At 37.9% G+C, this 57,671-nt stretch carries 54 protein-coding genes and 1 pseudogene (2 of these 55 only partly in view); 27 read left to right on the forward strand and 28 right to left on the reverse strand.

Annotated features, from left to right (window positions below; translation table 11 throughout):
• The 3 genes from RT723_RS15170 to rimI form a co-directional block, all read left to right on the forward strand.
• Nucleotides 1–249, forward strand: partial view of a GNAT family N-acetyltransferase gene (locus tag RT723_RS15170; protein ID WP_315947927.1) — the 3' portion only. 183 nt of this gene lie to the left of the window's left edge; 249 of the gene's 432 nt are visible here — the last part of the coding sequence; the start codon falls outside the window, past its left edge; its stop codon occupies nt 247–249.
• A gap of 197 nt (nt 250–446) precedes the next feature.
• The gene (locus RT723_RS15175) at nt 447–977 is read left to right on the forward strand and encodes a hypothetical protein (RefSeq protein WP_315947929.1); all 531 of its coding nucleotides are present in this window, start codon (nt 447–449) and stop codon (nt 975–977) included.
• Nucleotides 978–982: 5 nt separating this feature from the next.
• On the forward strand, nt 983–1,444 hold the full coding sequence (gene rimI, locus RT723_RS15180) for a ribosomal protein S18-alanine N-acetyltransferase (RefSeq protein WP_315947930.1): 462 nt from the start codon (nt 983–985) through the stop codon (nt 1,442–1,444).
• 99 nt (nt 1,445–1,543) lie between these two features.
• On the opposite strand, the gene RT723_RS15185 is transcribed toward rimI, so the two are convergent.
• From RT723_RS15185 to RT723_RS15195, 3 genes are all read right to left on the reverse strand, one after another.
• Complete coding sequence (locus RT723_RS15185) at nt 1,544–1,744, reverse strand: DUF2061 domain-containing protein (RefSeq protein WP_216055027.1); 201 nt, start codon at nt 1,742–1,744, stop codon at nt 1,544–1,546.
• 17 nt (nt 1,745–1,761) lie between these two features.
• Nucleotides 1,762–1,899 carry a hypothetical protein gene (locus RT723_RS15190; RefSeq protein ID WP_315947931.1) on the reverse strand — a complete coding sequence of 46 codons (138 nt, stop codon included), beginning with the start codon at nt 1,897–1,899 and terminating at the stop codon, nt 1,762–1,764.
• Between the two features lie 241 nt (nt 1,900–2,140).
• Nucleotides 2,141–3,067: a hydrogen peroxide-inducible genes activator gene (locus RT723_RS15195; RefSeq protein ID WP_216055026.1), complete on the reverse strand. Its 927-nt coding sequence runs from the start codon at nt 3,065–3,067 to the stop codon at nt 2,141–2,143.
• Between the two features lie 241 nt (nt 3,068–3,308).
• On the opposite strand from RT723_RS15195, the gene ahpC reads away from it, so the two are divergent.
• Nucleotides 3,309–3,872 (forward strand): alkyl hydroperoxide reductase subunit C, encoded by a 564-nt coding sequence (ahpC, locus tag RT723_RS15200; RefSeq protein ID WP_216055025.1) that lies wholly within the window; start codon nt 3,309–3,311, stop codon nt 3,870–3,872.
• A 145-nt stretch (nt 3,873–4,017) separates the two neighbouring features.
• Nucleotides 4,018–5,586: an alkyl hydroperoxide reductase subunit F gene (ahpF, locus tag RT723_RS15205; protein ID WP_315947932.1), complete on the forward strand. Its 1,569-nt coding sequence runs from the start codon at nt 4,018–4,020 to the stop codon at nt 5,584–5,586.
• Between the two features lie 92 nt (nt 5,587–5,678).
• On the opposite strand, the gene RT723_RS15210 is transcribed toward ahpF, so the two are convergent.
• The 4 genes from RT723_RS15210 to RT723_RS15225 form a co-directional block, all read right to left on the reverse strand.
• A complete protein-coding gene (locus RT723_RS15210; RefSeq protein WP_428983680.1) occupies nt 5,679–7,151 on the reverse strand; it encodes a tryptophan halogenase family protein in 1,473 nt (490 codons plus the stop codon).
• A gap of 1 nt (nt 7,152) precedes the next feature.
• Complete coding sequence (locus tag RT723_RS15215; RefSeq protein WP_315948547.1) at nt 7,153–8,646, reverse strand: tryptophan halogenase family protein; 1,494 nt, start codon at nt 8,644–8,646, stop codon at nt 7,153–7,155.
• Between the two features lie 200 nt (nt 8,647–8,846).
• Nucleotides 8,847–10,256 (reverse strand): glycoside hydrolase family 32 protein, encoded by a 1,410-nt coding sequence (locus RT723_RS15220; RefSeq protein ID WP_315947933.1) that lies wholly within the window; start codon nt 10,254–10,256, stop codon nt 8,847–8,849.
• A 132-nt stretch (nt 10,257–10,388) separates the two neighbouring features.
• Nucleotides 10,389–13,289: a TonB-dependent receptor gene (locus RT723_RS15225; RefSeq protein WP_315947934.1), complete on the reverse strand. Its 2,901-nt coding sequence runs from the start codon at nt 13,287–13,289 to the stop codon at nt 10,389–10,391.
• Nucleotides 13,290–13,719: 430 nt separating this feature from the next.
• Here RT723_RS15225 and RT723_RS15230 point away from each other — a divergent pair, with 430 nt between their 5' ends.
• The 7 genes from RT723_RS15230 (at nt 13,720) to RT723_RS15260 (ending at nt 23,229) form a co-directional block, all read left to right on the forward strand.
• Nucleotides 13,720–14,952, forward strand: coding sequence for an MFS transporter (locus tag RT723_RS15230; RefSeq protein ID WP_315947935.1), 1,233 nt, complete (start codon nt 13,720–13,722; stop codon nt 14,950–14,952).
• Nucleotides 14,953–14,961: 9 nt separating this feature from the next.
• The gene (locus RT723_RS15235) at nt 14,962–16,884 is read left to right on the forward strand and encodes an amylosucrase (protein WP_315947936.1); all 1,923 of its coding nucleotides are present in this window, start codon (nt 14,962–14,964) and stop codon (nt 16,882–16,884) included.
• Nucleotides 16,885–16,895: 11 nt separating this feature from the next.
• Nucleotides 16,896–17,855, forward strand: a complete 960-nt coding sequence (locus RT723_RS15240; RefSeq protein WP_315947937.1) for a carbohydrate kinase family protein — start codon at nt 16,896–16,898, stop codon at nt 17,853–17,855.
• Nucleotides 17,855–18,148 (forward strand): hypothetical protein, encoded by a 294-nt coding sequence (locus tag RT723_RS15245; RefSeq protein ID WP_315947939.1) that lies wholly within the window; start codon nt 17,855–17,857, stop codon nt 18,146–18,148. The genes RT723_RS15240 and RT723_RS15245 overlap by 1 nt, the downstream gene beginning before the upstream one ends.
• Before the next feature lie 325 nt (nt 18,149–18,473).
• Entirely contained in the window at nt 18,474–20,063 is a 1,590-nt protein-coding gene (prfC, locus tag RT723_RS15250) for a peptide chain release factor 3 (RefSeq protein WP_315947941.1), read from the forward strand.
• Nucleotides 20,064–20,285: 222 nt separating this feature from the next.
• Nucleotides 20,286–22,022, forward strand: coding sequence for an arginine--tRNA ligase (argS, locus tag RT723_RS15255; protein WP_315947943.1), 1,737 nt, complete (start codon nt 20,286–20,288; stop codon nt 22,020–22,022).
• Between the two features lie 193 nt (nt 22,023–22,215).
• Nucleotides 22,216–23,229, forward strand: a complete 1,014-nt coding sequence (locus tag RT723_RS15260) for a transposase (protein WP_315947945.1) — start codon at nt 22,216–22,218, stop codon at nt 23,227–23,229.
• Between the two features lie 259 nt (nt 23,230–23,488).
• Here RT723_RS15260 and RT723_RS15265 read toward each other — a convergent pair whose 3' ends face one another.
• Entirely contained in the window at nt 23,489–24,868 is a 1,380-nt protein-coding gene (locus tag RT723_RS15265; RefSeq protein WP_315947946.1) for a hypothetical protein, read from the reverse strand.
• Nucleotides 24,869–25,291: 423 nt separating this feature from the next.
• Between RT723_RS15265 and RT723_RS15270 the strand changes: the two genes are divergently transcribed.
• Together RT723_RS15270 and RT723_RS15275 are read left to right on the forward strand one after the other, a co-directional pair.
• Nucleotides 25,292–25,909 carry a MarC family protein gene (locus RT723_RS15270; protein WP_315947947.1) on the forward strand — a complete coding sequence of 206 codons (618 nt, stop codon included), beginning with the start codon at nt 25,292–25,294 and terminating at the stop codon, nt 25,907–25,909.
• An 83-nt stretch (nt 25,910–25,992) separates the two neighbouring features.
• Nucleotides 25,993–26,643 carry a cold shock and DUF1294 domain-containing protein gene (locus tag RT723_RS15275; RefSeq protein ID WP_315947949.1) on the forward strand — a complete coding sequence of 217 codons (651 nt, stop codon included), beginning with the start codon at nt 25,993–25,995 and terminating at the stop codon, nt 26,641–26,643.
• A 108-nt stretch (nt 26,644–26,751) separates the two neighbouring features.
• On the opposite strand, the gene RT723_RS15280 is transcribed toward RT723_RS15275, so the two are convergent.
• Together RT723_RS15280 and RT723_RS15285 are read right to left on the reverse strand one after the other, a co-directional pair.
• Nucleotides 26,752–28,464, reverse strand: coding sequence for a glycoside hydrolase family 9 protein (locus RT723_RS15280; RefSeq protein ID WP_315947950.1), 1,713 nt, complete (start codon nt 28,462–28,464; stop codon nt 26,752–26,754).
• Nucleotides 28,465–28,554: 90 nt separating this feature from the next.
• Nucleotides 28,555–29,421 carry a lipase family protein gene (locus RT723_RS15285; protein ID WP_315947952.1) on the reverse strand — a complete coding sequence of 289 codons (867 nt, stop codon included), beginning with the start codon at nt 29,419–29,421 and terminating at the stop codon, nt 28,555–28,557.
• Between the two features lie 267 nt (nt 29,422–29,688).
• Between RT723_RS15285 and RT723_RS15290 the strand changes: the two genes are divergently transcribed.
• Both RT723_RS15290 and RT723_RS15295 read left to right on the forward strand, forming a co-directional pair.
• Nucleotides 29,689–30,156, forward strand: a complete 468-nt coding sequence (locus RT723_RS15290; RefSeq protein ID WP_428983682.1) for a nuclear transport factor 2-like protein — start codon at nt 29,689–29,691, stop codon at nt 30,154–30,156.
• A 359-nt stretch (nt 30,157–30,515) separates the two neighbouring features.
• Nucleotides 30,516–30,722, forward strand: a complete 207-nt coding sequence (locus tag RT723_RS15295; RefSeq protein WP_216054989.1) for a cold-shock protein — start codon at nt 30,516–30,518, stop codon at nt 30,720–30,722.
• A 142-nt stretch (nt 30,723–30,864) separates the two neighbouring features.
• Here the strand turns inward: RT723_RS15295 and RT723_RS15300 are convergent, their stop codons facing one another.
• Nucleotides 30,865–31,605, reverse strand: coding sequence for a hypothetical protein (locus RT723_RS15300; RefSeq protein WP_315947954.1), 741 nt, complete (start codon nt 31,603–31,605; stop codon nt 30,865–30,867).
• 350 nt (nt 31,606–31,955) lie between these two features.
• On the opposite strand from RT723_RS15300, the gene RT723_RS15305 reads away from it, so the two are divergent.
• The 4 genes from RT723_RS15305 to RT723_RS15320 all read left to right on the forward strand — a co-directional run bounded on the left by RT723_RS15305 (nt 31,956) and on the right by RT723_RS15320 (nt 34,830).
• A complete protein-coding gene (locus tag RT723_RS15305) occupies nt 31,956–32,336 on the forward strand; it encodes a DUF3703 domain-containing protein (protein WP_315947956.1) in 381 nt (126 codons plus the stop codon).
• Nucleotides 32,333–32,824 carry an AAA family ATPase gene (locus RT723_RS15310; protein WP_315947958.1) on the forward strand — a complete coding sequence of 164 codons (492 nt, stop codon included), beginning with the start codon at nt 32,333–32,335 and terminating at the stop codon, nt 32,822–32,824. Before RT723_RS15305 ends, RT723_RS15310 begins: the two co-directional genes overlap by 4 nt.
• Before the next feature lie 37 nt (nt 32,825–32,861).
• Entirely contained in the window at nt 32,862–33,092 is a 231-nt protein-coding gene (locus tag RT723_RS15315) for a hypothetical protein (RefSeq protein ID WP_315947959.1), read from the forward strand.
• 466 nt (nt 33,093–33,558) lie between these two features.
• A complete protein-coding gene (locus RT723_RS15320) occupies nt 33,559–34,830 on the forward strand; it encodes an O-acetylhomoserine aminocarboxypropyltransferase/cysteine synthase family protein (RefSeq protein WP_315947960.1) in 1,272 nt (423 codons plus the stop codon).
• A gap of 73 nt (nt 34,831–34,903) precedes the next feature.
• Here the strand turns inward: RT723_RS15320 and dxs are convergent, their stop codons facing one another.
• From dxs to xseB, 3 genes are read right to left on the reverse strand one after another with little or no spacing between them, the layout of a single operon-like run.
• Nucleotides 34,904–36,793, reverse strand: coding sequence for a 1-deoxy-D-xylulose-5-phosphate synthase (gene dxs, locus RT723_RS15325; RefSeq protein WP_315947961.1), 1,890 nt, complete (start codon nt 36,791–36,793; stop codon nt 34,904–34,906).
• 8 nt (nt 36,794–36,801) lie between these two features.
• The gene (gene ispA, locus RT723_RS15330; RefSeq protein WP_315947962.1) at nt 36,802–37,737 is read right to left on the reverse strand and encodes a (2E,6E)-farnesyl diphosphate synthase; all 936 of its coding nucleotides are present in this window, start codon (nt 37,735–37,737) and stop codon (nt 36,802–36,804) included.
• 2 nt (nt 37,738–37,739) lie between these two features.
• The gene (xseB, locus tag RT723_RS15335) at nt 37,740–37,991 is read right to left on the reverse strand and encodes an exodeoxyribonuclease VII small subunit (protein ID WP_216054975.1); all 252 of its coding nucleotides are present in this window, start codon (nt 37,989–37,991) and stop codon (nt 37,740–37,742) included.
• Nucleotides 37,992–38,257: 266 nt separating this feature from the next.
• Here xseB and pomA point away from each other — a divergent pair, with 266 nt between their 5' ends.
• The 6 genes from pomA (at nt 38,258) to RT723_RS15365 (ending at nt 43,755) form a co-directional block, all read left to right on the forward strand.
• Nucleotides 38,258–39,019, forward strand: a complete 762-nt coding sequence (pomA, locus tag RT723_RS15340) for a flagellar motor protein PomA (RefSeq protein ID WP_216054974.1) — start codon at nt 38,258–38,260, stop codon at nt 39,017–39,019.
• A 56-nt stretch (nt 39,020–39,075) separates the two neighbouring features.
• Nucleotides 39,076–40,011, forward strand: a complete 936-nt coding sequence (locus RT723_RS15345; protein ID WP_216054973.1) for a flagellar motor protein MotB — start codon at nt 39,076–39,078, stop codon at nt 40,009–40,011.
• Nucleotides 40,012–40,198: 187 nt separating this feature from the next.
• Nucleotides 40,199–41,653 (forward strand): tRNA uracil 4-sulfurtransferase ThiI, encoded by a 1,455-nt coding sequence (gene thiI / locus RT723_RS15350; RefSeq protein WP_216054972.1) that lies wholly within the window; start codon nt 40,199–40,201, stop codon nt 41,651–41,653.
• A 235-nt stretch (nt 41,654–41,888) separates the two neighbouring features.
• Nucleotides 41,889–42,200: a 4a-hydroxytetrahydrobiopterin dehydratase gene (locus tag RT723_RS15355; protein WP_315947963.1), complete on the forward strand. Its 312-nt coding sequence runs from the start codon at nt 41,889–41,891 to the stop codon at nt 42,198–42,200.
• Between the two features lie 7 nt (nt 42,201–42,207).
• Complete coding sequence (locus RT723_RS15360) at nt 42,208–42,801, forward strand: acyl carrier protein phosphodiesterase (protein ID WP_315947965.1); 594 nt, start codon at nt 42,208–42,210, stop codon at nt 42,799–42,801.
• Nucleotides 42,802–42,879: 78 nt separating this feature from the next.
• The gene (locus RT723_RS15365) at nt 42,880–43,755 is read left to right on the forward strand and encodes an HDOD domain-containing protein (protein ID WP_315947966.1); all 876 of its coding nucleotides are present in this window, start codon (nt 42,880–42,882) and stop codon (nt 43,753–43,755) included.
• A gap of 18 nt (nt 43,756–43,773) precedes the next feature.
• Here the strand turns inward: RT723_RS15365 and RT723_RS15370 are convergent, their stop codons facing one another.
• The 8 genes and pseudogenes from RT723_RS15370 to RT723_RS15405 all read right to left on the reverse strand — a co-directional run bounded on the left by RT723_RS15370 (nt 43,774) and on the right by RT723_RS15405 (nt 53,226).
• A complete protein-coding gene (locus RT723_RS15370) occupies nt 43,774–44,424 on the reverse strand; it encodes an HD-GYP domain-containing protein (protein ID WP_315947967.1) in 651 nt (216 codons plus the stop codon).
• A gap of 147 nt (nt 44,425–44,571) precedes the next feature.
• Complete coding sequence (locus RT723_RS15375; protein ID WP_315948549.1) at nt 44,572–47,013, reverse strand: EAL domain-containing protein; 2,442 nt, start codon at nt 47,011–47,013, stop codon at nt 44,572–44,574.
• Nucleotides 47,014–47,055: 42 nt separating this feature from the next.
• Complete coding sequence (locus RT723_RS15380) at nt 47,056–48,651, reverse strand: FecR family protein (RefSeq protein ID WP_315947968.1); 1,596 nt, start codon at nt 48,649–48,651, stop codon at nt 47,056–47,058.
• Nucleotides 48,652–49,001: 350 nt separating this feature from the next.
• Nucleotides 49,002–49,712 (reverse strand): DUF445 family protein, encoded by a 711-nt coding sequence (locus RT723_RS15385; protein WP_315947969.1) that lies wholly within the window; start codon nt 49,710–49,712, stop codon nt 49,002–49,004.
• 207 nt (nt 49,713–49,919) lie between these two features.
• On the reverse strand, nt 49,920–50,225 hold the full coding sequence (locus tag RT723_RS15390) for a YebG family protein (protein ID WP_315947970.1): 306 nt from the start codon (nt 50,223–50,225) through the stop codon (nt 49,920–49,922).
• 180 nt (nt 50,226–50,405) lie between these two features.
• Nucleotides 50,406–51,636 (reverse strand): annotated as a pseudogene (gene serA, locus RT723_RS15395) (phosphoglycerate dehydrogenase).
• 246 nt (nt 51,637–51,882) lie between these two features.
• A complete protein-coding gene (gene rpiA / locus RT723_RS15400; RefSeq protein WP_315947971.1) occupies nt 51,883–52,539 on the reverse strand; it encodes a ribose-5-phosphate isomerase RpiA in 657 nt (218 codons plus the stop codon).
• A gap of 75 nt (nt 52,540–52,614) precedes the next feature.
• Nucleotides 52,615–53,226, reverse strand: a complete 612-nt coding sequence (locus tag RT723_RS15405; RefSeq protein ID WP_315947972.1) for a 5-formyltetrahydrofolate cyclo-ligase — start codon at nt 53,224–53,226, stop codon at nt 52,615–52,617.
• A gap of 155 nt (nt 53,227–53,381) precedes the next feature.
• Between RT723_RS15405 and RT723_RS15410 the strand changes: the two genes are divergently transcribed.
• Entirely contained in the window at nt 53,382–54,149 is a 768-nt protein-coding gene (locus RT723_RS15410; RefSeq protein ID WP_216054960.1) for a class II glutamine amidotransferase, read from the forward strand.
• 6 nt (nt 54,150–54,155) lie between these two features.
• On the opposite strand, the gene RT723_RS15415 is transcribed toward RT723_RS15410, so the two are convergent.
• From RT723_RS15415 to cmoB, 6 genes are all read right to left on the reverse strand, one after another.
• Nucleotides 54,156–54,707, reverse strand: coding sequence for a DUF3108 domain-containing protein (locus RT723_RS15415; protein ID WP_315947973.1), 552 nt, complete (start codon nt 54,705–54,707; stop codon nt 54,156–54,158).
• 26 nt (nt 54,708–54,733) lie between these two features.
• A complete protein-coding gene (locus tag RT723_RS15420; protein ID WP_315947974.1) occupies nt 54,734–54,889 on the reverse strand; it encodes a hypothetical protein in 156 nt (51 codons plus the stop codon).
• Nucleotides 54,882–55,553, reverse strand: coding sequence for a phosphoribosylglycinamide formyltransferase (purN, locus tag RT723_RS15425; RefSeq protein ID WP_428983713.1), 672 nt, complete (start codon nt 55,551–55,553; stop codon nt 54,882–54,884). The genes RT723_RS15420 and purN overlap by 8 nt, the downstream gene beginning before the upstream one ends.
• A 48-nt stretch (nt 55,554–55,601) precedes the next feature.
• Nucleotides 55,602–56,645: a phosphoribosylformylglycinamidine cyclo-ligase gene (gene purM, locus RT723_RS15430; protein WP_315947975.1), complete on the reverse strand. Its 1,044-nt coding sequence runs from the start codon at nt 56,643–56,645 to the stop codon at nt 55,602–55,604.
• A 123-nt stretch (nt 56,646–56,768) separates the two neighbouring features.
• Nucleotides 56,769–57,656 carry a LysR family transcriptional regulator gene (locus RT723_RS15435; RefSeq protein ID WP_315947976.1) on the reverse strand — a complete coding sequence of 296 codons (888 nt, stop codon included), beginning with the start codon at nt 57,654–57,656 and terminating at the stop codon, nt 56,769–56,771.
• 1 nt (nt 57,657) lies between these two features.
• Nucleotides 57,658–57,671, reverse strand: partial view of a tRNA 5-methoxyuridine(34)/uridine 5-oxyacetic acid(34) synthase CmoB gene (gene cmoB, locus RT723_RS15440; protein ID WP_315947978.1) — the 3' portion only. It continues 955 nt past the right edge of the window; the window shows 14 of its 969 coding nt (coding positions 956–969); its start codon lies beyond the right edge, outside the window; the stop codon is at nt 57,658–57,660.

Below are 57,671 nucleotides of genomic sequence, written 5' to 3' on the forward strand. Positions count from 1 at the left end.
TTAGGTTTTGTGGGATGCCACAACAACAAGATTGAAATGTTATTTATCGATGATCATGTAAGAGGGCTGGGGGTTGGTAGTGTGTTATTGCAATATGCAATAACCAATATGGGCGCAACGAGTGTCGATGTGAATGAACAAAATCCTTTAGCGGTAGGTTTCTATCAACATAAAGGGTTTACCGTGGTTTCACGTTCGCCATTAGATGATATGGGTAAACCATTTCCAATTTTACATATGAAGTTATAAGTACCGGTTACCTCAACCGTATTAGACAGTAGTTGCGCTTAAGGCTAATAATCTTAAGTGCTCCCGTCTTACTTTATAAAATTGATATAAGCTTTACCTAACTTATAACAATGGCTTTAATCGTGTTTTCCCATTCCATTAAAAGTTGAATTCAATTACTATCTAAACGTCATTTATTTTATCTTGAGAACGTCATTTTGTATTCGTCATTACAACAGCAATGTTTAGTTGAATTAGGGGTTACTCCTTATGATCTTAATGACCAATATCAGCAATCGGATGATGCCACAGAGACACTACAGACACTTCAACCTGCAAACGTTGCAAGTACGCAACCTACAAGTCCTCAGCTTACAATAGCTAGACCTCAAGCGACTAAAACAGCCCTTGCCGATAATCCTGTGGACTTAAGTGAAACTAAAGCAGAAGCGCCGACCGTGGTTGATTATTGGAAAGACTGTTCGCCTAAACTGATAAGTGATTTAGCGGTGTTGTTTCCGCAGATGCAATTGTCGGTTATGGCATTTAACCATTGCTTGGCACAATTAAAAGACCAGTTATATTGGAATATTGCTCCAAAAGCGCAAGTACAATATGTGCAAATGGAATCGATAGATCAAAATATAATGATCACATCACCTTTACCAAACGAATTAAGTTTGTCACAGAAAAAAGAATTGTGGTTATTACTGCAACCACACACTGCTCAACAAAACACAGAAAGTTAATTACCGTGGCAAAAATACAGATTTTAGAATTAACCTATGCCCATATCCCTTGGTTAGTTGAAATTGATCAGCAAAGTCATATTTCCCCTTGGACTAAAAAAATATTCGAATCTAGCTTTAATGCCCGAAGCCATAATTTCTACTTGCAACAAGATAATGAAATCTTAGGCTATTATTTTGCCAGTTTTATTGTTGGTGAAATGACCTTAGAAAATATCTGTATCGCTCCACAACACCAAGGTAAAGGGTTAGCCAAAAAGTTGATGGCACACTTTATTGAGTACTCAAGGTTGTTAAATACAGAAGATATATTTTTAGAAGTAAGAGAGTCTAATACCAAAGCCATCAGCTTGTATGAGTCTTATAAATTTGAAGTGACGGGAAAAAGGAAAGAGTATTACTCAATTCCAAATTCGTCAGACAGAGAATCCGCCTTGTTGATGAAAAAATCCTTACTTTCTGATTAACAGGAGTGATTAATAGACGGCGATTAATAGACGGTAAGTAATAGAGAGTGACTAATCAGCTGTTTTAATAATGCAACTGGTATAAAAATACCAGTTACATTAACAATTCTGCGCTAATAATAGACGGTTCTTATTACTCAACTTATTCCAAAATTGTTCATGAAAATAATAAGCGACGGTATTTACTGCAGGTTCGATAACCGCAATTAATCCGCCAATCATGAGATCACCCGTTAAAGCATAAGTCACTGTAAAAGCAACAGAAAAGTGAGTGATTGCAAAGGTCGTTGTTTTAGCCATCGTCCATCTCCCCCAAGCTATCTATTGATTAACTGGCACACTTGATCACCATAATAGTTGTCTTGGTAATTACACTCTGTAATCTGAGCTTTTGTGTCTGTATTAGAAAAATGGTTGTTAATGTATTGTTCAATATAGTCGATTAAAAATATCATAATTTTATTCCTTCTCTTGGTTGATGGAATAAGTATCTATAAGTTTTGTCAATCTGTAAATTTTGAAAAATATATATTCACGTTCACTTTTTTAGAATATGCTCGAAACAGCCTTCAGCAACGAGAGTCGAGTCTCGAGCTTCGAGAAAAAGCTCAAACTTGTTTTGTACTCGAAACATCCCTATCTTTTTCTCGAAACTCGAAACTCGAAACTCGAAACTCGAAACTCGGCACTCAAAACTTAAGAGCAATGATGCTCTAACTGATGAGTAAAGATCTGTTTCAACAATTCAATGTCTCTGGTTTTGACATAGTTAGGACGAACAACAAATGCCAAACGTCTATGTGGCCCTGGTTCGTTTAAATGCACCGCGGTAAGTTCTGACTCAGTATGAATTAACTGATCCAATGCCATCTGCGGCACTAAGGTTGTGCCTAATTTGCCCGCCACCATTTGAATTAAGGTATGTAAGCTGGTGGAGTTAAAACTAGCATTACCTTTGTTGCCTTTTTTAGTTTCAGTTTTATTAATTGGTAAACTACAGGCGGCCAACGCATGGTCTTTTAAACAATGTCCTTCTTTTAATAACATTAATTTTTCTAGCTCTAACTCGTCACTGGTGATCTCTTGAATTTGCAATGGGCATTCATCTTTATGGGCAACCCAATAAAAATCTTCTTGCCAAAATTCAAAAGCCATTAAACCATCAATAGGAAAAGGCAGTGCCAAAACGGCAACATCAATATCACCATTTCTGACCATTTCAATTAAGTTATGCGACTGTTCTTCCACAATAGACAATTTAAATAGCGGGTATTGTTGCCTAACTTCGGGTAATACTTTTGGCAATAAATAAGGACCTATCGTGGGTATTAAGCCCATGGTCATCGGCGAGGTTAATGCCGACTTATTCATTTGTGATAATTGGTATAACTCATCTACTTCCATTTTGATCTGTTTCGCTTTATTTAACACCAACAAACCTTCGGCAGTGATGATCACCTTTTTATTGTTGCGCTCAAAAATTTGTAAATCTAATTGTTTTTCCAATTCAGTAATGGCGGTACTTAGTGCCGACTGTGAGACATTACAAAGCTCAGACGCTTTTTTAAAATGTAAGGTTTGTTCAACAGCCAGTGCGTAAGTAAGTTGTTTTAACGAGATCATATAATTCTAATTAATTGAACGAAAAACCAATTTTAAGCAGGTTCATTGGAATAAAGCAATCTTAGTATGGTTAATCTTTATATATTTCACATTAACTAGGTTCTAAAATACTGAACGTAAACTTCAATTTTATTAAATTTTCTAAACCATAAATACCTCGTAATATCACTCCATCGAAAGCAAACGTGCTTTTGTTCTTAACTAACTATTAATTACATAACGAGTAACTAAGGAAATAATCATGGCTCAAATAGGCAAAACAATCCCAGATTTTAAAGCTCAAGCGTTCCATAACGGCGAGTTCACAGAAGTAACATCTGACAGCGTTAAAACAGGCTGGTCAATCTTCTTGTTCTACCCTGCGGATTTTACTTTTGTATGTCCTACTGAATTAGAAGACATGGCAAACCAATATGAAGAGTTACAAGGTTTAGGCGTAGAAGTGTATTCAGTATCAACCGACACGCATTTCTCGCATAAAGCATGGCATGACTCGTCAGACGCAATTGGCAAAATTAAATTCCCAATGCTTGGCGACCAAACTGGCCACATTACCCGCGGTTTTGACGTAATGATTGAAGAAGACCACATGGCGCACCGCGGTACATTCTTGGTGGACCCAGATGGGGTTATTCAAGTAGCGGAAATTCATGCAGGTGGTATTGGCCGTAGCGCTAAAGACATGGTTCGTAAAGTAAAAGCGGCTCAATACGTTCGTGAAAACGACGGTGAAGTATGTCCAGCTGCATGGGAGCAAGGTGAAGCGACATTAACACCAAGCCTTGATCTTGTTGGCAAGATCTAATCTGAAATGAGCCTTTTTAAGGCTCATATTGAGATAAATATCTGAGGTGGTTTAACAATCGAATTGTTTTAAGGGCGTGTATTGCGCCTGCCACCTATTTTTCGTTTCCAGTCTAAGCGGCCTTTAAATAGGCAAAGGTATATCAATGTTAAATAACGAATTAATCAATGCACTTAAAACTTACACCGCTAACATGCAACATGCTGTCACCTTAGTCTTAAATACTGGTGAGCATCCAAAACGTGATGAGCTAAAACAATTTTTAACACAAGTGGTGTCCGTAACCGATAACTTAACTTTAGTTGAACAAACATCACCAGAGTTACGCAGTCCGATCAGTTTTGGTTTGCAGGTTGATGGTAAGTTTAATGGCGTATTTTTCTCAGGTATCCCAGGAGGACATGAATTTAGTTCTTTGGTATTAGCTATTTTACATTCATCCGGTACCAACCTAAAACTAGATCAAACCATTCAGTCTTTGATCAAAGGGGTAAGTAAACCATTAAAGTTTGAAGTGTTTGTTAGCCTAAGTTGTCATAACTGCCCAGATGTTGTGCAGTCATTAAATCAGTTTGCATTGCTTAATGACAATATAACCACTGAGATGATCGACGGTGGGTTATATCCAGAGCTTATTGAGCAACGCAATATACAAGGTGTGCCAAGTGTTTACTTAAATGGTGAAATCTTTGCAAATGGTCAAATAGACACAGGCAAGCTAGTTGAAAAGTTATTATCAATAGCGCCTGAAATTGCCAATAACATCAAACAAGAAACATTGCCTCAACAAGACGTAACCGTTATAGGTGGTGGTCCTGCAGGGGTTGCCGCTGCCATTTATAGTGCTAGAAAAGGCTTAAAAGTGACTATGATCGCTGACCGGATTGGTGGTCAGGTAAAAGATACTGTGGGTATTGAAAACCTTATTTCAGTACCTAAAACAACCGGAACGGAATTAACAGGCAATATGCAAAGTCATTTAGATGACTATGACATTACGATTAAAGAGCATTTGCGCGTTGACCGTATTGAAAGGGGCAGCTCTGATAAACCATCAGTTAAGACACTACACCTATCAACAGGCGAAGTGATTGAAAGTAAAACCATCATTTTAGCGACAGGGGCAAACTGGCGTGAGCTTGGTGTCCCGGGTGAAAAAGAAAATATCGGTAATGGTGTCGCTTATTGTCCACACTGTGATGGCCCATTTTTTAAAGGTAAAGACGTGGCTGTTGTTGGTGGCGGTAACTCAGGTATTGAAGCGGCTCTTGATTTAGCCGGAATGGTTAACCATGTGACTGTGTTTGAATTTATGCCGGAATTAAAAGCTGATCAAGTGTTAATCGACAAAGCAGACAGTAACCCAAAGATCTCCATTTTAAAAAATGTTGCCACCACAGAAGTAATTGCTGAAAACGGTAAAGTTACCGCATTGGCTTATACTGACAGAGTGACGGGGGAGCAACATCAACAGGCGTTATCTGGAATATTTGTGCAAATTGGTTTAGTGCCAAACAGTGGTTTTGTTGATGGTGTCGTGGATAGAACCAAACATGGTGAGATCATAATAGATGAAAAAGGACAAACATCAGAACCGGGTATATTTGCATGTGGCGACGTAACCACAGTGCCATATAAACAAATTGTCATCGCCATGGGCGAGGGCGCAAAAGCATCGCTTTCAGCCTTTGATTATATCATTAGGGAAAGTTAATTGCTTAAGCAAACCACCTAATTTAGATGCCAAAAACATAAGTGCCGTTCTAACTTGAACGGCACTTTTTTATTAAACTAGCGGTAAAGTCACTACTTTGCGGCGTTAAAATTTAATAAACAACCATGTAAAAAACGATGCAATTGATGTTCATGAAATTGATCACCTGTACCAGGTTGGTTTGCGGCCAGTTGAGGGAAAGTCCCGTAACCGGCTAACAAACAATGCCAAGAGGCGTTACCAAAATGCGAGTGTGCATTTTGCGTTTTTATCTCTTGTGCCACATCACCATTGGTAAACCAAGTGTCTAATAACTGTAATAACGAGTCAGATAAAATATTATTGTCTCGGTTTGCCTGCCAATAGTCACTGTCGTTGCGTGTGTTTAATTTATAATGAGCAACTATATAATCACGAACACTATCAAACCGGGCCTTCGTTAGTTTATTAAATTCGTCTCTATCTGTTTCTTGGTAATTGCCATTTTGAAAACGGTCCATAAACGACTCAATCGATATTTGAACTAAATGCAATGCAGTCGCTTCTAGTGGTTCAATAAAGCCTTGGGATAAACCTAAAGCGAGACAGTTTTTATGCCAATGTTTGTTTACTTGCCCCACTTTCATATTTAAATGCATCGCTTCCACATCACTGTCTAATAAGCCGAGACTTTGCCTAAGCTCTTGCTCGGCTTTGTCAGGCGATTGGAAATCTTTGCTGTAAACATACCCATTACCTTGGCGATGAGTCAGTGGGATCTGCCAACGCCAACCATTAGACATAGCAATAGATTGTGTTTCAAACTTGGCGTTATGTACCTGCGTTGGCAAGACTATTGCGGCATCATTGAATAGGTTGTCGTTAAATGAATTAAAAGTGACCCCTAAGGTTTGTTGTAATAACTGCGATCGAAAGCCGGTACAGTCTACAAAGAACTCGCCTTTCACCACTTCACCTCTACTGCCGTGTAATTCTTTAATATCACCATTGTCAGTTAATGTGACGGTATCTACCGTTAACAATTTATGCTCCACAGCCAACTTTTTGGCATGTCCCATAAGGAATTGCCCTAGTTTTTGTGAATCAAAGTGATAACCGTAATTGATCTCAAAAGGAAAGTTATCTGGTGTATAAGGCAGTTTATGATGTTCGGTTAAATAGGAATTAAAAAAGAACGTATCTGGTTGTGTGATGACATCTAAACCTAAACGTCTGGTGTAACAATTTACCGTGAATGGTCGTTCAGTAAAGGTATCAAGCTGAGTAAAAAAGGGATGGTTGTAAGAATCAATTCCAGAGTCAGGACTCCAACCTGAAAACTTAATATTATATTTATAAGTGGCATTACAGTGGGGCATCCAGTCTTCATCAAGGATATTTAGCTGTTTAAAAAACTGCTGTAATGTCGGGGTTGAACCTTCACCTACCCCGACGGTTTTTATATCGGGGGACTCCACTACCGTAATTTGAATAGGGAGGTGAGCCCAACGTTTGGCAAATAAACTGGCAGCCATCCAGCCCGCAGTGCCACCACCCACAATGATAATACGCATAGGACTATCCACATTAAGCCCCTGTGTATTTTTTAAGAAATTGTTGATGTGACATCATTTGTGCGACGGGCGCTTGTTTAGCTTGACGTAATTGGGTCAGTATATTTGTTAATTCGGTGCCGCTCATGCCATCAATATTAGGATGGTAACTAGCAGGGGTAACACCTTGACCTAACATGACTTGTAACCAGGATGCGTCTAAGAAAATATCATATTGATCATTAAATATAGCGCCAGAGTCTCTAAATAATTCGATTTTTTGTGCCAGTCGAGGTGGTAATGTTAAGTCTCGCATGTCACGCCAAAAATCAGAGTCAGTACGTTCATTTAAGTTGTAATGTAAAATGATGAAATCTCGAATTGTTTCAATTTCAATATCCGACTCACGATTAAACGCATTAATCACAGAGCCATAATGCCCTTGGGTTGAGAACATTTTCATTAATCTAACTACAGCGGATTGGATCAAATAAATACTGGTTGATTCTAATGGTTCCAAGAAACCACTTGCTAATCCAATGGCAACCACATTTTTGTGCCATTGTTTCTCAACTTTGCCTGTTTTAAATGATAACTTTCTTGGTGTACCTAACATTTTACTTGGTAAATTATCGGTTAAGGTCTCCATAGCATTATCGTCAGAACAATAAGATGAACTGTAAACAATGCCGTTGCCGGTTCTATGAGTGAGTGGTATTTGCCATTGCCAACCAACATTATGCGCGATGCTTCGAGTATAAGGAGGAATAATATCCAACTCTTCAGTCGCTACCGCTATGGCGGAGTCTGCGGGTAACCAATGAGACCAATCTTGGTATTGAACACCTAACGTTTGTTGCAAAAGTAAACCGCGAGTGCCTGTACAATCTACAAAAAAATCAGCTTCAAATTGACGGCCATCTTCAAGTTGTAATCCCTCAATAAATCCAGAATTAGGATTTTGTTTAACATGTTGGATTATACCTTCTACACGCTTAACACCTTGTTTTTCAGAATAACGTCTAAGGAACTGACCATAAAGTCCTGAGTCAAAATGATATGCATAAGGCATTTGATGGATTGGGTTATTGCTATTAATTTTATTGAATTTGTTTTGTTCACAGCACAAATAATTAAGATCGAAATCCCATAACGATGCGTTTAGCCCTAACTCCTTTTTCGCTCGTAACCAGTAGTGTTGGAAACTACTAAATCCCATGTTGGCACCGGGAGAGCCAAAGGTATGATAGTAACTTTCACCTTGAGTTCGCCAATTTTCAAATTTAATTGCAAGCTTAATAGAACCATTAGTTTCTTTTAAAAAGGCTTTTTCATCGATACCAAGATATTGATTAAAGGTTTGGATGGGGGGAATAGTTGCTTCACCAACTCCAACGATGCCAATAGCTTCAGACTCCACTAACGTAATCTCAACCGACTTTGGTAGCACCTTGGACATCATTGCCGCGGTCATCCAACCGGCAGTGCCCCCACCCGCTATTACTATTCTATTAATCGCACCTGTCATCATTGTTTGCCTTAATCGTTAGCTAACTGAACGATAAATTATCAACAAAATTAATATGTTAAATAAGTTTTATCGTTTTAGAGTCTAATACATTAAAAGTAAAAATACCCCTTAAGAAATCAAACTTAAGGGGGAGGTTACACAAAATATACGTGTATATAGTGGTAAAATAGGTAATCCATAATCTAATCTTAGTTAAATTAAGGCAGTAATTTAAAACATTTAACAACACTATTACGGCTTGTCGTTAAGTCACGGTAAGGACGTGATGGGAAAATAGTAGACGTTAATGTTGTTAACCCATTTTCACAAAAAACTTCAGCGCTCGACTTATCAATGAAAATTGAAACGGTAATATTACTTGGTTCCATTGATTTCAGAGGTGCTTTTGCAACTTGTGCAAACCCATGATCAGTCCAACCAGATTGTCTACGGTCTAATAAAAGCATATTAGTGTTAACATCATAAGTAATGACTAACCGTTCATTTTCTGAATTGGCAAGGGTAAGACTGTTATTACCAGAAGACCTATCGAACGTCCAAACCACTTCATAGGCACAGTCTTCTGGGACAACAAATTTATCTTCTTTTTTAATATTAAACTCTGAACGTAATTTTAATATTTCGTTGCTTGGCATATTTGCCAAAGCCAGTCCGTTAGTCGTCTCGACTAAAGTAAGTTCTCTAGGAAGCGTCATCGCGCCTCGCCATGGGTGGGTTGGGACTTCGTTGGCATAAGTCCAATTTGACATCCAAGCGATGAAAATACGCTTGTTATTGACGGTCTGTAAACCGTCCCAGGTGACACCTGCGTAGTTGTCAGGGCCATAATCTAACCATAGAGTTTCGGTTTGCTCAGACGTAAACTGTTGTCCGTCAAAGTCACCAATGAAATATTGAGTGGCAGAGCCTTTGTTAGGACCGCCTGGATTAATACTGACAAGGAGTACCCATTTAGTTTGACCGCTTGGCGTGGTTAATGGGAATAAATCAGGGCATTCCCACACACCGCCATGTGCCCCAACTCCTTCACCAAATGCACTGACTAACTGCCAGTTGATTAAGTTGTTTGAAACAAAAAATTGAATTTCTTGTCCGGCAGCTAATGCCATAACCCATTGTTTGTTAATCTCATCCCAGATGACTTTAGGGTCTCGAAAATCTTTAATACCTAGGTTTGGAAGCACTGGATTGTTAGCATATTCTTGCCAAGTAAATCCACCGTCTTGGCTATAAGCCAAACTTTGAACTTGTACTTCATCTTCAGAGTGATGAGTAAAAGTAGCTACTAGGGGAGGTTGTTTGCCATTTCCTAAGCCACTTGTATTATCAATGTCAACAACAGCGCCACCAGAAAAAATATAACCAAGACCATCTGGATCGGCATATATGCCTATTTCATGATGTTGCCAATTCACTAAATTAGTTGATGTTGCATGTCCCCAATGCATGTTGGCATGTCTATCACCATCAGGATTGTATTGATAAAATAAGTGGTATACGCCTTCAAAATAGACCATACCATTTGGATCATTGATCCAGTTTTTCTCTGGAGAAAAGTGGATAGAAGGTCTCCATTGAGCAGACTCAGTAAAGTTATTATGTTTCATGATTTTTCTCAAACGGTATATATATTACTTCATGAGCTTGGATTACAGACTAAATATTGCTGCAATTTAAGCATAATAAAAAAGCCCTCAGGTATTAACTGAGGACTTATTATTAGTTAACGGTTTTATCGATTAATAAAATGAATAATTAAAGTTAAGTGCGTACGACGGGCCAAACTGGCGTCGAGTGGTAACAATACCATCGTCATTGACAGTTTCTTCATCGACATCAGTCAAGTTGGTACCTTGAAGTGAAATCCTAAGCCCTTTTAACGCACTAATATTAGACTCAGAGAAGTCATAGCTAATTTGTGCATCAACGAGTGTTACAGCATCACGGCTTGCACTTTCAATTTTGTTGGAGCCGCCACGTTGATAAGTTAAAAAGTCTGATCGTTTTGTTGCTGCTATACGAACTTCAAAGCCTGACATTTCATAATATGTCGTCATTGAAATAGTATTATCCGATTGACCAGGAATTCTACTTCCGTCACTCAACTCCGCATCAATGTAGGTAGCCGATGTCGCCACCCCAAAGCCATCTAAGTTAGAGCTGAATTTACCAAATGGAATGTTTGCTGTTAATTCAAGTCCTTTAACTGTCCCAGTTAACCCATCTTCAAAGTATGAGTAATAGCCATTATTAGGAGGCGTGATAACGTCACCAGCAGAGTATTGAATATCAGCCGGGCCGTATGCACCGTCTTGATCCACCACTCGGTCATGAAAGCCTGCGATAAAGTAGTCTGCATTATCGTTACTAACATCATTTCTAAAGTCTATTAACTCATTTCCATCTCGAGTCCAATTTACTAAGTCTTTATAAAATACAGTTGCAGCAACGTATCCTTCTTCTACAAAATACTTCTCTACAGATAAATCAAAATTATTAGATTCCAAAGGTTTTAATTCTGGGTTGCCGGTAAATTTTGACCATGGAGAACCATAGTTTTCAACGTCTGATGGCGAGTTAGGTATAGAAATTAGATCAATATTTTGGTCAAATTTAACAAAACCAGATGCTTTCATTTGGTCTATGCGAGCACGACTGATGGTTTTATTTGCAGCAAATCGAACAAAGGTTTTATCCATAACCTCAATATTCACATTTAAACTTGGTAAGAAGTGTGAATAGTCTGCACCATTAGTAACCATACAGCTCGTGTCTACTACGCCGTTGTTATCGTCGTCGCACACCGCGAAGTTTGAACCAATAACACCAATATAGCCTGATGACTCTTGAGAGGTGTCTACGTATTGGAAGCCAAAGTTACCAGTTACTGGAAGATTAGATAATTCAGTTTCAAAATCAGCTTTTGTGTAAAAAGTAATAACTTGTTCCGATATTTCGAAGCTATCACCAAGTCGATCAGGTTCAAGTAATCCTGCGTCATTTAATAGGTATGTGCCGTCGTTATATGGGGCAAAACCGTCATAAGCGACAACTTTGCCTAAGCCTGCCCACGTTAAATCGGCTAAGCCATTATATAAATACTCTGAAGGAATACCTGTGGATAATGGATACGCAGAAGATGTAGCAAAGAAGCCTTTATTGTCCTTCAATTTACTACGGTCACTATAATTAATACCTGCAACTACAGCCGTTATAAAATTAGAATCAATGGTACCACTAACTTCAAGTCGAGTTGTCACTAGCTCTTCTTCGAAGTCTGCATAGTTTAAGAAACCATCCTGAGCATTGAAGTAACTAAACTCATCACCGTTTGCTTGTAATACATTAGTTTCAAACTGATCAGCTAAATTAGCTAAGCCGCCACCCCAGACCTGAGGACCTGTTAGCTGAAGAGCATCTGGATTAGAAAACGCGTCAAGTCCCGATGAATCTGTAAACATAATACCATCAGCTGACATAGTAAAATCACGGGTTCCAAATGCACTAGAATCAAGTGCGCCTGAACGTGCTAGACCTGCATATGACTCACCTCGTAGGTCACGTTTTTCAGATTTACTGGATGCGATATCTAAATTTACTGACCAGTTATCAGTTACAAAGTAGTTGGCATTAAAACCAATAATTGTTAGTTCACCATCTTTTTGTAATGGATCTGTTCGTAACACTGGATTAGCACCCGTTTGGGTTCCTGATGCATTCACGCCAGTACCGGTGACATTATCTGATGAAAAGGGTTCTATAAAACCTCTCAATACACCAGAATCAGAGTAATCAATTGAAAGGACATCAAGGATGATATTTAAGTCATCATTTGGCTGAAATTGTAAAACTGCTGAAATAGTATCTCGTTTTAATTCTGTACTGATAGATTGAGAGTCCAAACCAGTAGGTAGAATCTGCCCATCGTCATTTGCATTATATCCCCATACTCCATATTTACGTTGGTTGTTTGGTGACTCAGTTGACGCAATTGCGACAGCTAAACCAATGGTGTCGTCGGCAAATTTTTCAACAAAAGACAATGCAAATCGTTTACCATTATTGTCAAACTCAGGGTTGTCAGAGTCTTGCCCACTTATTTCAAAGCTACCATTTAGTGTTAGAGTTTCTTGTGCTGATAAAGGTCTTACAGTTTCTAAATCAACTGTGCCACCAATACCTTGAACTAGAAGAGAAGCATCTGATGACTTGAAGATAGTAGCCCCGGTCATAATTTCTGCTGGGTATAAATCATATTCAACACCGCGATTGTCACCAATACCGATTAGCTCTCGACCATTTAATGAAGTGCCAGTAAAGTCTTCTTTAAAACCACGAACTGAAATGCCAGACGTTCTTCCGCCTGAACGCTCACCGGCTAATCCTGGTAATCTTGATAATGACTCAGCAATTGAAGAGTCTGGAAGTTTACCAATGTCTTCTGCAGAAATTGCTTCAACTATTGATGTATTTTCCATCTTTGTAGCTTGAGATCTAATTAATGAGCCGCGTATACCTTTTACGGAAATAACTTCGATGTCATCTGCAACTGCGTCTTCAGCAATAACTTGTTGTGAGAACATTGCCGCAGATACTGCAAGCGACAATACTGTTGGTGTAAATAAAGTTGAATGTTTCATGAGTACCCTGCCTGTTTATTATTATGTATAACTATTAAATGTTAAAAGTGTTAGTTTTCTAAAAAACCAAACAAACGTTTAAAATTGTTCTCAGCTCTTTCGTATTTTTTTTGAGCTAACTTTATTGAGAATAATATTAGGTAACGAATGTTTTTTAATCAAGTGTTTTTCTTAATCGATTAAGGTTATTTGTTAATTAATTTTTAAGTATATGATTTTAAAAGTAAATAAAAGTTACTTATTTCAATTATATTTAAATGTTAATAAAGTAATTCTAGTTAAGCCCTTTTTTTATGGGGTTTTTAGGTAAAATTCATTATGAATTGTATTTTTATCTGGATATTTGTTGGTATTTTGAACTATGATTGAAACTTATTCGATTAAGTTGTCGAACATATTAATTATAATAAATCAAAAACAGGGGAATATAATGGGGGGCGAACGTGTGGAAACTAATAAAATAAATAACCAACTAATTCGTATATTAACATACTTAATGTTTATGATGTTTGCGATGACAACAGATGCTGTTGGTGTGATCATTCCAGAAATCATTAAAGAGTTTAATCTCACACATACTCAAGCCAGTGCCTTTCATTACGGCCCGATGATCGCGATTGCTGCTAGTGGCATGTTTTTAGGCTTTTTGGCCGATAGGTTAGGTCGAAAAGTAACAATCATTATTGGATTATCTATATTTTCACTTGCCTGTGGTTTGTTTGTAGTAGGTAATAGTTTTAGTTTTTTCCTATTTTTGTTGGTTCTTTCGGGAACCGCTATCGGTATTTTTAAGACAGCCGCTTTAGCCCTTGTGGGGGATATTACTACTTCCAATGCGGATCACACCCGAACCATGAACCTGGTTGAAGGATTTTTTGGGGTAGGCGCTATTATTGGACCATTCATTGTTAGTTATTTATTGGCCAATGATGTGTCTTGGAAATATCTATATATTGTGGCTGGGATTTTATGTATTGGTCTTTGTATTGTCGCTGCTATTACTCAATACCCAACTTACGTTAGAAATCAACAGTCGGAACAAAACCTAAAACAAACTCTGCTTATTGCTAAACAACCTGCTGCATTAGGCTTTTCTGCATTAATTGCATTTTACGTTATAACGGAAGCGGCTATTTATGTTTGGATGCCTTCACTTTTATCTACCTATACCGGATCTTTAGAATCGTTAGTACCCTGGACCATTACCTTATTTTTTACTTTAAGGGCATTGGGGCGCTTTGGCGCAGTTTGGGTGTTGAAGCATATTAGTTGGGAATTGGCGATGATGTTATTTTCTGCTGCAATTTGCCTTTGTTATGTATTAAGCATGGTCTTGGGTTTAGGCGCTGCGATTATATTATTACCTATGTCAGGCTTATTTATGGCAATGATATATCCAACCTTGAATTCAAAAGGCATCAGTTGTTTCGCTAAAGATCAACATGGGGCTATTGCTGGCGTTATTTTATTTTTTACCGCTGTCGCCGCTTCTTTAGGCCCATTATTAATGGCTATTGTGAGTGATTTTATGGGCGGACAAGCAAAATATGGTTTTTACGTTGCAACCGTTTTTGCTGTGTTGTTATTTGTTGGTTTGACTTACAACTGGAAATTTAAACCAGCACAAACATTGTTGTTACAAAAACAATCAGAAAATAATTAGGGATTGGGCATGGATCATAATAAACAATGCCAACAATGCTTAACTAGAATTAAAGCTTCGGGTAAGTATCAGGCGTTACTCTCTAATAAAACTCAAGTTTTTGAACAACGTCTTGACCAAAACTTTCCTCGATTATTTAGTTTGTTATTAACAATATACGATAATCAATACGACTTATATTCGCATATTGAAGCTTTAGTATGTGAGCTATTGGGAAGTTTTAAAAAACGTAAGATTTCTTTAAAAAGATCGGATGAACTGCGGGTTTTAAATCCTTCTTGGTATCGAAATGAGCAAATGGTTGGCATGGCTGTTTATGTTGATTTAGTGGCCGATGATCTGCAAACCTTGATCACCAAAATACCGTATTACCAAGAACTAGGGATCACTTATTTGCATTTAATGCCTCTGTATTTATCACCAGAAGGTGATAGTGATGGGGGTTACGCCGTTTCTGATTACCGACAAGTTGACCCCAAATTAGGCGCAACTAAAGATTTAAAAGCATTGGCTGTTGCATTAAAAAAAGCGGGGATTAATTTAGTACTCGACTTTGTTTTTAATCATACCTCTGATGAACATCAATGGGCTCAGAAAGCACAACAAGGTGATGAGCAATTCCAAGATTATTATTTTTTGTTCTCAGACCGAGAGGACGCCGACCAATATGACAACGCATTAAGAGAAATATTCCCATCGGTACGCCGCGGTTGTTTTACTTATTTAGATCAAATGCAGAAATGGGTTTGGACAACATTTAATAGTTTCCAATGGGATTTGAATTATCAAAACCCGGCAGTGTTTAGAGCGATGACGCAGGAGATGTTGTATTTAGCTAATCTAGGCTGTGATCTACTGCGCCTGGATGCATTGGCTTTTGTCTGGAAAGAGAAAGGCACACAATGTGAAAACCTACCAAAAGCACATTTATTGATCCAAGCATTTAACGTTTGTCGTGAAATAGTTTGCCCTGGTGTTGTATTTAAATCAGAAGCGATAGTGCACCCAGATGAAGTGGTTAAATATATTGGTAAAGAAGAATGCCAAACCTCATACAACCCCTTGTTAATGGCATTAATGTGGGAGTCGCTAGCCACCCGTAAAACTGAGCTTTTGCAATTAAGTTTGCAACGACGTTTTACCATCAACAATGACTGCAGTTGGGTGAACTACGCGCGATGCCATGATGATATCGGTTGGACATTTGATGATGCCGATGCGGGCGAATTGGGAATTAATGGTGAATCTCATCGTGAATTTTTAAATAAATTTTATACCGGAAGTTTTGAAGGTTCGTTTTCAAAAGGGTTAGGATTTCAATATAACCCGGAAAATGGCGACTGCCGAGTGTGCGGTTCATTGGCGTCATTATGTGGATTGGAAAAAGCCTTAATCAGTCAAAACCAAGAACACATTGAACATGCTGTCGCCAGAATTAAATTACTCCATGGCATTATTTTAACTATTGGTGGTATACCACTTTTATATCAAGGTGATGAATTAGCCGCGCTAAATGATTATTCATTTGAACAAGATGACAAGAAAAAACACGACAGTCGTTGGGTAAATAGACCTAAATTAACCACAAATATGTTGGTGGCGTCCAATACCGAAGGAACAGCACAACATGCGGTATTTACTGCGATAAAGAAAATGATTGCCCTGAGAAAAGCTTCTCCCATCTTAGGTGAGAGTGACACCCAAATCTTGTTGTTAACCCAGCCTAATTTGTTGGCGTATAAACGTAGTCACGCAACAATTGGCACTGCTACTATTGTCGCGAATTTTAGTGAATTTCCCCAGACGGTTTCACTGCATGAACTTGATGTGGAGGACCACCTAGAATTGACCGATCAAATAAGTGATACCAGATACACAAATGTCAGGGAGCTGACCTTGGCACCTTATCAAATTCTTTGGCTAACTAAGTAATAGAGATCATTATGCAAAATGTAATATGTTTTGGCGAAGCATTAATCGATATGTTATCGACGGAACCCGGTACTTTTAAACAATTCCCCGGTGGAGCGCCCGCTAATGCTGCGGTTGCTATAGCCAAGATGGGAGGTAATGCAATATTTAGCGGTATGCTCGGAAACGATATGTTTGGTAAATATCTACACCAAAGTTTAAATGAATATGCGGTTAATACTGAGTTTGTTCGCTGGACGGATCAAGCTAAAACGGCCCTCGCTTTTGTTTCGTTGGACGCTGAAGGGGAACGTAGTTTTGAGTTTTATAGACCACCTGCAGCTGATTTGTTATTTCTTCCTAACGATTTTGACTTAACCATGTTTCAACAAAGTACAATTTTTCACTTTTGCTCAAACAGTTTGACTGATGAAACTATTGCTAACAGTACAAAACACGGCATAACGTTAGCCACGCAAAACGATTGCCTTGTAAGCATGGACGTTAACCTTAGAAAAAATTTATGGCCAGCCACAGCCGATTACCAATCCATTATTATTGCTTATATGGAAATGGCTCATGTGATCAAAGTCAGTTTAGAAGAGCTTGAAGCTCTAGTTGATAAGGCCAATATCGTTGATTTTTTACAAACCTTATTAACCCAAAAATGCCAACTGGTAATGTTAACCGATGGTGCCAATCCAATTGTATGTATGACAAAAAATACGTCGATTTCGGTTACAGCCCCAGAAGTAATTGCCGTTGATACCACGGCTGCAGGGGATGCTTTTATCGGTGGATTTTTATATCAACTTAACAAACAAAACATCTCATTAATTAACCTTGATACGTTTGTTTGTTCAGAAAAGCTAACCCAAGCTGTTCAATTTGCCGCTTGTTGCGGAGCATATACAGTAACTCGTCAAGGGGCATTTCCGGCTCTGCCTGACCGTGTAATGGCTGAGAAGTTTGAACGCCAAGGTCAATATTAATGACTGACAAAGACTACAGTTTAGAATTTAAACTTAAGGCAATAGGCAAAGTAATATTTGACGACTACAGTATTTCTGCGGCCGCAGCTGAATGTAAAGTTTCGAATATTAAGATGTATACTTGGCTAAAAAAACACGCGGATTTAGCCAAAGAAAAACGCAAACATGCTGATTTACGTGTTAAAGCCGAACAAGCCATTAGTGAAAATAAAGCTACAGCGATGAACAATCAAAGCTTTAATAAAGACAGTGAGCTTGAAGTTGGTAAGTCCAAACAAACATTTGTCAATTAAGTAAACGTAGTTTGGTATGGTTATCCCTTTTGTTAATGATTACCGCTTAATATAAAAGCGGTAATTTTATAATTTTTGTGATTGATATTGGCAAAAGGGGAACCTAGTTATTGGTAATTATCGGCTAATGTTTAAACCAACGAGTAAGATTAAAAATATATTCAATTATTTCTTCCATTTGCAGTGATGCTTTACTACTCAATTCCCTAACTCTTATGTATAATCGCGCCATTAAAAATTTACCAACTAACGACACGCAAAACCTTTAGTTTCAGCTCTTTGGGTTTTAGTACTTCAGTTAGTACTCCGATATAAGATTTATATAATGACAGATGCCCAGTTAAACAAAGAAATTGAGTGCCGTCGCACGTTTGCGATCATCTCACATCCGGATGCGGGTAAAACCACCATCACCGAAAAAGTTTTATTATACGGAAACCACTTACAAAAAGCGGGTACCGTTAAAGGCCGTGGTTCAAACCAGCATGCCAAATCTGACTGGATGGAAATGGAAAAAGATCGTGGTATTTCGATCACGACATCTGTTATGCAATTCCCTTACAAAGGTAGCTTAGTTAACTTACTGGATACCCCAGGACACGAAGATTTCTCTGAAGATACTTACCGTACATTAACGGCCGTTGACTCCTGTTTAATGGTTATTGATGCCGCTAAAGGGGTCGAAGACCGAACGCGTAAGTTAATGGAAGTCACACGTTTACGTGATACGCCAATCATCACGTTTATGAATAAATTAGACCGTGATATTCGTGATCCAATGGAAGTATTGGATGAAGTTGAAGATGAATTAAAAATTGCTTGTGCGCCAATCACATGGCCAATTGGCTGCGGCAAACTCTTCAAAGGGGTTTACCATATTCACCGTGATGAAGTCATTTTATATCAAACCGGTCAAGGTAGTACGGTTCAGGAAGTGAACACCATTAAGGGGTTAAACAACCCAGAAATTGATGCTGCTATCGGTGAAGACTTAGCCGCTCAAATGCGTGACGAACTTGAACTTGTCATTGGTGCATCACACGAATTTGATCAAGAGCTATTTTTAGCGGGTGAATTAACGCCTGTCTTTTTTGGTACCGCTCTAGGTAACTTTGGTGTTGACCATATGTTGGATGGATTAACTCAGTGGTCACCAACCCCGATGCCTCGTCAAACGTCAGTACGTGAAGTTTTTGCTAACGAAGAAAATTTCTCAGGGTTTATTTTTAAAATTCAAGCCAACATGGATCCAAAACATAGAGACCGTGTTGCTTTTATGCGTATCGTTTCTGGAAAATATGAAAAAGGCATGAAAATGAATCATGTTCGTCTAGGTAAAGACGTCCGAATTTCAGACGCATTAACCTTCGTAGCCGGTGACCGCTCTGCAGTTGAAGAAGCTTATCCAGGCGATATCATAGGTTTACATAACCACGGTACCATTCAAATTGGTGATACCTTTACTCAAGGCGAAGATTTTAAATTTGCCGGTATACCAAACTTTGCACCAGAATTATTCCGCCGTATTCGCTTAAAAGATCCACTAAAACAAAAACAATTGTTAAAAGGTCTTATCCAGCTTTCGGAAGAAGGTGCAGTACAAGTATTTAGACCACTCGATAACAACGACTTAATCGTAGGCGCAGTAGGTATTCTTCAGTTTGACGTCGTCGTCCAACGCTTAAAATCGGAATACAACGTAGAAGCCATTTACGAAGCTGTAAACGTAGCAACCGCCCGTTGGGTAAGTTGTGAAGACGATAAAAAATTCGAAGAATTCAGACGTAAATGTTCAACTAACTTAGCCCTAGATGGTGGCAATAATTTAACATACATAGCACCAACCAGAGTTAATTTGAACTTGTCGAAAGAGCGTTATCCAGAGGTGGTGTTCACTGAGACTCGTGAACACTAACTTTTGAACTAATATTTGCTGAATCGTCCGATTTTATCGTTCGAAGTGCTCATGTATTGGCATACATTGCGCGCTTCTTACTCAACCTCGAACGATTCATCTGCAATTAGAATCAAAAGAAGCATTAGCTACGAGTTACGAGTGAATAGCTCGACACTCGAAACTCGACACTCAAACACAGTTAGACCGAGTAAAAAATAAGACTCAGCAAGGTAAAAAAGAATGAATGTTTTTCAGCTAGTACAAGACAGATTTAAACAAGCTTTAGCAAAAATTGAAGGAGCAGAAAATGCATCTGCACCTTTGGCTCGAAGTACACGACCTGAGTTTGGTGAATATCAATTTAATGGTGCCATGGGATTAGCCAAACTGTTAAAACAAAACCCACGTCAAATTGCTACGCAAATTGTTGAACTGGTTGAAATGGATGATATTGCTGAAAGTTTAGATATTGCTGGGCCGGGCTTTATCAATGTTAAGTTAAAACCACAGTGGTTGGCTGCACAGATTGAAACTGCATTATCTGATGAACGTTTGTCGGTTGAAAAAGAGTCAGCGCAAACCGTAGTTGTCGATTTATCGGCTCCTAACTTAGCTAAAGAAATGCACGTTGGTCACTTACGCTCAACCATTATTGGTGATGCGGTAGCTAACGTTATTGATTTTCTTGGTCATAACGTTATTCGTCAAAATCACATGGGTGATTGGGGCACGCAATTTGGTATGCTGATAGCGCATTTACAAGACAAATTACAAGCGTCAGAAGTCGCTACAACGGCATTGTCGGATTTAGAAGACTTTTACCGTCAGGCTAAAATACGCTTTGATGAAGAAGACGGATTTGCCGACAGAGCAAGAGCTTACGTAGTTAAGTTACAAGGCGGTGACGCTGAATGTAAAAAGCTATGGCAACAGTTTATCGACGTATCTATATTGCACAGTGAACAAGTTTACAAAAAATTAAATGTTAATTTAAAACATGAAGATATCATGGGTGAAAGTGCTTACAACCCAATGTTAGCTGATGTGGTTGCGGACTTAAAACAGCAAGGTATTGTTGTTAAAGATCAGGGCGCACAAGTCGTGTTTTTACCTGAACTTGCTAATAAAGATGGTGAGCCAGCTGTATATATTGTTGAAAAGTCGGGCGGTGGTTTTTTGTATTCCACAACTGATTTGGCAGCAATGAAATATCGTTCATTTGAGCTAAACGCTGATAGGATCATTATATTTACTGACGCGCGTCAAGCATTTCACTTTAAACAAGCTGAAATAGTTGGTCGTAAAGGTGGGTTAATCAAAGAGTCGACAACTTACGAACATGGCCCATTTGGCATGATGTTAGGTAAAGATGGAAAGCCATTTAAAACTCGTACTGGTGGTACGGTTAAGTTAGTTGAATTATTAGATGAAGCCGTTGAACGTGCAGAGAAATTATTAGCTGAACGCGAATCTGGTTTAAGTGCTGATGAGCAAAAAGAAATTGCTCGTAAAGTTGGGATTGGTGCTATCAAATACGCCGATTTAAGCAAGAATCGTACTACGGATTACATCTTCAACTGGGACACTATGCTTAGCTTTGAAGGCGATACGGCACCGTATTTACAATACGCTTATACACGTATTAAGAGTATTTTCCGTAAAGCTGGATTGGATGCTAACAACTTTAACGCAACTGTGATCATTGAAGCGGATCAAGAAAAAGCATTAGCGGTTAAGTTACTGCAATTTGTAGAAGCCATAAACGGCGTAAGCGCAAACTTAACACCGCATTTGTTATGTTCATACCTATACGAACTATCAAGCTTGTTCATGACGTTCTACGAAGCTTGCCCAATGTTGAAAGATGGCATTCCTGAAGAAACCAAAAACAGCCGCTTGGCGTTAAGTTTGTTAGTGGCGAATACGCTACAAAAAGGGTTGGACTTGTTAGGTATTGAAACAATGGAGAAAATGTAACTTTGTTGAATTTACCTTTCCGGTTTATTTAAAAGGAACATCTAACTTTATTGAGAACGGAGCCATTGGCTCCGTTTTTTTGTTTTCAGGGAATAACAGGGAATAACAGAGACACCCACTCAAATTTGACAGTAATAGAAACTAGGCTATATTCTTTGTACCTATATCGATACATGATATTTTAGAGGTTACAGTGCCTAAACCAAGAAAAAGCCAAATAAGCTTAGAGGATACGCCTTATTATCATTGTATATCTCGTTGTGTCCGTAGGGCATTTTTATGCGGTGAAGATAAATTAACTCATCAATCTTATGAGCACAGAAGGCAATGGGTAAAAGATAAAATTGAACAACTCACACAAGTCTTTGCTATTGAAGTTTGTGCCTATGCGATTATGAGTAACCACACACATCTTGTGTTGCACATCAACAACCAAGTTACATGCCATTGGACGACCGATGAAGTACTCAGGCGTTGGCATAAACTGTTTAAAGGCACATTGTTAACACAACAATACCTATCTCAATGTCAACTAAATTCAGACGAGTTAAGTCATAACACTTTAACCCAGCTCACCAAATCTGAGCTATTAACCATAGAGCAAACGACACAAGTGTATAGGCAACGGCTAATGGATATCAGTTGGTTTATGCGAGTATTAAATGAAGGCATCGCGAGACAAGCCAATAAAGAAGATAGCTGCACAGGCCGTTTCTGGGAAGGGCGCTTTAAATGCCAAGCTTTACTGGATGAAACAGCATTACTCGCATGTATGGCTTATGTCGATTTAAACCCAATCAGAGCCAAAGCCGCCACAACGCCGGAAACATCGGATTTCACAAGCATACAAGAACGCATCAAACAGGCAATCCATAATCAACAACCAAATAAATTAATGCCCTTTAGTTGTAACCCTCAAATCGATATACCAAACATATTGCCATTTGAATTAAGTGAATACATCGAACTCATAGAAACAACGGGACGGTGCATAAGAGAAGATAAAACAGGGCATATAGACAAACAACTTCCCGCCTTAGTAACGCGTTTAAACATAAGGCCAGAGAACTGGCTTACCATCACTAAGACGTTCACCAAAGTATTCCATGGGGCGGTAGGACATGAGGATGCATTACAACACTTTTGTGAGAGCCAACAACTAAAACGACGGCCAAATGTATCAAGCTGTCAAAGGTTGTTGTCTTAAACCTTTATACTTAAAACATATCAGGAATAACACCTTATCAGAACACTCTGAGATAACTTAACACCTACCATTTAGGACGAGCGTTAAAAGTTACTCAAAATTCTAAATTCAAGTAGACGATAAAGCTTAAAATCCAGGATGTCATAGAAATACAAAAGCGATTACACCATTTGGGTAAACACATGCTTGAATTTGAAATTAAAGTGGGTGTCTCTGTAAATAAAGTGGGTGTCTCGGTAACTAGTAACTATAATAGGGGTTACTCTGCTTCTGGCATGGCTTCAATATTTACAATTTCACTGCGGTTTAATGTTATTTTAAATCGTTGTATCCGTTCACCTTCTTTATCTAGGCTACGTAATATAAGGTTTATCTGATAACGACGTTCAACACCTTGGCTTGATATTTTTTGACCATCTAGGTCATACAAACGCCCCGCGCCTTTTTTTAAAAAACGAACAAAGGGGGTTAAATTAAAAAAGATCTGTTGCTGAATTTCGTCATAACCCGGCAACAACTCTTTCGCGAGTACTTTATTATCACAACGAAAGTGCAATAACCGGGCATCTTGTTTGTTTTGCTGCCTGCGTTGCTGAAATAAGGTATTAACGCTTTCAGGTAAGTCTTTATTTTTTATATATTCAAGCCACAAGGTTTGGCTGAGTATTCGTTTTCGGTCCACACTATGGCTAAACAAGTTTTGCCACTTAGGCCGACCTTTTTGAATTTTTCGCCAAATAAGGCTGGTAAGGTCTTCTTTGAAGGTTTCCCTTAAACCATAAATAACACCTAAGAAGGCGATAAGAGCAACGGTCACTTCTGTGAAACTTGATCTTGCATTAAGGACTAAAACCATGACAAAGGCCATGATAACCGCGGTAACACTTCCCCTCACTAATCGTTTTAAATTAGCATCTAAATAGCGAGTTTTCTTTTTAAAAACGACTCCGTACTCTATCAAACGTTGTAACAGTCTCATTTTATTGGTGATACGGTTGGGGTCATCTAGGGTGATTTGTGAGTTGTAGTTTTGTTCTGCACGATAATTATTTTCTTCTCGACAAAAGGCCAATAAAAATTCACGTTCAGTGGAAAAATCACTGCTTTTAGGCCCCCTTGATATCAGTTTTAAAAAAGACTGTTCAATGTGCCAACTTAAAAAGTTATCCGCATTTTCGTAAAATGAATTTAACTGGCTATCAGGTGGAGTATAACGACGTAGCTTTTTAACTAATCCAGATATTTGTTCCGCTAATACAATTGCTGCAGGATAAAACTCTTCAGCATTTTTTAATTTCAGGGTTTGTTTTATATCGGCATCTAACGCTATTTTCAGTTGGTAAGAAAATAAATTTAGGTTTAAACGGTAATCACTTTGACCATCTTTATTTTCCCCCTCAAAGCGTTGACTAATAAAACGACTTCGTACTAATGGCAGATGTAATTGATCGGAATAATAGGCACTCTGACTTTTTATATTACTATAAAAGTAATCTTCAGCGTTTAAGGTGTCTGGGCTTATCCCCATCTCAACGGGCAGCGAAAAATATAGATCAATACGTTGCATTGCTTGTGGCAATAATTGATGACTGATCTTTATCGATAAATTTTCATCTTGAGATAATTTTACCTTCTTCACTGCTTATTGTTACCCCTTTTAATATTTAATTGAATTATATGTTTTGCAAAACCAGTGTACTACACCATGTTAAGCATAAGAAATATTTGCTGCATAATGGCACAAATATATAGCCTAATATGTATCCAAAAAGTTAAGCGAAATAGGAATTTGTTCTTCCCTTAATTAGATACATCACTAACCGTGTTTTAATGACAATTGAAGGGAAGTCAAAGCTAAGTAAGTTAATGCCAAATGGTTGAAATATATAGGTTAACCCATATATATAGAATTCTAGCGAAGACTATTTTAAAGTAAGTGTAGTAGATAAACGTTTTATATAGAGCAAATCATTCGATAACGGCTCCTCGCTATATTTAAATACAAATTTAGTGCCTTAACTGGCACTATTTTACTTTTCTCATCACGGAGCGAAACCATTCAATGATTGATTTTTTAGCTGTATTTATCACGTTTTTCGCCGTCATTGATCCAATTGGCACCTTGCCTGTTTTTATCGCTGTCACCGAACAATATGATCAAAAAACGAAACGCCGTATTGCTTTACTCGCGACCATAGCGGCAGCTTGTGTATTGTTATTCTTTTTAGTGATGGGAGAAATCGTACTTACGGCATTATCTATCCCATTACCGGCATTTCAAATATCTGGTGGCATAGTCCTGTTTTTATTCGCACTTAATATGATCTTCGGTGACAGTAAGCCGGATGAAGAAATTAAAATGTTACAAGACTCACATAAAGAGACAGCTATCTTTCCATTGGCTGTTCCTTCCATCGCCAGTCCTGGAGCAATGCTGGCGGCAGTGTTGTTAACCAAGAATTCAACTTATACCATCTGGGAGCAAATGCAGACTGCTTTGGTTATGTTATCGGTGTTGGTTTTAACTTATGTATTAATGCTCTTGGCAGGCGTTATAAATCGTGCGGTCGGTAGCAGTGGAGCCAGTGTGATCAGCCGAGTGATGGGGTTAATATTATCGTCAATAGCCACTACAAATATTTTAACCGGCCTAAGTGAATATTATAAAGTTATGCAGTAGTAATATATGAAGTAGCAATACAAGCAGGACATTAACCCTCTTGCTTTTAACGCGGCTAGGATTTAATAGGTTATGGAGGACAAATGAAACTAAAAGGAAAGATTATTAGTTGGAATGACGACAAAGGTTTTGGTTTTGTTGAACCTAAAGGGGGAGGCGAAAGAGCATTTGTACATGTGAAGGCGTTTACGTCTCGAAGTCGAAGACCCGTTAATGGTGACCAAATCATTTATGAATTAGTGTATGAAAAGAACAACCAATATAAAGCAGAAAATATTAAGTTTACGTCTCAAGCCACTAACCAATCGTTAAAGTTACAATCGAACAACACTAGACATAACAAAAATGAAAATAGTGTAGCGGGCAAGTTTACCTTTATATTCTTTCTCACTTTATGTTTATTGGTTTTGTTCGGCGTGTTACCTATAACTGTCTTAGGTATATATTTATTAATGAGTGTTTTGACCTTTTGTTTTTATGCCATTGATAAATCGGCTGCGAAGAATGGTCGGTGGAGAACCGCAGAAAGTACGCTGCATCTGTTGTCTTTAACCGGAGGTTGGCCGGGTGCATATTTAGCGCAAAAAAAATTACGACATAAGTCGATTAAAAAAACGTTTCAGCGCGTTTTTTGGTTAACGGTTTGGATAAACATCTTAATATTGATTTGGCTTCAAACCGAATTAGGCACATATTTGCTAAATGATCTGATCATTAATCGGTTAAATGCCTGAGCTCTCAATTAACATGGCAACCTGAAGGTTAATTAAAATCCGATATAATATGATTATGTCGGATTTTCTTAGCAGATCATCTGATACAGACCCAAACAGGCTAAAATATTAGTCCGCCAATATAGCTGCCAATACATAGACTAACGGGGCATTCCAGTTGATAGCGACTTCATTGGTAGCATAACTGCACCAATCATCAATATAGGTTATTGCTGGCTGATCAAATTGATAATCACAACCATCTTGTTTGCCACTATGTGGGCCACCTACTAACATACCTGGAATAGGCGCGACTATGCCATCACTGACAGAAACTCTGTGGTGTGGGAATAAAGGACTTTTACTGCCAAAGCCAGTGACGTAGGAATAATCGGTTGGGTTTCTCCCTAAAACATAATCAATAATACTTAAGGCTGCATTTTTATAGGCTTGTTTTGATGAAAGTCTATGAGCTTGCATTAATATCAGTGCTTTATTTAATGCAACGGAATTACTGCCCCATACAAAATCAGACTCAACCAAAGGCACTTGATAACCATTGTCATTATATTGCTGCACTAAGTTGTCAGCTAATGCCAATTGTTCTGACTTTATCTTTTGATAAATTACAGGTGGGATGATTGCCTGACCTTTTATTAATAAGGTACTGGTGGCTAAATACGCGACATATGACCAAGAGGGTACGTCAATTTTACTTCTGAAGTTAAGGTATTGTTCCAGGTATTTAGGCTTTTGAGTCGTTATAAATAACTCCGCGGCAGCCCATGAAAACTCGTCATTAAAACTATCATCTCCATATTCACCGCTGCTTACGTCATCTGGTTGCGAATACACCAGATTGGGGTTTGAAACAGCCCATTGCCAAGCTAATTCAGCGGAGCTTAACCATTGTTTTGTTTGCCCATTATTATATGGTTCATAAATACGTGTGGCCATCGCCAAAACTGCAGCATAATCGAGTGCGGCAGATGTGGATTTTCCGATAACAAAGCGCTCTCTTTTATCTTGCACCGGCATTTCTTTACCCGGCCAAGCTAGTGTGGTGAGTTTGTGATAAACCGAACCATCTGTATCTTGCATGGTGGCAAGCCAATCAATATTCCATTTGGCTTCGTTTAGAATATCGGGAATATTATCATTAGATTCTGGGATATTGGTGTTACGGTTTTGATAAAATGTTGGGAAATGTTCATAAGATGCTAATAAGGTATAAGTGGCAATCCCCGAGTTAACTACATATTTACCGTAATCGCCTGCATCATACCAACCTTTAGTAGACTCAATCATGCTTGACTCAGGACGTGAAGTACTTGCAGCGGATGCATGTACTTTAACTTCATTGTCGGCATGTCCTTCTGCTCTTGACCATTGTTGTCCATAAGGTGATTCAATCGCTAAACTAGAACGGTTGAAGTAATAGGACTTGAGTGCACTGTCGTGTAACTTGTCGTACACATTTGATGCAATATCAAATTCAGCTGAATCTGCCACTCCATTAACCTTTAAAAAATAACGTCCTTCTTTTATTACGGATGAAAGGTCAGCTACTTTAAATGATCTATTTCCTGCGGCTTGCCATGATTTTGCACTCGTTAATTTGCCTTTATAAACAAGTTTACCTGTGTCGAGTGAAACCAACCTGAATGATTGTTGATTTACATTTGGCACTATGGCAACTTTACGAGCATTAGGCAGATAACCCAATTGGTTCAATTGTATTTTTTGCGTAGTAATAGGGTCAGCGTTTTGGTTAATCAGGGAAGTGCAGGCGATGACGAAAAGGGTTAACGTTACTACGACAATTAATCTAACTATATTCATTTCTATAAGCTCCACTTAACGATACGTATACAAAATCACTACAAACATATTGCCTTTAAATTATGGCTAACACCACAGTCAAAACCGATTCTAATCTAATGAAAAACCAAATAGGTTGATTTGCGTTTTGTAAGGCACTTGTTCGGCTGAAATAATAAGTTGGTCAATTAAACCCAAGTATGTCCCCATATGGTGTGCAATTAGATTTTTTTCACTTGGAATAGCAGAGGTAAACTTTGTTGCTCTTAACATACTTTTTAAGCCGCTAGTCTGGGCGAATTTATGGTTTCCCATTAAAATAACTTCTTCGCCATGGTGCCAATAAATATCTAAATTTTTTATTTGCATTGGACTTAATGGCGGTACTAAAGGGACGATATCTAGCGGGGTAACTACACGTATTAACGGCAGCTCGGAAAATTGTTTAGCACCCGCTGCATTGGTCACTTTAGGTTGCCCAAAAGTAATAACTTGAGGAACTTGATAACCTTCTAGTTGTAGATACATGGCCAGCACAACCGCTATTGAACCTCCTAAACTATGACCGGTTAGTTTTATTGGTGTGTTAGTCAGTAAATAAGGTTTCACATCTTGAAATACTGCCTTTGCTCCTGCGCTAAATCCGCGATGAAGCGGAATGTTAAGTTGACTATCGGGCTGTAATTGTATGTCCAAATCCAACATCACATTTTCTACATTAGCCGTACCTCTTATGGCAATGGTTTGGCTATTAGCATGTTTACTTAAAAAGTAGCTTACTTGAGAGGTTTCAAGTGTATTTTGATGGATTAAGGTTTGCCCTTGTTGTAAAGAGGCTTGTATTTGATTTACATCGAGATAGGTGTCATTGGCTAATTGAGCTTGACGTTTTATCTCGCCAAAATCTTGGTTGGCAAAAGCATATTGGCCTGTATTGATAACCAAAATAATTAGTGCGATAAGCAGAGTTTTAAACATGTTTGAATGGAATTCACAGATGTTAATTTAAAACCTAGAGATTACTTTAAATACTATATGTCTCATAGTGCTTTGTAGATAAGAATATCAAAATAGTCTGTTAAGCCATGCAGGAATAGTCAGTTTGAAACAGTTTGTTTCTCTTGCGCTCACCTGCTAACTTATTGCTGCAATTAGATATATTTTTTATAGTCGATCAATGGCTTATCTTTTGACGATGCAGTTAACATGAGGTCCTATCTATTAGTGACTAAAAAGGAGTTATCAATGAAACATTATTTTGCAGGTATTTGTTTATTTTTTATGTCGGCAACCACGTATGCCAATAATTCAGAATTAGATTTGAACGCGTTTGCTCGAACTTACTTTAATAGCATGGTGGTAACTCAAGCGCCCAACGCAACCGCAAAAGATATAGAAGCTTATCTCTCGTTACTGACCGATGATATTGGCCATACACATTTGCCTTATGTCACCGATGACTCTCGACAATCAAATGGAAAAGAATTAATGCGCAAAGGCATGACTTTTTACCTTGGTGCGCATACTAAATATGAAGCTCAACTGTTAGATGTCTTTACCTTTAATACATCAGCTGTGGCAATTCGGTATAAAAATAAAGCCGAAGGTATCCACCCACAAAACCAACAAGCGCTGGCTTATTCACAAGTAATGATGGAAGTTTTAGAAATAGAAGATGGCAAAGTGGCGGTTATTCGTAAGTACCACGAATAATTGGTCACTGAATAAATCATTTATCCAATGAAACCGGTGAAATGTGTACCGCAGAAAACATCATATTCGTTGAGCCAAAGCGATAACATTGATATAGAAATGTCGCTTTTTGACGTATTTAGGTAAGTTTTATCAATTATTTGCAGTAAAAAAGATTATTTATTTTATTTAATTTAAATAAACGATTTTCCTACATGACTTGATTTACATAGGGTCTAGGCAATAATGAATAACTATCAGTCGAACTTATCACGATTGAATCCATGTACGCGTCACTATTATTAGTTTATTTTAGATTTGACATGTACAATGCAGATGCAAAGTATTGCAATTAACAAATTTAAATTAAAGAGTATATTATGAGTAAAGGTACAGTTAAGTGGTTTAATGCCGATAAAGGTTTCGGATTCATCACTCCAGAAGATGGAAGCAAAGATCTTTTTGTTCACCATTCAGAAATTCAAAGTGGTGGCGGTTACGCAACACTTAACGACGGTCAAGCTGTAGAGTTTGAAGTTGGCGAAGGTCAAAAAGGCCCTTGTGCAAATAAAGTAGTTCCTCTTTAGTATCTAATTACTATTAAGAGACTATGGCGTCATTAGTTTTACTACTGGCGTTTTTTTATGCCTGTTATTTATAAATCTATTCCTTTCGTTTAAAACGTCTTTGCCATTTTTAACCATAATATTCACAGCTTAAGGATGTTGGTTATTGTAACCATTTCGACGTCATATCGGCCCATTGTTTTTTACCTGTAGGTGAACTGAGCCAGTCTTCTATTTCTTTTCTTATGAATGGACTTAATTTGGAGACTAAAATGCTACGCTTAAATTCTTTATTATGGCCTTTTAAGATAAATAAATTATCTGCTATTTCTGGCTTTTTCCGGACTAAGTACCAATAGGTTTGTGCTCCCATAACACCTACTTCACCACGTTTCTTCAACAGCATATCGGGGATTAATACTTCACGTTGAACATTGGCTCGTAAAATATTGTGTTTTTTGAAACTTTCTTCTAATTCAAAATATGTATATCCACGCACGCCTACAAGGGTTTTGTTATGCAATGATGTCACATCTTCGTATACGAGAGATTGGTCATTAGTAATATAGAGCTCTTTGTCGTTGAATAAGTCTTTTATCCAATAAAATTTTGTTTCATTTACATCGTCCATCCAAATAGGATTAGTCCATAAAATTACGCCTCCGGTTTTACTTAACGAATCTAAAGCTCTTCGTTTAGGTAAATAAATAAGATTGTAAGTGTATTTTTTAGAATGTTGGTTTAAGGCATTGATGAAGTCGTAACTCAATCCAATTGAGTTATTGTCAATGGCATATGGCGGTTTATGAATATAGGTATAGAGATCAATGGATTGTTTGTTAGTGGCAAAACTACAACTTGATATAATTAGAATAAAAAACGTTAGTGTTTGTAAGAACTTCATTATATACCAGTTACTTAACAAGATATCATATTATCTAATAGAACAAATTTTAAATATTTACACAATAAAAATAACTATTAAGATAGATAAATCAGTAGTTTACCTAAATGGTTAACAATGTATTTTAATAAATACTTAAACTTACAAAATTAGTATTTTTGTTATTTAATGGAGCCGGTATGTTAGTTAACTTGTTGTCCCTTTTATTTAAGGGCCATGTTTGGGGCAAAAAAAGGGTAAACGATGTCTAATCACTTGTTCTATTACAAGTGCCTTCCATAGACAATAACTCGCAGGAAGTCTTTAGATATGTTTTCACCTGATTACAGGTTCAACCATAGGAAAATACATTGAGTCAATTTTCGAAAAACATAGCACCTTATGTCAGTGATGAAATCATTAAAGCCACTCAAGCCCAGAAAATTGGTGAGTTTGCTACTGCATTTACACATTTAGAGAATGCTCACGTACTAGGTCAAGAATCTACCTATTGGCATGTGAAAGTGCATTATCTCATGATGCTTTGGGGGATTCGACAAGCCAATGTAGGTGAAACATTTGGCCAGTTATTAAGAATTATTGGTGCGGCATTATTAACGGCAATAAAAGGTGTGCCTGTCGGTAATACCGGTGGAAGTGACGTTAGTCCGCTTAAAGTTATGCCGATAAAACAAGAACATGCTGAACTAATAGCCAAAGCGAAAGAAGCGAGAAATAGGCGTATTTTATGAGTAAAGTCTTAATATTTGGTAACTCAGGTTCGGGTAAATCAACGCTAGCAAAAAAATATTGTTTAAAAAATAAAGCCGTACATTTGGACTTAGATACAATTGCTTGGCAACAACCTGAGTCTCCTGACAAACCACCAATGAGAATGGCGCTTTGTGATTCAAAACAATACATACACAACTTTATAACTGAAAATGAAAACTGGGTTATTGAAGGGTGTTACGCAGATTTGTTAGCAATGGTCATAGAGCAAGCTGACGAAATGATCTTTTTAAATTTGCCGGTAGATGCATGTATACAAAATGCAAAACAACGACCTTGGGAGCCGCATAAATATGAATCTAAAGCCGCGCAAGATGCCAACTTAGAAATGTTGATTAATTGGATTTCTCAATATCCAGAACGTGATGACTGTTTTTCCGAGCAAGCCCACATTCAGTTGTTTAATGGCTTTGATGGGAAAAAGCAAATGATGACGAGTAACCACTAGTTATTGTTAAATAACATGGTGAATAGCAGAGATCCATATGAAGACTACTTTAAATAAAGATGTAATTGTTATCAGTCCAAGCCAAAAAGCAACTGTCGAGAAATGTGACCAAAGTTTGTATCAGCGCTTAGATAGAAACTATAACCAGTTTGTAGATCATAAGTTGGTATCATGCCACGAATTTGAGCAAGATTGGACGAATTGGGAGATACACCCTAATGGTGATGAAGTCATTGTTTTGTTAGGGGGAAAGCAACCTTTATATTAGATTTGCCTGATGGTCATGAGTGTACTGATTTAGAAGAAGAGGGGAGCGTTATTATCATTCCCCAAAATATCTGGCATACGGTAAAAACCAAAGTGAAAACTAAACTCTTATTCATCACCCCTGGTGAAGGCACACGACACAAAAGTGTATGAAACCCATCCCAAATGCGATGACTTGTCCGGGTAAAATAATCACCTTTTATCTTAATATCCTCGGATCTTGCTGGTTAACTAACCCTCTTAATCTGCGACAGCCACTCATTGAACATATGATATAGCTTTACGCTCATAGGTTAACGGTTAAAACAGATTGTTTCTGTTATAAACTCTTGTTAAGTTGATTAATATTAATTCACAAAATCAAAATATAAATTCATTTTTTTTGCGCGCAAGGAATACATTTTAGGTTAACTAAATAACCTAATCTTTGTTGTGCACAGAGCATAATTAACAGGAGAATAATTAAAATGAAACTTGAGTCCATTGCCTTACACGAAGGTTACAAATCAGAAGAAACAACTAAAGCAGCAGCAGTTCCAATTTACCAAACTACCTCTTTTACGTTTGATAATACCCAGCATGGAGCTGATTTATTTGACCTTAAAGTACCGGGCAATATATACACGCGTATAATGAACCCAACCACCGATGTGTTAGAGAAACGGGTTGCAGCAATGGAAGGGGGCATCGCCGCATTATGCGTTGCTTCAGGAATGGCTGCTATCACGTATGCCATTGAGTGTATTTGTGAATCAGGTGATAATATAGTTAGTACTAGCCAACTGTATGGCGGTACGTATAACTTCTTTGCTCATTCTTTACCAAGACAAGGTATTGAAGCACGTATGGTGTCATGTGATGACTTTGACGGCTTTGATGCTGCTATTGATGACAATACCAAAGCAATCTTTTGTGAGTCGATAGGCAACCCTGCTGGCAATATTGTTGATATCAAACGTTTAGCTGAAATTGCTCATAAACATGGTGTTCCACTTATTGTTGATAATACGGTTGCCACGCCGTTTTTATGCCGCCCATTTGAGTTAGGCGCAGACATAGTTGTGCATTCTCTGACTAAATACATTGGTGGACATGGTACGTCCATTGGCGGTGCAATAGTTGACTCTGGTAAGTTTGATTGGGTAGCGAATAAAGCCCGTTTTCCAGTATTAAATCAACCAGACCCTTCTTATCATGATGTTGTATATACCGAGGCGTTAGGTGCTGCTGCCTATATTGGACGTTGTCGTGTTGTGCCACTTAGAAATACAGGCGCTGCTATATCACCTATGAATGCGTTCCAAATTATGCAAGGGTTAGAAACTCTTGGTTTGAGAATGGAACGTCATTGTGAAAATGCTGAAAAACTGGCTGCATTCTTACAACAACATAAAAAAGTAAAATGGGTTAATTACGCAGCATTGCCAGAAAGCCCGTATTATGAAAAATGCAAAGAGATCACAAATTCCAAAGCCTCTGGTATTTTAAGTTTTGGACTTGAAGGTGGCATTGAAGCCTGTTCAAAATTTATCGACTCACTTGGGATGATTTTACGCTTAGTGAATATAGGTGATGCTAAATCATTGGCTTGTCATCCAGCTTCTACAACCCATCGTCAGCTAAACGAAAAAGAGTTAGCTTCTGCAGGTGTCAGCGCTGACCTTATTAGAATCTCTGTGGGTATCGAACATATAGACGATATCATCGCAGATGTTAGCCAAGCGTTAGATAAGGCATAGAAGTAAGATTAATAAGGAAAAGTAAGTTGGCTAATCTCGTTTAATAACGGTTTAGCCAACTTATTAATGACATTTATCGATTAATAAAAGTTTCTATCTGTTGTTGTAACCCTTTAGCATCTAACAAGAGTTCTTGGTAAATTTCTTCTTGGGTACCGTGTTTAATAAACTGATCAGGTAAGCCAATATTTAATACCGAGTTATTAAATCCTTTAGCGTTAAGGTATTCATTAACCCCAGAACCCGCTCCGCCTGCAATGGCATTGTCTTCAATAGTGACAATGGTCTTGTATTGAGCTGCAACTTTATCTAATAAAGCTAAGTCCATTGGTTTAACAAATCGCATATCAACCACGGATGCATATAATTGTTCAGCGGCAATCTCAGCTTCAGCCAAAAACGTTCCAAAGTTTAAAATAACTAATTTATCTTGTGCGGTTTCAGACACGATATTGGCTTTGCCAATTTCAAGCTCAACCATAATTTTTTGCGCTTCAACACCACGGCCTACACCTCTAGGGTATCGAACCGCAGCTGGTTTATCTAATATGTGACCCGTGTATAACATTTGACGACATTCATTTTCATCGCTTGGTGTCATAATCACTAAGTTTGGAATGCAACGTAAAAAGCTTAAATCAAATGTGCCTTGGTGAGTTGGACCGTCGGCACCTACAATACCGGCTCTATCAATGGCAAATAATACAGGTAAATTCATGATGGCTACATCATGGATTAATTGATCATAAGCGCGTTGCAAGAAACTAGAATAGATAGCCACAACCGGATTAAATCCTTCACAGGCTAATCCCGCGGCATAAGTAACGGCATGTTGTTCTGCAATGGCTACATCAAAGTATTGTTCTGGGAACTGTTTAGAAAAGGCAACCATACCAGAGCCTTCACGCATGGCTGGTGTCACAGCCATTAATTTAGGATCTTGTCCCGCCATATCACATAACCAATCCCCAAATATTTTAGAATAAGTTGGTTGGCTATTTTTAGATGCAGGTAAAGACGTTAACGCCGGATCAAATTTAGGCACGGCATGGTATTTAATTGGATCTTGTTCGGCAGGTTCATAACCTTTGCCTTTTTTGGTCACTATATGTAAAAACTGTGGGCCAGATAAATTACGCATGTTACGTAGGGTATCGACCAGACCTTTTACATCGTGCCCGTCAATTGGACCAATATAATTAAAACCAAGTTCTTCAAATATCGTACTTGGTACAACCATGCCTTTTAAATGTTCTTCGGCACGTCCGGCTAATTCTTTGATTGGAGGAAGGCCACTTAACAGTTTTTTGCTGCTTTCTCTAAACGTAGTATAAAGGCTGCCAGAAAGCAGTTTAGCCATGTGGCTATTTAACGCACCTACGTTTTCAGAAATAGACATGTCGTTATCATTAAGGACAACTAACATATCCGGTTTAATATCACCTGCATGATTCATCGCTTCAAAAGCCATACCTGCCGTCATAGCACCATCGCCAATAACCGCACAGACTTTTCTGATGTCTTGGCTTGGATCAGCTTTATGGGCCGCTTGTGCACCAACAGCCATGCCTAATGCCGCACTAATAGACGTTGAAGAATGACCCACACTTAACGTGTCGTATTCACTTTCTTCACGCCAAGGGAATGGATGAAGTCCGTCTTTTTGACGAATACTATGAATTTGATCGGCTCGGCCGGTAATAATTTTGTGCGGGTAAGCTTGATGACCTACATCCCAAATTATTCGGTCGTACGGAGTGTTATATACGTAATGTAACGCAACAGTGAGTTCTACTGTGCCAAGTCCTGAGGCAAAATGGCCTGAACTTTTACTTACCGAACTTAATAAATAGTCGCGTAACTCTTTGCATACTAAGCCCAACTGTTCTTGAGGGACTTTACGTAACTGCGGAGGGGTTAACGCTTTTTGTAAATTCGGGTAATTTGAAATGTCTACTGTCATAAGTGAACTTAATGGTCTCGTTCAATGATGTAATAAGCGAGTTGCTCTAATTGCTGCGTATTGTACGGTAATTGTTGCAAAGCGTGTACTGCTTGCGTAATTAAATTTTTAGCTTTTATTCTGGCACCGTCAAGCCCAAGCAACGCAGGATAGGTGGTTTTATTTGCAGCCACATCGGAACCTTGCGGTTTACCTAAGGTAAGAGTGTCTGAAGTGATGTCTAATACATCATCCCAAACTTGAAATGCCAGTCCAATAGCATCGGCATATTGACTTAAAATTTCAATCTCTTGTTCGTTAGCGTTACCACAAGTGGCACCCAATAATACTGCTGACTTGATCAGGGCACCTGTTTTTAAACGATGCATTTCTTTTAAATTAATTAATAAAACATCGGTTTCTAATTTAGTGGTATTTAATGTATTGGTTTGTTGCAAGTCAATTGATTGTCCAGCACACATGTCCGTTGCGGCTTGGGTTAATAAGCTAAACATCTTTACAATCTGGGGCGCAGTCACTTGCTGGTAATCATGTGAAGATAAAACATTAAATGCAAAAGACTGCAGGGTATCACCGGCTAAAATTGCAGTGGCTTCATCAAATTTGATATGACAGGTTGGACTGCCTCGTCGCAATTCGTCATCATCCATCGCTGGAAGATCATCATGGATCAAGCTATAAGTATGGATGGCTTCTAATGCAGCGGCTGGCGCATCTAAGTCGTGCAAGTCTGCTTTGAATAATCCGCCCGTGGCATAAACCAAAAATGGGCGAAGGCGCTTGCCGCCTAATAACAACGAATATTCCATTGCCTCTTTTAAGATGATTTCATCAACTGTGGCAGCACTTAACACTTGTGTTAAGAACTGCTCAATTCTTGTTTTATATTGAACAATCGCGTCTTGTAATCCAATATTAGATGAATCTTGTTCTGGTAACCCCATGGTTAACCTTCACCAAGCGCTTGTTCGTTAGCCGCAAAAGGTTGCAGTTCCAACTGGTCTTGTTTGGCCATCAGTATTTGCACTTTTTGCTCTGCTTCTTGCAGTTTTGACTGGCTTAGACGAGTTAATTCTATTCCGCGTTCAAATAACGCTAGAGATTGTTCTAGCTCAAGATCACCGGACTCAAGTTGAGATACTATGTTTTCTAGTTCACTAATTGCAGTTTCAAATGAAACGGATTTTTTGGTTGTCATGTTAACCTTAATTCAATTGCTCGCCAGTTGAAAATTAGCTGTGTAAATTACAGTACAAGGGGTGTTTATTCAATCAGAATCCATTAATATTGAGATAAGTGGTCTAAAGTTTAACCAGTTAACAATATAAGCGTTTGAATATATTTAAGTTGCAGGAAAATCTGTCGATAATTAAAGTGTTAGAGTCTGTTTCTGGCGAACCATATTTTATTATTTGTAGACTTGAGCTAACGGGTAATACATCAACCAACAACTAGGAGTTAAAAGTGGATATCGCAACGATTGTTGGAATAATTGGCGCTATCGGTTTCATTGTCATGGCAATGATCATGGGTGGCGGGTTAGGAATGTTTATCGATGTTCCATCGGTTGCTATCGTTTTTGGTGGGTCAACCTTTGTTTTGTTAGCAAACTACACATTAACTCAATTTATCAGCGCAGGTAAAATTGCCGGTAAAGCCTTCTCATTCAAAATTGAAACGCCTGAAGAACTCATCGAAAAAATTGTTGAACTTGCCGATGCTGCCAGAAAAGGTGGTTTTTTAGCGTTAGAAGAAGCTGAAATCTCTAATGATTTTTTACAAAAAGGTGTCGACCTATTAGTTGATGGCCATGATGGTGATGTTGTTCGTGCCACCTTATCTAAAGATATATCGTTAACCACAGAACGTCATGATTTAGGCGCGGGTATCTTCAAAACCTTAGGGGACATTGGTCCAGCGATGGGGATGATAGGAACTTTGGTTGGTTTGGTTGCTATGTTATCAAACATGGATGACCCAAAATCAATTGGACCTGCGATGGCGGTTGCTTTGTTAACAACATTATACGGTGCCTTTTTGGCCAACGTAATCGCATTGCCTATGTCGAATAAATTAGGATTACGCGGACAAGAAGAAAAACTAAATCAAAGTTTGATCATGGATGGTGTGTTAGGCATTCAAGATGGTCAAAATCCAAAAGTCATTGAAGGTGTATTACGTAACTATTTACCAGCATCAAAACGTGAAGTGAACACAGAAGAATAGTAGGGCAAGTCCCGATTGTTTAAACGTGTTGCCCCTTAAACTGAACTGAGAATAGAATGTCTGAAGAAGAATGCCCAAAATGTCCTCCCGAAGGTCTGCCCGCATGGATGGGAACCTTCGCCGATCTCATGTCATTGTTGATGTGTTTCTTCGTATTGTTATTATCCTTCGCGGAAATGGACGTATTAAAGTTTAAACAAATAGCGGGCTCAATGAAGTTTGCTTTTGGTGTTCAAAACAAACTTGAAGTTAAAGATATCCCAAAAGGGACCTCAGTTATTGCCCAAGAGTTTCGCCCAGGTCGCCCTGATCCAACCCCTATTCCTATTTTGCAGCAACAAACCATAGAGATCACCCAACAAGTATTAGAGTTTGAAGAAGGTGAAGATGAATCTGCTGGTGGACGCCAAGAGCAAACCGCAGAACTTCGTGGTGGAATGAGTTCTGCAACCGCAGAATCTGAATCAGAAAGTTCATCAGAAGCAGCCGCTGAGCAAGAAGAAGTTAATGAGTTAATGAAAAAAGTGGCTCAACAACTTGAACAAGAAATTATCGATGGCGCGATAGAATTAGAATCGTTAGGCCAACAGATAATAATTCGAATTCGTGAAAATGGGGCTTTCCCATCAGGCTCGGCGTATTTACAAAATCAATTTAAACCTATTGTCAGAAAGATCGCTATTTTGTTGAATGATGTGCCAGGTGAAGTGACCGTCTCTGGACATTCGGATGATATAAATGTGACTAATGAATTGTTTTCAAGCAATTGGGAATTATCTTCAAAACGCGCTGTGGCGGTGGCAATTGAAATGCTTAATGCACCAGGCTTTGATAAATCTAGACTAATAATTACGGGCCATGCGGATACGCGCCCATTAGTTCCAAATGACTCGGAAGTGAACCGTAAACGTAATCGTCGGGTAGAGATCTCTATCATGCAAGGTAAAGCTATGGAGTCCGACCCAATTAGAATGAGTAACGTACAAGAATAGCTGTGGTTAATTGCAGCTATTTCTTATAACACCATCTATGTTATTGAAGTTGGTGTTAATTCTCTCTACGCTTTTCCACACCGCCAATCAAGTGTATAATCTCGCCAATTTTTAGGTCTAGCCTACTTGCATGCCAATTGAATCCTTTCAAACATTGGTAATGTGGTTACAACACCAATGAGAAGTTATGAGATTAATCGTAAAATACCATCCAGAAATAAACATTAAAAGTCGCTCAGTACGTAAGCGCTTTAGCAAATTATTAGAGTCAAATATACGCGTTATTGTTAAGCGTATTTATGAGTCGGCGCATGTAATCGCTCGCTGGAGTGATGTGGTTATTGAGACACCTGATTTATCCCGTGAATTAGAGCTGGAGATCATAGACGCGGTGTCTCGTATTCCCGGTGTCGATCAATACAATGAAGTGGTTGAATATCCATTTGTTGATTTTGATACTGCATTTAAAGATGTTGCTCGCCATTGGCAAAGTGAAATAGAGGGTAAAACTTTTTGTGTCCGTATTAAACGTTCAGGAACACATGATTTTACTTCGTCTGAATTAGAGCGTTATATCGGTGGTGGATTAAATCAAGCCGTTGAGTCGGCTAAAGTTTCTTTAAGAAAACCGGAGATAACCGTTAAAGCTGAATTACGTGAAGACCGTTTTCAAGTCATTAAAACGCATCATAAAGGTTTAGGCGGTATGCCTCTTCCTACCCAAGAAGATGTTCTGTCTTTGATTTCAGGTGGTTTTGATTCAGGTGTTGCCACTTATCATTTGATGCGCCGAGGTGCTCGTACTCATTTCTGCTTCTTTAACTTAGGTGGTAAAGAACATGAGATTGGTGTTAAACAAGTATCTTATGAAATTTGGAAACGTTACAGCAGCTCACATAAAACTAAGTTCATCGCCGTTGATTTTGATCCAGTAGTAGCCGAGATATTAACTAAAATAGATAACGGATTAATGGGTGTTGTCCTTAAACGCATGATGATGCGAGCTGCATCACAAGTAGCAGACCGTTTAGGCATTAAAGCATTAGTGACTGGTGAAAGTTTAGGGCAGGTTTCTAGCCAAACGTTAACAAACTTAAATGTAATTGACCGCGTAACAGAAACTCTTATTTTGCGTCCTCTTATCCATTTGGATAAAGCGGAGATTATTGATACTTCTCGTAAAATAGGTACGCACGATTTTGCTGCGGCCATGCCAGAATATTGTGGTGTTATCTCTAAAAAACCAACAACCCGTGCAGTGTTATCAGAGATTATTGCAGCGGAATCAAACTTTGATATGAGTATCTTAGATGATGCGGTGAATAATGCGGATGTAATGGATATTCGTGATATCGCCAAACAAGCCGCTGAAGAAGTTCAAGAGCTTGAACAAGTCACTGAGCTGCCTGTTGATGCGGTTGTGGTTGATGTGCGGAGTCCTGATGAAACCGACGATTCACCATTAGTTTTAGAAGGGATTGAAGTCATTGAAATACCATTCTTTAAACTAGCGACCAAGTTTGGTGACTTAGATCAGAGCAAACCTTACTTCCTATATTGTGATCGTGGAGTGATGAGCCGTTTACAAGCTTTATTATTGCACGAAAATGGCTTTAAAACGGTTAAGGTTTATCGTAAATAATTATTGTTTTATTGGATAAATAATCAATAAATGAGCGATCCGTTAGCAATAACGCGATCGCTTTTTTGTACTTAAACATCCCTTTACCATTTTCATAGATAAAAATTGCAAAGGGATGCTGTAGATAGAAGTGTACATTTGCAATCGACTAGCGTTAACTTTCAATGAGGGAGAAGTATTAATTCTCTTTATCCCTTGGCATCATAAGCATATAGATAAAATTATTGGAATAAATATGGCTGCAATAAAACAAACAGAACAAGAGATCATTGAGCAATTAGCTGACATAAATAACTCGTTACCAGACGATAAACAATGGGCTATTATTGACGGTAAACTGCAAAAGCAGTTTGTATTTAAAAATTTTATTCAGGCATTTGGTTGGATGACACAAGTAGCCATGCACGCTGAAAAGTTAATCCATCATCCAGAGTGGTTTAATGTTTGGAATAAAGTTGATGTTAAATTAACCACTCATGACGTTGGTGGGTTGTCCGATTTAGACTTTAAAATGATTAAACGTATGGAAAAGTTGTTAGAACAATAAGCGCATTATGAATTACTTAGCCCATGTGCACTTAGCAAACGTCACAAATACTTCTAAAACAGGCAGTTTATTAGGCGATTTTGTGAAAGGGCAAGTCAGTGGGCTAAATTTTGATAATGAAATTAAACAAGGTATTCAATTACACCGCTCAATCGATTCGTTCACAGATGCTCACCGCTATACAAGATCATTAACCGTGCAACTTGGTAAATTAAGACGTTACGGCGGGATTATTATTGACGTTTTGTATGATCATCAGCTGGCGTTAAATTTTGATCAATTTCATCACCAGTCACTTAATCGTTTTGCCAAAGAGTGTTATGCAGAGTTAGATACAGAGCTTGCCGCGTTACCTGACTCTTATGTAAAAACAGTCAAGGAAATGAAACAGATGGATTGGTTATCCGGTTATGGCGAATTGCCTAACATTGAACGTGCTTTGATTGGCATTAGTAAGCGTTTAAAAAGGCCTGTAGATTTAACGCAATGTCTTGATTGGTATCAAACTAATCAAGATAACATTGAGTTAGGATTTAGTGAGTTTTATACAGATTTAATTAATTTTGCTTGCAAGCAGGTGATGAATAATAGTAAAAACTGACTATAGTCAAAAAGATAACTCTCTCACCTCTTTTCTGTAGTTAGAGTTTGTTATTAAATTAACTTAAGGGGGCGTTAGATGAAATCCGATAACATGGACGAAAAAATTAATAATCTTCCCATGTTACCAACTATCGTTGTGAAACTGATGACCTTGTCACCGCAAGATAATGCTTACTTTGATAAGGTATTAGAGTACGCAGAACAAGATCCATTATTAGCTCTCAAAATTATTAAAATTAGTAATTCCGTTAAATATAGTTCGGTTAAACCGGTATTGAATCTCAAAGAAGCAATCATCCGCCTGGGGGTAAATGAAATTCATGGGTTAGTGGCTTCAATTGCGGTTACTAAAGTATTTGTTCCTAACTCTCCTGCAGAAAAACGATTGTGGCAGCATTCCATTCAAGTGGCCTTTGTTGCACGTATGTTAGCTAACAAGCAGCCTGAACTAGAACTCGATGCGGAAAAAGCCTATCTATGTGGCTTATTTCATGATCTCGGTTTATTTTTACGTTTTGAACAAGACCAGGAAGAGTTTAATCATATTGATGATTTTGTTTGGTCTACACCAAAACAGCATTTAATCGCCGAAAAACAGTTATTTGCACAAAGTCATAATGAATTGAGCTGTAAAATTTGCAGAGCTTGGGGCACTCCGTCTCCTATTCCTGAAATTGTGTTACTGCATCACACTTATCAACTTCCTGCCAAAGTGACGGTGCATCCTAAATTAACCAATATGATCCGAATTTTACAATTAGCTGATATTTGTAGTGAAATGTTTCGAGTTGGCGACGGTAATAGTGCCGAATTGGTGGTCGAAGCTATAAATGAAGCACCAAATTTAAAATTATGGTGCGATAGTAACGCAGAGTTATACGCTATTATTGATGCTAGACTGTCGACTTGTATGATTGACGCTGAGCATGTCTATAAACAATTAGGGATTTAATAAAAATTAAGTATTTGCTCACTTAATCGTAAATAACCCCTCAAAGGATTCATCCTCTTCTACACATTTGATAAAGGCATTAACGGCAACCGGATCGAATTTTGTGCCTTTTCCTTCTTTTATTGTTTTAATCGCGATTTTAGTTCCTATGGATTTTCGATAAGGACGGTTATTTGACATAGATTCATAGGTGTCTGCAATTGCTACAATTTTTGCTTCTAGACTAATTTCATTCCCTTTTAACCCCTTAGGGTAACCAGAACCATCAATACGTTCATGATGTTGACTGACAACCTCATAAATAGGCCAAGGTAGTGTGTAACCTTCAAATAAGTCCCCGCCATAAGCAGCATGTTTTTTTATTAGTTCAAACTCTTCTGGTTCAATTGTTCCCGGTTTATACAGTAATTCCATCGGGATTTTTATTTTACCAATATCATGAATACTTGCGCCTAAACGAAGGCATGTCATTTGATAAGGGGTGAGATTAAGTTTTATTCCTATTTTTTGTGCAACAAAAGCGACGTTTTTTTGGTGTTCGTGAGTGTAGGGATCTCGATACATTAAGGTTTGAGATAAAATTTCATACATAGCCAGAAAGATGTCGAGAGATTCTTTACTGATTAATACATCTTCTTCTGTATAAACTTCAGTTCTAGGTTGAATCATAAAATCTCCGTATTCTAATCAAATATAGTAAAGAGGTATTAAAGTGAACTTTGATAAAGTCATTGTATAAAATTAGTTGAGCAATCAATTTTAGCAATGTTTTAATCTTAAAAATAAATCTAATCTAATCTCTTGTTTTAAATGTAGTTATTGTTTATTTTTATTTGCAGTTAACATTTTATCCATATCAGAAACCGTTGCTGGTTTACCGAAATAATATCCTTGCAGTTCTTCAACAGCAATGTCATTGAGGAATGAGTGCTGTTCCACAGACTCTATACCTTCAGCAATTACCCCCATATTTAAACTGTGCGCCATGGAAATAATTGCTTTAGTAATATCTTGTGACTCTTTATCGCTGGTGATCTCGGAGATAAATGAGCGGTCAATCTTCAGTCTGTCCATTGGGAACTGTTTTAAGTAACTTAATGAAGAATAGCCCGTACCAAAGTCATCAATGGATAATGCGATGCCAAGATCTTTTAGTTTTTTCATGGTTAATAACGCAGTGTCTAGTTCTTCAATAACACAGCTTTCAGTGAGTTCTAATTCTAAATAATGTGGGTCAAGTTCGACTTCAGTTAAGGCATCAATCACCTCGTCAAATAGGTCTGGGTTGGTGAATTGTTTAGACGATAAATTTACCGCGATTCTAAAATTGGTATGTCCTTGCAGTTGCCAGCGCTTTGCTTGAAAACATGCTTGTTTCATAATCCAATTACCGATTTCAAGTATAAGCCCACTGCTTTCAGCAACTGGTATGAAGGTGTCTGGCCCTACTAAACCACGCACAGGGTGACGCCATCTTGCTAATGCTTCTGCACCAATAATACTGCCATCTTTTGAAGAGACTTGAGGCTGGTAATGCACTTCAATTTCATTATTGGCTATAGCTTTAGATAAATCGGATTCGAGTCTTGCTCTTTCGTGTAAACCTTCTTTTATATCACTTGAATAAAAGCATATTGAAGCGTCTTTTTGCTCCATAGCACGATTTAACGCGGCTAACGAAGCAGCCTTTAATTGAAATGCATTATCACCATCAGAAGGGTAATTACATACACCAATATGAACAGGAAGACGAAAATGGTCATCTTGAATGATGTAAGAAGGCGATAAAACTGAAATAAGTTGTTCACAGAGTAACTTAATTTGTTCTGGACTTAATACATAAGCAAGGCAAATGGAAAACTCGGCATTGTTACATCTTGAAAGGTAGGCATTAGCAGGTAGTATTGATTGAATTCGTTTTTTAATGGTGTTTAATAATTCATTCCCTGCTGAATTCCCTAATAAATCACTAATCCCTTTAAACTTAGTCACTTCTAAGGTTATTAGTTGTAACTGAGCATTATTTGAAACATGAATAGATTGTTCTATGTACTGCTCTAATGCGGTTTCGTTTGGCAAGTCTGTCACATCGTCATTTAATAGTTTGTGGTTTAAAGATGTGATTGTATTACGCATGACATCGGTTTTAATCAAAGAAAATGCGGCGTACAGTAAAATTTGTAAACTGATCAAAAATACCGGAGGGTACCAAGTGTATTTATGAATGACTAACAGGGCACTTATCGATAATGAAGCTATTACCAGTAATGCTAGAATCGGTAAGAGTCTCGTTGCCGTGGTAAAACTAAAAGCCAAAATAGACAAGATAGCTAAAACGATTGAAATGATTAGGAATTGTATTTCATTCACTTGGTGAATAACGGAATCATTTAATAAACTATTGATCACATGTGCATTTATCTCAACTCCTGACATTGTTTTGTGATTGGTGGTTAACGGTGTTGCAAATTGATCGCCCATAGCTGTGGCATTCATACCAATTAAAACAATTTTATCCTGTAAGTCGGAAGCTTCAACATTGCCACTTAACACATCAATATAAGATAAATGGTTAAGTCTATTTTTTGATTTGGGTAAGCTAAAATTAACAAACACAGGATCGCGACGTATCCATCCATTGCCTGATGTCATTTCGCCGTTATCGGTAAACCGATTGGGATATGCCACTTGAGTTAGGGCTAATGCAAATACCGGCCAGCTCGATCGTTGATAACCGGCATATAAATAAGTACGCCTTATAATTCCGTCTTTATCAATCTCAAAATCAACATGGCCTAATTTGTTAACACTTTCGACTAAGTCTGATTGCGGCAGTAACTCTGGTACACCACCTAAACTGTCGCGTTTTGGAGAGACGGGGAGGACAACGTTACCCGCTTGTTTGATTGCGTTGGCAAATTTTAGGTCTTGCTCGGCAGTGGAGTAACGATTGTCTACAAATAGCACGTCAAATCCAACTGCTTTAACTTTATAGGGTTTTAATGCTTCAAGCAGTTCAGCATGGACATCTCTTGTCCATGGCCATTCTCCAAGGTAAGCAATACTTTTATCGTCAATTTCTATTGTCACGGTATGATCGGTTGCAGGGGGAGTGAAAATATTTACGATTCGGTCGTAACTAATCAAATCTAGCCGTTCAGTTTGAAAGCCAAATAACAGAACAAAACTTACGATTAACGCCGATAGTTCGACTCTTTTTTGTGCCCAAGGAATGGACATGAAAAATGCTTTAAACACCTGGATCAACTTATTTCCTTATAGACCTGTGATTGTTCGTTACTATTTACAAATCTCGAATTTGCCTGCGACTTTACAATAGTTTGACCATTCACTGGATATATTATGTTGTGTTAGAACCGATTTAGCTCGGATATAAATTGGGTCATCATTGATCAGATCGAATCGATAACTGGTTTTTGAGACAAGCAAAGGAATATCAATTTTTTGAAAGTCACTGGTTGGTGCGGTTTGCAGTTCAATATGTTGATTACTCGGTAATGGATTCCAAATGACTTCGATATTATTGTCTCGGCTGCTTATACGTAATTTAGGTGGCGCTAATTTGGTTGAATAATCGAAAGATTCAATAACACTGAAAGGGCCTTTATCAAGTAAGTTTTTACCTTGTAAAGATGCAATTCGCCAATAATATACACCCAGAGCTAATGGTGAATTTAAAATGAAACTTTGACTATTAACTTGTTTATCGATAACCAGCTGAGTAAATAACTTGTCTTTCGCGATTTGAATTATGAAGTGGTGAACATCCGGTACTTCTGTCCAAGTTAGTGCTTTTGGCGTTGACATGTACATCTTATCCACCGGGATTAACTCAGGCGCCTTCGGGTTTATATTCACCATGAAAGACACCGGTGTTGTTAAGCCTTCAACACCGTCGTCTGAAATAGCTGATATACGCAAATGGTAACGCCCGTCAGTTAAACTTGGTAATATAATTGATGTCAGTTTTTGTTGTTTTTGCCATTGAATATTACTGAACAGTTTATCAGAAGCAATTTGCACTATATAAGATTGAGCTGAGTTTACAGACTGCCAAATTACCGCTTGGTTTGTTTTTTCAACCTGCTTAGTAAAGGTGATTATTTTAGGTGCTGGTAATAATTTAGCTGGTTGTTTTAATTCCTTACCTTTTTCAATCTTTAAACCATAACCTTGTTTTACCGCAACCGATTTATCACCAGCGGAAACGGCTACTTCACCCTCTAAAACTTCAACGACCGAGACATTCGGAGTATTTTTATTCTTTTTATCAACGCCCACACGAAAAACCGTGCCTCTCACTGAGGTAACTGCAGATGCCGTTTGGATATCCAGTCGAGATCCTGCACCTGTTTGTTTTTCTGCACGTACTTCTAACTTGCCATCTAGTAATCTCACACGAGTATCCACCATGCCTGTTTCGCCATACTGAGATAGGTGATCGAACGTTATCAAAACACCATTACTGAGAGTAACTTCAGTGTTATCAGCAAATACAAGGGTAATAGTGGCATTGGGAGCAACTCGTAGTTCGTCGCCTAAAGTGAAGATGGTTTGAGTGGTGACAGGACTAGTTTGACCGGCGCTTATTTTGGTACTTTCACCAGAGATAGATTTTACATTTACTTTAGCTGCATGGTTTTTAATCCATTCTAAAGGGACGCGCAGTAATGTGCCTGGTTGTAGCTGTTTAGCCACAGGGATGTTATTTAGCTTTTGAATTTCTTTAAAGTGATTAATGTCGTTTAAAAAACGTTTACTGATATTCCATATATTGTCACCTTCAACCACAACATATACCCAATCTTTAGCCGGTGCGGAAAATGAGAGCTGTAACATTATAAGAACAATTAGAGTGGTTAATTTACGGGCCATAAAATTGAAGTCACCAATAGGTTAAGGTTAATTACTTAATCACATCAAATACTTAATTACTGTCAGTTTAAAACAATAAACTTGTATATTCATTGTACGTATTCAACAAAACTTTGTAACTCATTTGTTATTTATTACTGCAAATATATGTTAATAAAAAAAGGGGGCGCTATTTATTAACACAATGAGTAACTAAGTTACGGGTATTGGAATCAAATTACAGGATTAAACTCTAAACCTTAGAGCAAACAATTCAAGTGAGATTGATTCATGTGAATAGAAAATATTGGGTAGTCAGAGCCTATTTTTGTTTGAAAGGCTCTAACAGTTTGAATGAGTATAGTCGTTAATTAGTAGTTAAGCAGGTGGGCTAACAACCCAATTAATCCGCCAAACACGCCGCCCCAAACGACTAACCAACCCAGATGACTTTTGATCATTTGCTGTATAATGTCTTTCACCATAGCAGGGGTTAATTCTTCTAAACGCTGTTCAACTAAGGTGTCAACTTTCGCCATCATTTCTTCGATATTTTGTTGAGAGCTAACATTAGCTTTAAGTTTCTCCGCAAATTGATCCGATTCAGTAATTTCTATCACTGAGCTTTTTAGTTTCTCAACAAAAGGTTCTTTTAATGGGAGGAGTGCAGCGTCGCCACCAAACATCTCTAACATGCCGCCAAATGAACTTTGTTTTATGGTTGCCACCAACGAATCAAACGCAGGCGTCATGTCGGTGTCAGCAATGATAGGTTTTAAATCAAAATGATGTGCTTGGCCGCTTTTTTCAGATAAAAACTTATTGAAGTTCTCAACGGTAAAGAACTGCTCCATGATCAAAGATTTAATTCCGGCTTTAAACTCTTTAAATTTAATTTGAATAATACCTGAGCCATATAAGCCCGGAATTTTTTCAAACAGCATGTGAACTGCTATCCAGTTTGTTAAGGCACCGGATAAAGCAAACAAAGCCATGGTTAATAACCAATTGATACTAAATAGCCAGCCTAAAACACAGGCTAAAGCAGCGATAAGGTTAGTGATGAAACTCTTGTTAAACATATAATTCCTAAAAGGTCGCATTTAATACAACAACATTATTAAATTCATTGCGACCTTTATAAGGGATTATTTCAGGAGTTCAAGCGGCATCGTCCTTTTCAATAACAAAATCAACTAAATTACCCTCATCGACGTTTTCAGTTTTGGCACTAACGTCTTCTAATAGAGTGGCAGATAGGGACTTTTCTGATATTTCGTTTTCACTGTCTAATAAGTCTGTTTGTTTGTCATTTTTGTTTTTTGATGATTTTTTATTCGTTGGACTTGGTTTTTTTTCGCTTGTAACGCAACTAAAACGTCTTCACGTTGTTTAGCTAAAAATATACTTAACTCTTCACATTGTTGTTCAGGTAAGTTAACAGTGGAGTTATGAAGGACTTCAAACATGGCATCGGCCATATCTAACATCTTGTCATAGTCGTCAGCCGAACGCTTATCAGTGAACGTCATAACTTCTTGCTCCTCATTATTTCTATTTGAACGTATAACTACATATCTGGTTTCAACAGCCATAATTAACTCCTAATTTTTAACTGGGTCAAAAACAAAAGACTGTTTAAATATACAGTAAAAGAGTGATGTGTAAAGTATTAGTTTGTTATGCATTATTTGGTAAACAATGCATATTAGAAATAGTCTTTTAGGTATAAAAAAAGGAAGCCTTAGCTTCCTTATTCAACAACACTGTAAACATCAATGTAATAATCTTGCTTTGATGGTGCCGTCGATTAACTTCAACTCTTTTAAGGCCATAGTTGAGTCTTCTGTTTCAACGTCTATTACAACATAACCTAATTTATCGTCTGTCTGTAAATACTGAGCGGCGATATTAATACCGTGCTTAGCAAACGATTCATTAATTTTAGTTAACACACCAGGTTGGTTTTTATGGATGTGCAACAAACGACTACGGCCAGACAATTCAGGTAATGAGGCTTCTGGGAAATTAACGGCACTAAGGGTAGAGCCGTTATCTGAGTATTTGGCAAGTTTGCCAGATACTTCAATACCAATGTTCTTCTGTGCTTCTTGAGTCGAGCCACCTACGTGTGGTGTTAATATTACGTTATCAAAGCCACGTAATGGTGATACAAACTCTTCATTATTTGATTTTGGCTCTACTGGGAATACATCAATGGCAGCGCCTGCGATTTTTTTACTCTCCAGTGCTTTTGCAAGTTGTTCAATATCAACAACGGTGCCACGTGATGCATTAATAAAAATAGCACCTTGTTTCATCTGAGCAAACTCTGTTGCACCAATCATGTCTTGAGTTTCATTAGTCTCAGGTACATGTAATGAAACCACGTCACTAATAGCCAATAATTCTTCAAGAGTTGGTACTTGTGTTGCGTTACCTAATGTTAGCTTAGTTTCAACATCAAAAAACTTAACTGTCATACCAAGGGTTTCAGCCAAAATACCTAACTGAGTACCAATATGACCATAACCGATAATACCTAATGTTTTACCACGAGCTTCAAAAGACCCCGTTGCAGATTTGTTCCAAATGCCTCTGTGTGCTTTGGCACTTTTTTCTGGAACACCACGGATAAGTAATAAAATCTCACCAAGAACTAACTCAGCAACCGAGCGTGTATTTGAATAAGGGGCATTAAATACAACGATGCCTTTTTCTTTTGCTGCATTTAAGTCAACTTGGTTAGTACCAATACAAAAACAACCAACAGCAATCAATTTATTAGCATGAGCAAATACTTTTTCTGTTAACTGAGTACGTGAACGAATACCAATAAAGTGCACGTTTTTGATCTTTTTCAATTAACTCGTCTTCAGGCAAAGAAGTCGTTATAAATTCAATGTTGGTATAACCTTGTTCGACTAAGGTATCTACTGAACTTTGGTGAAGGCCTTCAAGAAATAGAATTTTAATTTTGTCTTTTGCTAATGACACCTTGCTCATTGTTGTGTTTGCCTTTAATTAATTAGTATGTAAGGAGATTTAAGTTAGAATTAATACTCTATTTTGAGCAATTAATAAAGTTAATTATTGAATCGAATTAGTATATCTAATCCATTTTTGATAGGAATTTGAACGGGTTAAAAATTTATCGTAATAATAAAACTGCACCAATACGATGCAAAGCGTTATAAAACAAGGCTTACCACCAAAATCATTAATTAACGTTGATGGTAAGTAAGGATAACTTTATTTAAGAACGTTAATTCCGCTAGGTGAACCAACAATTACTATATCTGCAGGACGATGCGCAAATAAGCCATTAGTGACCACACCGACAAGGGCATTTAATTGTTCTTCTAGTTTTCTAGGTTGTGCTATTTGCATCCCGTATACATCTAAAATCACATTACCATTGTCGGTCACAACACCATCACGATAAACTGGCTCGCCACCTAACTTTACGATTTCACGAGCGACATAACTGCGTGCCATTGGGATAACTTCGACAGGAAGTGGGAATTCCCCTAAAAACTTAACTTGTTTAGATGCGTCTACAATACATACAAACTGTTTAGCGACGGCAGAGATAATTTTTTCTCTTGTTAGTGCCGCACCTCCGCCTTTGATCATTGCTTTGTCCGAATTTATTTCATCGGCTCCATCAACATACACATCTAATTGTGGCACGCTGTTTAGGTCAAAGACTTCAATGCCTAGGGCTTTGAGTTTTCTTGTGGAGTCTTCTGAGCTTGATACTGCACCTTGTATGGTATGTTTGATTGTACCAAGTGCTTCAATAAAATAACTGACCGTCGATCCTGTGCCAACACCAACAATGGTATCAGGTTTAACAAATTCTAGAGCAGCGTAACCCACTGCTTTTTTCATTTCATCTTGAGTCATTATTTTTCCATTGAAATTAATCGGTTGAGTGAATGTATGTTTGAGTATGCGGTATATCTTAATGGCTTGGAGTAATCAATATTTTGGTGTAATTATTTTTGTTGGGGTAATGATTAAGTCTAGCGGAATATCCCAAGATTGCTGAGGTAATTCAGACATCTTTTGGCAGTCGTGGGCTAACCCTATTAATTTAGGTTTATGTTCTAACGTATGTATTTTACTTAATGTTCGATCGTAAAATCCCCCGCCCATACCAAGTCGATTCCCTTGTTCATCAAAAGCAACCAAAGGCATAAAGATATAATCTATTTGAGACAACGAATATGTATTCTGTGCATTCAGCTTTGGTTCTAAAATAGCAAAGTTGTTTTCCACCATTTGGGAATTAACATCATAACGTTGGAAGTTTAAATAACCTTTTTTAAACGAATGCATTACCGGCAATAAAGTTACAACTTGATTTTGTTGGCAGTGTGCAATCGTTGGTAAGCTTGATACTTCACCATCATTGTCTAGGTATAAAGCGGCCACTTTATTAGCCGTTAGAAACGGTTTAATTTGATTGCACAGTTGTTCACCTGCATGCATTTGTTGCTCAGGTGTTAATGAATTTCGTTTACGACGAATGTCCTTACGTATCGTTTTGCGTAATTGTTCTGTTTGAATTAATGATTGATCATTCGTCATATTTATAATTAAATGTTAGATACTGTTTGGTTTATATACTATATAGATATAAAAGAAAGCCAAAGGGCCAATTTTAAAAATTGAGCTGGTTTATCTACTATATGTATTAAAACATTATTCCTTAACAAAATTAATTGGGAAGTAAAAAGAATTCAATGTGTGAACTCCTTGGCATGTCGGCAAATGTTCCGACCGATATCATATTCAGCTTTACCGGTTTAGTGCAACGTGGTGGCATGACAGGCCCACATAAAGACGGCTGGGGAATTACCTTCTATGAAGGTAAAGGATGTCGTACCTTTAAAGATCCAGCGCCTAGTTCTAATTCAAAAATTGCTAATTTGGTAATGGAATACCCAATTAAAAGTTGTTCAGTGATCTCCCATATTAGACAAGCTAATCGTGGTGGCATAAAACTAGAAAACACCCATCCTTTTATTCGTGAGTTTTGGGGACGTAACATTACGTTCGCTCATAACGGTCAATTGTCTGGTTATAAATCCCTACCTTTGTCTGACTTTATTCCAATTGGTGAAACCGATAGTGAGTATGCATTTTGTTGGATAATGGCTAAATTAAAAGAAAAATACCCTAACAAACCTAAAAACTGGCAAAGTGTATTTAGATATACCGCTAAATTGTGTAAACAACTTGATGAGTTAGGCGTGTTTAATGCTTTGATCACCGATGGCATTCATTTGTTAGCCTATTGCAGTAATAACCTTACTTGGATCACAAGAAAGGCCCCATTTGGTGAAGCAAATCTGATTGATAAAGATGTGTCGGTAAACTTTAGTGAAGTCACAACGGATAACGATATCGTCACTGTGATAGCAACAAGACCATTAACCGATAATGAATGTTGGACAACATTGGAACCTAAACAATGGGTTTTGTTTAAGGATGGCGTTAAGTTAAACTAACTTAGGTTAATTAATGGTCGTTTCTTCATATGAACTGATAACCAGATCATATTGTTCAACGCCTTTTTTCATACGCCATAAGCGCGCTAATGTGTGGTTTAATTCTGGAATAAACCACGCGTGTTGGGCGTAAAATTTATTTTTGTCGTAAACTCGTGCCACTTTAATAGTATTAAATCGTCCTAAACCTGTGGTTATCAATTCATGACCAATAACTTCAAATTCATAGACTTGTAACTTACCTGAGTTAGATACTATGGTGTATTCAAACTTAGTTTTGCCTACTGCTAAATCCGCTTGAATTTGCATATGCAAACTCATTTCATCTAACCAACCGTCTTCCCATGTATCTGGTGCTGGCGACTTTTTAGCTTTAGGATTTACGATTAGGGTATGATCTGGTTTAAATTGGATGTTGATCTCTTTGTCTTTACCTGTGCCTGTGCGTCCGTAGCTATAAGTTGAAGGCACTAATCGTCCATTATTATTGGTAAAGTGACTGATCTCTTTACGTGCATCAGAGAAGATCAGCCATTCAATATCACTTTCTAATGACAATGAAAATGTATTCCCTCCTAACGCTTTTAAACTTCTTTCCCCCCTAATTTGTCACCTTGACGATACATGTCGTACTTAGCCTCAAAAGGTTTGATAACAAATTCTTGTTCATTTGCATTCACAATTGAACAAGTAAATAAAAGGGCGAAACTTAGTATAAAAACGTTAAGACGATTAATCATCGTTGGCATATCCTTGCTCTGGCAGCAAATTATTATCTAGCAATGCTGAAAACGTATTCGATTTTTGTTCCATGGTCAATCTATCTTCGCACATCCATTTAACCACCATTGGGTAAATTTGATGTTCTTGATAGTGCACACGTTGCGATAAGGAGTCTATGTCATCATCTTCAAACACAGGAACTTTAGCTTGTAATATTACAGGCCCACCATCTAACTCTTCTGTAACAAAATGAACGCTACATCCATGTTCTTGATCTTTTGCATCAATAGCACGTTGATGAGTATCTAAACCTTGATATTTAGGTAATAAAGAAGGATGTATGTTGATTAATTTGCCCGCGTAATGGGATACAAAGTCCGCAGTTAAAATACGCATAAATCCAGCAAGTACCACAACTTTAGGTTGATATTTATCGATAATACTAACTAAAGATTGATCGTAATCATCACGAGAATCAAACTCTTTATGACTTAATACATGTGTTGGAATATTTGACCTAGCAGCACGTTCTAATCCGTAAACTCCGGCTTTATTCGATACAACTGCACTTATTTGGCCGTTAATTTTATTGTTTTCACAGGCATCAATAATGGCTTGTAAATTAGTGCCACTGCCGGAAATTAAAACAACAATAGAGGCTTTAGAAGCAGAAGGCGCGATTGCGCCTTCGTTATCAGACGAAAGAGTCTTAACAGGTTGAGTCACTGGTTATACTCCAGAGATTTCTACTTGTTCTTCACCGTCAGCAGCTTGTTGGATTTCGCCAATGTGCCAAGCATTTTCGCCTGCGTCTTTAAGAATTTGAATACTTGATTCTAAATCAGCACTATCTACAGCAATCACCATACCTACACCACAGTTAAAGGTACGATACATTTCATGTGTTTCAATGTTGCCGTTTTCTTGTAACCAGTTAAATACCGCAGGCCACTGCCAAGAGTCACCATTACAAACGGCTTTAGTATTGGCCGGTAATACACGCGGGATATTTTCCCAGAAACCACCACCTGTGATATGAGACAGAGCATGTACATCAACACTTTTAAGCAGTTTTAATACGGATTTTACGTATATTTTAGTCGGTTCCATTAACTGATCAGCTAATACTTTACCTTCATATTCTGCAGATAAGTCTGCACCAGAAACTTCAATAACTTTACGAATAAGTGAATAGCCATTTGAGTGAGGGCCTGATGAACCTAACGCGATTAATTGATCACCTGGTTTCACTTTAGTGCCGTCGATAACTTTTGCTTTTTCTACTACACCAACACAGAATCCTGCTAAGTCGTAATCATCACCTTCGTACATGCCTGGCATTTCAGCAGTTTCACCACCAATTAATGCGCAGTTTGACATCACACAACCGTCGGCAATACCACTAACCACATCAGCAGCGACATCAACATTAAGTTTACCTGTTGCGTAGTAGTCTAAAAAGAATAGCGGCTCAGCACCTTGAACGATGAGATCATTTACACACATTGCAACTAAGTCGATGCCTACTGTGTCGTGCTTTTTCAAATCAATAGCTAAACGTAATTTTGTACCAACACCGTCATTGCCGGCTACCAATAGTGGCTCGTCGTAACCTTTAGGGATTTGGCATAAACCACCAAAACCACCAAGTCCGCCCATAACTTCTGGACGAGTGGTGCGTTTTACCGCACCTTTAATTCGTTCGACTAACAGGTTTCCTGCATCGATGTCTACACCAGCGTCTTTGTAGCTTAAAGATTGATTATCGCTCAACGTTATTTCCTCAAATGTGGGGGTGATATCTAACTGAACTTGAATTTATGATGCCAAATTAGATATATAGACTAAACGGGCGGCATTTTATAACAAATTGGGGCAATATATAACCAAGAATTGTTATTTATATTGCTCTAAAATTAAATTTTTCAGTAATGTAGCGCCGGGGCCGAGTTTTATCGGATCTGGAATGATTAATTGGGTGATTATTGAACGCGTTTTTTGAGTGGTTAGCGGCACTTCCACTAATTCATGTTGAGCACCCGTTGCTTTAATAAAGTGCGTCGGGATCCAACAGAAACCTTGATTTCGTTTTAACAGGTCGATTGCGTGATAAAAATTAGTCACAGTCCAGCGTTGTTCTGCTTTTAACCAATTTGTATCGGCCTGTGGAGTTTTACCTGTATCACTAATTACTATTTGTAATTCATGTTCAAGTTCATTTAATGACACTTGTTTTCTGGATGCTAACTTGTGTCCTTTACCGCAATAACAAACAAAATTAACTTGTTCTAAACGGTCGCCATAATACCCTTCAGGTGGGATTGCGCCTATTACTAAGTCTGCGGTTTTGTTTAGTATGCTGTCGTTGGTACCTGTGATAACTTGGTCCGTAATACGAATCCTTGTGCCTCTGCTTTCAGGATAAAATTGTTCTAACGCAGAATAGAGTTTTTGTTTGGGATAAATGATCTCTGTGGTGATCTTTATTTCTGTTTCCCAGCCCAATGTCATGTTATCAGCAAGCTGTTCCATGTCTTCAATGTTTTGAGTAAGGGTTCTTGAACGCCTTAACATCACATTACCGGCATCAGTTAAAAAGGCTTTTCGGCCTTTAACTTCGAGTAATTGGACACCTAAAGTAGATTGTAATTTAGTGACGGCATGGTTAAGACTAGATTGACTTTTATTTAATGCAGTAGCAGCTTGTGCATACCCTCCAAAATCAACAACCGCTTGTAATATACGCCATTGTTCAATTGTTGTTTTGGGACGATAACTTGGCATATTAGTTATTGGCTA

This window comes from Psychrosphaera aquimarina, assembly GCF_032461525.1.
GTDB classification, from domain to species: Bacteria; Pseudomonadota; Gammaproteobacteria; order Enterobacterales; family Alteromonadaceae; genus Psychrosphaera; species Psychrosphaera aquimarina.

Excerpts from the sequence above, each read along its gene's own strand:
- RT723_RS15310 (WP_315947958.1), top strand. The coding sequence starts at position 32,333 with ATGAGTAAAGTCTTAATATTTGGTAACTCAGGTTCGGGTAAATCAACG.
- ahpF (WP_315947932.1), top strand. The coding sequence starts at position 4,018 with ATGTTAAATAACGAATTAATCAATGCACTTAAAACTTACACCGCTAAC.
- RT723_RS15190 (WP_315947931.1), bottom strand. The coding sequence starts at position 1,899 with ATGATATTTTTAATCGACTATATTGAACAATACATTAACAACCATTTT.
- rpiA (WP_315947971.1), bottom strand. The coding sequence starts at position 52,539 with ATGACTCAAGATGAAATGAAAAAAGCAGTGGGTTACGCTGCTCTAGAA.
- RT723_RS15185 (WP_216055027.1), bottom strand. The coding sequence starts at position 1,744 with ATGGCTAAAACAACGACCTTTGCAATCACTCACTTTTCTGTTGCTTTT.
- RT723_RS15360 (WP_315947965.1), top strand. The coding sequence starts at position 42,208 with ATGAATTACTTAGCCCATGTGCACTTAGCAAACGTCACAAATACTTCT.
- RT723_RS15285 (WP_315947952.1), bottom strand. The coding sequence starts at position 29,421 with ATGTTTAAAACTCTGCTTATCGCACTAATTATTTTGGTTATCAATACA.
- RT723_RS15225 (WP_315947934.1), bottom strand. The coding sequence starts at position 13,289 with ATGAAACATTCAACTTTATTTACACCAACAGTATTGTCGCTTGCAGTA.
- RT723_RS15420 (WP_315947974.1), bottom strand. The coding sequence starts at position 54,889 with ATGATTAATCGTCTTAACGTTTTTATACTAAGTTTCGCCCTTTTATTT.
- RT723_RS15215 (WP_315948547.1), bottom strand. The coding sequence starts at position 8,646 with ATGACAGGTGCGATTAATAGAATAGTAATAGCGGGTGGGGGCACTGCC.
- RT723_RS15370 (WP_315947967.1), bottom strand. The coding sequence starts at position 44,424 with ATGATTCAACCTAGAACTGAAGTTTATACAGAAGAAGATGTATTAATC.
- RT723_RS15235 (WP_315947936.1), top strand. The coding sequence starts at position 14,962 with ATGGATCATAATAAACAATGCCAACAATGCTTAACTAGAATTAAAGCT.
- RT723_RS15390 (WP_315947970.1), bottom strand. The coding sequence starts at position 50,225 with ATGGCTGTTGAAACCAGATATGTAGTTATACGTTCAAATAGAAATAAT.
- dxs (WP_315947961.1), bottom strand. The coding sequence starts at position 36,793 with ATGACAGTAGACATTTCAAATTACCCGAATTTACAAAAAGCGTTAACC.
- RT723_RS15410 (WP_216054960.1), top strand. The coding sequence starts at position 53,382 with ATGTGTGAACTCCTTGGCATGTCGGCAAATGTTCCGACCGATATCATA.
- RT723_RS15315 (WP_315947959.1), top strand. The coding sequence starts at position 32,862 with ATGAAGACTACTTTAAATAAAGATGTAATTGTTATCAGTCCAAGCCAA.
- RT723_RS15300 (WP_315947954.1), bottom strand. The coding sequence starts at position 31,605 with ATGAAGTTCTTACAAACACTAACGTTTTTTATTCTAATTATATCAAGT.
- RT723_RS15280 (WP_315947950.1), bottom strand. The coding sequence starts at position 28,464 with ATGAATATAGTTAGATTAATTGTCGTAGTAACGTTAACCCTTTTCGTC.
- RT723_RS15380 (WP_315947968.1), bottom strand. The coding sequence starts at position 48,651 with ATGGCCCGTAAATTAACCACTCTAATTGTTCTTATAATGTTACAGCTC.
- ispA (WP_315947962.1), bottom strand. The coding sequence starts at position 37,737 with ATGGGGTTACCAGAACAAGATTCATCTAATATTGGATTACAAGACGCG.
- RT723_RS15295 (WP_216054989.1), top strand. The coding sequence starts at position 30,516 with ATGAGTAAAGGTACAGTTAAGTGGTTTAATGCCGATAAAGGTTTCGGA.
- RT723_RS15245 (WP_315947939.1), top strand. The coding sequence starts at position 17,855 with ATGACTGACAAAGACTACAGTTTAGAATTTAAACTTAAGGCAATAGGC.
- RT723_RS15240 (WP_315947937.1), top strand. The coding sequence starts at position 16,896 with ATGCAAAATGTAATATGTTTTGGCGAAGCATTAATCGATATGTTATCG.
- RT723_RS15270 (WP_315947947.1), top strand. The coding sequence starts at position 25,292 with ATGATTGATTTTTTAGCTGTATTTATCACGTTTTTCGCCGTCATTGAT.
- RT723_RS15230 (WP_315947935.1), top strand. The coding sequence starts at position 13,720 with ATGGGGGGCGAACGTGTGGAAACTAATAAAATAAATAACCAACTAATT.
- prfC (WP_315947941.1), top strand. The coding sequence starts at position 18,474 with ATGACAGATGCCCAGTTAAACAAAGAAATTGAGTGCCGTCGCACGTTT.
- xseB (WP_216054975.1), bottom strand. The coding sequence starts at position 37,991 with ATGACAACCAAAAAATCCGTTTCATTTGAAACTGCAATTAGTGAACTA.
- RT723_RS15320 (WP_315947960.1), top strand. The coding sequence starts at position 33,559 with ATGAAACTTGAGTCCATTGCCTTACACGAAGGTTACAAATCAGAAGAA.
- RT723_RS15195 (WP_216055026.1), bottom strand. The coding sequence starts at position 3,067 with ATGATCTCGTTAAAACAACTTACTTACGCACTGGCTGTTGAACAAACC.
- thiI (WP_216054972.1), top strand. The coding sequence starts at position 40,199 with ATGAGATTAATCGTAAAATACCATCCAGAAATAAACATTAAAAGTCGC.
- RT723_RS15385 (WP_315947969.1), bottom strand. The coding sequence starts at position 49,712 with ATGTTTAACAAGAGTTTCATCACTAACCTTATCGCTGCTTTAGCCTGT.
- RT723_RS15405 (WP_315947972.1), bottom strand. The coding sequence starts at position 53,226 with ATGACGAATGATCAATCATTAATTCAAACAGAACAATTACGCAAAACG.
- argS (WP_315947943.1), top strand. The coding sequence starts at position 20,286 with ATGAATGTTTTTCAGCTAGTACAAGACAGATTTAAACAAGCTTTAGCA.
- RT723_RS15435 (WP_315947976.1), bottom strand. The coding sequence starts at position 57,656 with ATGCCAAGTTATCGTCCCAAAACAACAATTGAACAATGGCGTATATTA.
- RT723_RS15355 (WP_315947963.1), top strand. The coding sequence starts at position 41,889 with ATGGCTGCAATAAAACAAACAGAACAAGAGATCATTGAGCAATTAGCT.
- RT723_RS15365 (WP_315947966.1), top strand. The coding sequence starts at position 42,880 with ATGAAATCCGATAACATGGACGAAAAAATTAATAATCTTCCCATGTTA.
- RT723_RS15275 (WP_315947949.1), top strand. The coding sequence starts at position 25,993 with ATGAAACTAAAAGGAAAGATTATTAGTTGGAATGACGACAAAGGTTTT.
- RT723_RS15345 (WP_216054973.1), top strand. The coding sequence starts at position 39,076 with ATGTCTGAAGAAGAATGCCCAAAATGTCCTCCCGAAGGTCTGCCCGCA.
- RT723_RS15290 (WP_428983682.1), top strand. The coding sequence starts at position 29,689 with ATGAAACATTATTTTGCAGGTATTTGTTTATTTTTTATGTCGGCAACC.
- RT723_RS15220 (WP_315947933.1), bottom strand. The coding sequence starts at position 10,256 with ATGAAACATAATAACTTTACTGAGTCTGCTCAATGGAGACCTTCTATC.
- ahpC (WP_216055025.1), top strand. The coding sequence starts at position 3,309 with ATGGCTCAAATAGGCAAAACAATCCCAGATTTTAAAGCTCAAGCGTTC.